At 47.7% G+C, this 57,671-nt stretch carries 46 protein-coding genes and 1 riboswitch (2 of these 47 only partly in view); of the genes, 27 read left to right on the top strand and 19 right to left on the bottom strand.

All coding sequences use genetic code 11. The annotated features are described in order from the left end of the window. The 3 genes from HP567_RS01520 to HP567_RS01510 form a co-directional block, all read left to right on the top strand. Positions 1-157, top strand: partial view of an RNA polymerase sigma factor gene (locus HP567_RS01520; protein ID WP_173611789.1) — the 3' portion only. 431 nt of this gene lie to the left of the window's left edge; only the last 157 of its 588 coding nucleotides appear in the window; its start codon lies beyond the left edge, outside the window; its stop codon occupies positions 155-157. Continuing rightward, positions 126-1,055 (top strand): hypothetical protein, encoded by a 930-nt coding sequence (locus tag HP567_RS01515; protein WP_229087841.1) that lies wholly within the window; start codon positions 126-128, stop codon positions 1,053-1,055. The genes HP567_RS01520 and HP567_RS01515 overlap by 32 nt, the downstream gene beginning before the upstream one ends. Before the next feature lie 234 nt (positions 1,056-1,289). Beyond that, entirely contained in the window at positions 1,290-1,535 is a 246-nt protein-coding gene (locus tag HP567_RS01510; protein WP_370648062.1) for an ABC transporter substrate-binding protein, read from the top strand. A 38-nt stretch (positions 1,536-1,573) separates the two neighbouring features. On the opposite strand, the gene HP567_RS01505 is transcribed toward HP567_RS01510, so the two are convergent. Continuing rightward, a complete protein-coding gene (locus HP567_RS01505; protein WP_173611790.1) occupies positions 1,574-3,196 on the bottom strand; it encodes a family 10 glycosylhydrolase in 1,623 nt (540 codons plus the stop codon). A 240-nt stretch (positions 3,197-3,436) separates the two neighbouring features. On the opposite strand from HP567_RS01505, the gene HP567_RS01500 reads away from it, so the two are divergent. Continuing rightward, complete coding sequence (locus HP567_RS01500; RefSeq protein ID WP_173611791.1) at positions 3,437-4,387, top strand: lipase/acyltransferase domain-containing protein; 951 nt, start codon at positions 3,437-3,439, stop codon at positions 4,385-4,387. Between the two features lie 55 nt (positions 4,388-4,442). On the opposite strand, the gene HP567_RS01495 is transcribed toward HP567_RS01500, so the two are convergent. The 7 genes from HP567_RS01495 to HP567_RS01465 form a co-directional block, all read right to left on the bottom strand. After that, on the bottom strand, positions 4,443-9,284 hold the full coding sequence (locus HP567_RS01495; RefSeq protein WP_229087839.1) for an LPXTG cell wall anchor domain-containing protein: 4,842 nt from the start codon (positions 9,282-9,284) through the stop codon (positions 4,443-4,445). A 54-nt stretch (positions 9,285-9,338) separates the two neighbouring features. Continuing rightward, complete coding sequence (locus tag HP567_RS01490; protein ID WP_173610259.1) at positions 9,339-9,956, bottom strand: class D sortase; 618 nt, start codon at positions 9,954-9,956, stop codon at positions 9,339-9,341. A gap of 262 nt (positions 9,957-10,218) precedes the next feature. Then, the gene (locus HP567_RS01485; protein ID WP_173610260.1) at positions 10,219-10,851 is read right to left on the bottom strand and encodes a YHYH domain-containing protein; all 633 of its coding nucleotides are present in this window, start codon (positions 10,849-10,851) and stop codon (positions 10,219-10,221) included. 11 nt (positions 10,852-10,862) lie between these two features. Continuing rightward, positions 10,863-11,495 carry a LysE family translocator gene (locus HP567_RS01480; protein WP_173610261.1) on the bottom strand — a complete coding sequence of 211 codons (633 nt, stop codon included), beginning with the start codon at positions 11,493-11,495 and terminating at the stop codon, positions 10,863-10,865. Between the two features lie 152 nt (positions 11,496-11,647). Beyond that, the gene (locus HP567_RS01475) at positions 11,648-13,411 is read right to left on the bottom strand and encodes an SH3 domain-containing protein (protein ID WP_173610262.1); all 1,764 of its coding nucleotides are present in this window, start codon (positions 13,409-13,411) and stop codon (positions 11,648-11,650) included. 14 nt (positions 13,412-13,425) lie between these two features. Next, positions 13,426-14,361 (bottom strand): hypothetical protein, encoded by a 936-nt coding sequence (locus HP567_RS01470; protein ID WP_173610263.1) that lies wholly within the window; start codon positions 14,359-14,361, stop codon positions 13,426-13,428. Beyond that, a complete protein-coding gene (locus HP567_RS01465; RefSeq protein ID WP_007724683.1) occupies positions 14,358-14,507 on the bottom strand; it encodes a hypothetical protein in 150 nt (49 codons plus the stop codon). Before HP567_RS01465 ends, HP567_RS01470 begins: the two co-directional genes overlap by 4 nt. Before the next feature lie 197 nt (positions 14,508-14,704). On the opposite strand from HP567_RS01465, the gene HP567_RS01460 reads away from it, so the two are divergent. The 8 genes from HP567_RS01460 (at position 14,705) to HP567_RS01425 (ending at position 28,923) form a co-directional block, all read left to right on the top strand. Beyond that, positions 14,705-16,498 carry a vWA domain-containing protein gene (locus HP567_RS01460; protein WP_173610264.1) on the top strand — a complete coding sequence of 598 codons (1,794 nt, stop codon included), beginning with the start codon at positions 14,705-14,707 and terminating at the stop codon, positions 16,496-16,498. A gap of 13 nt (positions 16,499-16,511) precedes the next feature. Next, entirely contained in the window at positions 16,512-19,901 is a 3,390-nt protein-coding gene (locus HP567_RS01455) for a tubulin-like doman-containing protein (RefSeq protein WP_173610265.1), read from the top strand. Between the two features lie 34 nt (positions 19,902-19,935). Then, entirely contained in the window at positions 19,936-22,284 is a 2,349-nt protein-coding gene (locus tag HP567_RS01450; RefSeq protein WP_173610266.1) for a hypothetical protein, read from the top strand. After that, positions 22,281-23,558 carry a vWA domain-containing protein gene (locus HP567_RS01445; RefSeq protein ID WP_173610267.1) on the top strand — a complete coding sequence of 426 codons (1,278 nt, stop codon included), beginning with the start codon at positions 22,281-22,283 and terminating at the stop codon, positions 23,556-23,558. The genes HP567_RS01450 and HP567_RS01445 overlap by 4 nt, the downstream gene beginning before the upstream one ends. Before the next feature lie 17 nt (positions 23,559-23,575). After that, positions 23,576-24,211 (top strand): beta-mannanase, encoded by a 636-nt coding sequence (locus HP567_RS01440; protein WP_173610268.1) that lies wholly within the window; start codon positions 23,576-23,578, stop codon positions 24,209-24,211. Positions 24,212-24,224: 13 nt separating this feature from the next. Beyond that, the gene (locus HP567_RS01435; protein WP_048035301.1) at positions 24,225-25,490 is read left to right on the top strand and encodes a TRAFAC clade GTPase domain-containing protein; all 1,266 of its coding nucleotides are present in this window, start codon (positions 24,225-24,227) and stop codon (positions 25,488-25,490) included. Next, positions 25,490-27,988, top strand: coding sequence for a GAP1-N2 domain-containing protein (locus tag HP567_RS01430; protein WP_173610269.1), 2,499 nt, complete (start codon positions 25,490-25,492; stop codon positions 27,986-27,988). The genes HP567_RS01435 and HP567_RS01430 overlap by 1 nt, the downstream gene beginning before the upstream one ends. Before the next feature lie 200 nt (positions 27,989-28,188). Beyond that, a complete protein-coding gene (locus HP567_RS01425; RefSeq protein ID WP_173610270.1) occupies positions 28,189-28,923 on the top strand; it encodes an MBL fold metallo-hydrolase in 735 nt (244 codons plus the stop codon). 111 nt (positions 28,924-29,034) lie between these two features. On the opposite strand, the gene HP567_RS01420 is transcribed toward HP567_RS01425, so the two are convergent. Beyond that, positions 29,035-29,661 carry a cupin domain-containing protein gene (locus HP567_RS01420; protein WP_173610271.1) on the bottom strand — a complete coding sequence of 209 codons (627 nt, stop codon included), beginning with the start codon at positions 29,659-29,661 and terminating at the stop codon, positions 29,035-29,037. A gap of 129 nt (positions 29,662-29,790) precedes the next feature. On the opposite strand from HP567_RS01420, the gene HP567_RS01415 reads away from it, so the two are divergent. Further along, positions 29,791-35,700, top strand: coding sequence for an AAA family ATPase (locus HP567_RS01415; protein ID WP_173610272.1), 5,910 nt, complete (start codon positions 29,791-29,793; stop codon positions 35,698-35,700). 44 nt (positions 35,701-35,744) lie between these two features. Here the strand turns inward: HP567_RS01415 and HP567_RS01410 are convergent, their stop codons facing one another. From HP567_RS01410 to HP567_RS01400, 3 genes are all read right to left on the bottom strand, one after another. Further along, positions 35,745-36,101, bottom strand: coding sequence for a response regulator (locus tag HP567_RS01410; RefSeq protein ID WP_173610273.1), 357 nt, complete (start codon positions 36,099-36,101; stop codon positions 35,745-35,747). A gap of 194 nt (positions 36,102-36,295) precedes the next feature. Next, the gene (locus tag HP567_RS01405) at positions 36,296-36,658 is read right to left on the bottom strand and encodes a carboxymuconolactone decarboxylase family protein (RefSeq protein ID WP_015893867.1); all 363 of its coding nucleotides are present in this window, start codon (positions 36,656-36,658) and stop codon (positions 36,296-36,298) included. Positions 36,659-36,745: 87 nt separating this feature from the next. Further along, a complete protein-coding gene (locus tag HP567_RS01400) occupies positions 36,746-37,420 on the bottom strand; it encodes a Crp/Fnr family transcriptional regulator (protein WP_087350557.1) in 675 nt (224 codons plus the stop codon). 198 nt (positions 37,421-37,618) lie between these two features. Between HP567_RS01400 and HP567_RS01395 the strand changes: the two genes are divergently transcribed. From HP567_RS01395 to HP567_RS01375, 5 genes are all read left to right on the top strand, one after another. Then, positions 37,619-38,383 carry a DUF4097 family beta strand repeat-containing protein gene (locus HP567_RS01395; RefSeq protein ID WP_173610274.1) on the top strand — a complete coding sequence of 255 codons (765 nt, stop codon included), beginning with the start codon at positions 37,619-37,621 and terminating at the stop codon, positions 38,381-38,383. Positions 38,384-38,633: 250 nt separating this feature from the next. Beyond that, a complete protein-coding gene (locus HP567_RS01390; protein WP_173610275.1) occupies positions 38,634-39,587 on the top strand; it encodes an ABC transporter permease in 954 nt (317 codons plus the stop codon). Beyond that, complete coding sequence (locus HP567_RS01385; protein ID WP_016739568.1) at positions 39,584-40,525, top strand: iron chelate uptake ABC transporter family permease subunit; 942 nt, start codon at positions 39,584-39,586, stop codon at positions 40,523-40,525. The genes HP567_RS01390 and HP567_RS01385 overlap by 4 nt, the downstream gene beginning before the upstream one ends. Beyond that, positions 40,522-41,280: an iron ABC transporter ATP-binding protein gene (locus HP567_RS01380; protein WP_173610276.1), complete on the top strand. Its 759-nt coding sequence runs from the start codon at positions 40,522-40,524 to the stop codon at positions 41,278-41,280. Before HP567_RS01385 ends, HP567_RS01380 begins: the two co-directional genes overlap by 4 nt. A gap of 104 nt (positions 41,281-41,384) precedes the next feature. Beyond that, on the top strand, positions 41,385-42,374 hold the full coding sequence (locus HP567_RS01375) for a siderophore ABC transporter substrate-binding protein (protein WP_304502553.1): 990 nt from the start codon (positions 41,385-41,387) through the stop codon (positions 42,372-42,374). Positions 42,375-42,463: 89 nt separating this feature from the next. Here HP567_RS01375 and HP567_RS01370 read toward each other — a convergent pair whose 3' ends face one another. From HP567_RS01370 to HP567_RS01340, 7 genes are all read right to left on the bottom strand, one after another. Further along, positions 42,464-43,120 carry a DJ-1/PfpI family protein gene (locus HP567_RS01370; RefSeq protein ID WP_173610277.1) on the bottom strand — a complete coding sequence of 219 codons (657 nt, stop codon included), beginning with the start codon at positions 43,118-43,120 and terminating at the stop codon, positions 42,464-42,466. A 204-nt stretch (positions 43,121-43,324) separates the two neighbouring features. After that, on the bottom strand, positions 43,325-44,188 hold the full coding sequence (locus HP567_RS01365; RefSeq protein ID WP_173610278.1) for an ABC transporter ATP-binding protein: 864 nt from the start codon (positions 44,186-44,188) through the stop codon (positions 43,325-43,327). A 176-nt stretch (positions 44,189-44,364) separates the two neighbouring features. Further along, entirely contained in the window at positions 44,365-44,658 is a 294-nt protein-coding gene (locus HP567_RS01360; RefSeq protein WP_173610279.1) for a YxcD family protein, read from the bottom strand. Further along, positions 44,646-45,080 carry a hypothetical protein gene (locus HP567_RS01355; protein WP_047070069.1) on the bottom strand — a complete coding sequence of 145 codons (435 nt, stop codon included), beginning with the start codon at positions 45,078-45,080 and terminating at the stop codon, positions 44,646-44,648. The genes HP567_RS01360 and HP567_RS01355 overlap by 13 nt, the downstream gene beginning before the upstream one ends. Before the next feature lie 149 nt (positions 45,081-45,229). Further along, the gene (locus HP567_RS01350; protein ID WP_173610280.1) at positions 45,230-45,892 is read right to left on the bottom strand and encodes a methionine ABC transporter permease; all 663 of its coding nucleotides are present in this window, start codon (positions 45,890-45,892) and stop codon (positions 45,230-45,232) included. Then, complete coding sequence (locus tag HP567_RS01345; protein WP_173610281.1) at positions 45,892-46,929, bottom strand: methionine ABC transporter ATP-binding protein; 1,038 nt, start codon at positions 46,927-46,929, stop codon at positions 45,892-45,894. Before HP567_RS01345 ends, HP567_RS01350 begins: the two co-directional genes overlap by 1 nt. 43 nt (positions 46,930-46,972) lie before the next feature. Then, positions 46,973-47,803, bottom strand: coding sequence for a MetQ/NlpA family ABC transporter substrate-binding protein (locus tag HP567_RS01340; protein WP_173610282.1), 831 nt, complete (start codon positions 47,801-47,803; stop codon positions 46,973-46,975). Positions 47,804-47,905: 102 nt separating this feature from the next. Next, a riboswitch (SAM riboswitch) is annotated at positions 47,906-48,008 on the bottom strand. Positions 48,009-48,302: 294 nt separating this feature from the next. Between HP567_RS01340 and HP567_RS01335 the strand changes: the two genes are divergently transcribed. The 9 genes from HP567_RS01335 to HP567_RS01295 all read left to right on the top strand — a co-directional run. Then, positions 48,303-48,809, top strand: a complete 507-nt coding sequence (locus tag HP567_RS01335; RefSeq protein WP_173610283.1) for a hypothetical protein — start codon at positions 48,303-48,305, stop codon at positions 48,807-48,809. A 324-nt stretch (positions 48,810-49,133) separates the two neighbouring features. Further along, positions 49,134-49,490 (top strand): Na-translocating system protein MpsC family protein, encoded by a 357-nt coding sequence (locus HP567_RS01330; protein ID WP_173610495.1) that lies wholly within the window; start codon positions 49,134-49,136, stop codon positions 49,488-49,490. A 196-nt stretch (positions 49,491-49,686) separates the two neighbouring features. Next, positions 49,687-50,760 (top strand): ABC transporter substrate-binding protein, encoded by a 1,074-nt coding sequence (locus HP567_RS01325; RefSeq protein ID WP_173610284.1) that lies wholly within the window; start codon positions 49,687-49,689, stop codon positions 50,758-50,760. 188 nt (positions 50,761-50,948) lie between these two features. Then, positions 50,949-51,878, top strand: coding sequence for a nucleoside hydrolase (locus tag HP567_RS01320; RefSeq protein ID WP_173610285.1), 930 nt, complete (start codon positions 50,949-50,951; stop codon positions 51,876-51,878). A 26-nt stretch (positions 51,879-51,904) separates the two neighbouring features. Continuing rightward, positions 51,905-52,726, top strand: coding sequence for an ABC transporter permease (locus HP567_RS01315; RefSeq protein WP_007724617.1), 822 nt, complete (start codon positions 51,905-51,907; stop codon positions 52,724-52,726). Between the two features lie 5 nt (positions 52,727-52,731). After that, positions 52,732-53,520 (top strand): ABC transporter permease, encoded by a 789-nt coding sequence (locus HP567_RS01310; protein ID WP_173610286.1) that lies wholly within the window; start codon positions 52,732-52,734, stop codon positions 53,518-53,520. Positions 53,521-53,535: 15 nt separating this feature from the next. Then, positions 53,536-54,597, top strand: a complete 1,062-nt coding sequence (locus HP567_RS01305; RefSeq protein ID WP_173610287.1) for an ABC transporter ATP-binding protein — start codon at positions 53,536-53,538, stop codon at positions 54,595-54,597. A gap of 18 nt (positions 54,598-54,615) precedes the next feature. Beyond that, positions 54,616-56,325, top strand: coding sequence for an adenine deaminase (locus HP567_RS01300; RefSeq protein WP_173610288.1), 1,710 nt, complete (start codon positions 54,616-54,618; stop codon positions 56,323-56,325). A 237-nt stretch (positions 56,326-56,562) separates the two neighbouring features. Continuing rightward, positions 56,563-57,671, top strand: the 5' portion of a protein-coding gene (locus HP567_RS01295) for a lytic polysaccharide monooxygenase (RefSeq protein WP_173610289.1). It continues 376 nt past the right edge of the window; only the first 1,109 of its 1,485 coding nucleotides appear in the window; the start codon lies at positions 56,563-56,565; its stop codon lies beyond the right edge, outside the window.

Genomic DNA, 57,671 nt, shown 5'->3' with positions numbered 1-57,671 from the left:
GACGTACGAGGAAATTTCCTTGATCATGAACAAAAACGCTGCGAGTCTGCGCAAAAAATTCGAGCGTACGGCATCGAAGTTCCGATCCGCTTATTCTCCTTTAGGGAAGGGAGGGTCAGCTCACGATGAGTCGAAACAAATCGCACGAGAGTATTAAGGACCTGTTCAACGACCCGCGTATCCCGCGGGAGATTGATATTAGCCATCAAGTAATGGCAAAAATCAAACGAGAGAAGGAGAGATTTTTTGTGAAGTACAAGGTGAGCATTTTGGTTGCGATCGGATTAATCGCAAGTATTTCGTCGGGGTATGCTGCTGTTCAATTCTATCAGTTGAAGAGCCCGCAAGGTGAGGTGCTGTATCAAGAGAAAGATGTAAAAGAATCAGGCGCCAAAACAGTAAAAGAGCCAGATCAAGAAATGGATGCCTTCTTAAATAAACGTTGGGAAATCGAGGATAATATGGAGCCAGGAACTGCCGCAGCTGTCTACATCGTTCCTCACAATCCTCAAAAACAAATCGTGACGATGACGGCTCCATTTGATTATAAGACTTTGGCTGATGTTAAACAGAAAGTGGGAGATCAGATATTCTTGCCAGAAACTTTACCGGGACGCCATGCTTTTTTGGATGCCCGACTCGAGTTTGGCATCAAGAACGAATATAACAAAACCTCTTTGTATCAGCAGGCGGAAAAAGAGAACAAAGAATACGTCATGCAGCCGTTGGCGTGGACAAATGAATTGGAGTATCTGTACACGACATATCAATCTGGAGAAAGCTATGTTAATTTGAACATCACAAATTATGAGGGAGTAGAAGGAAGTACAACCTATGTAGCCAATCTGGATCAACAGAAAAAAGAGGTAGTCAAAGTAGGACAAATCGAGGTGCTCTATTCAGAGGAAGTCAAAAAAGACCGGACTGACAAGAGCATCGTCTGGGTGATGGAGTACGCTGGCAGGAAAATGCAGTACGAAGTAGTCGCGACTGGGGATGTATTGACCAAAGGAAACATCAGCGAGTTTGTAAATGCCATGATGCCGAAAAAATAAAGCTACCAATGTCGCGAACATGCTTCGCGGCATTTTTTTATGCCGGGTTATAAATGGTATCACGGACCATGCTATGGGAAACCCGTATTTTAAAGGGAAGCTGGATGGTATCGAAAGCGTGGGCGACGGAACATCGCTAGAAAAAGTACTTTACTAAAATAGCTCCAACGGTAGTGATTCCATACGCCAAGGGGATCTGATGCGTTTGGGCACAACTTTGGAAGGGGTGGAGACATCCTTTACGGCGAATTCCAGTTAAAGGCTCCGAATGCCGTACAAAAAGAAACCATTGATAGCAATACAGGCTGGGCGGAGGTCTCGCTTGATACACTACCGGACTTTGCGGGAGACTACATTTTTACCAGTGCATGGTCTGGAGATGATGCCAATCCGGAGGCTGTATACAGTACGGACGTTTGGAAAGGCTTGTCGGCAGTAAAAAATAACAACGTAGAAGAAAAACCCCCGAAACACATGTAGCAAGTATGCTCTGCTACAAGTATTCGGGGGTAATTTATTTAGCGGTTGTAATAACTGCTAAGAGCTGGGAGCAGACCTAATGGATTTTTTCGCAAGTCCTTGGCACTAAAGAAAATGCTGCCTTGAACCTGAGGAACCATCGCGTTGTAATTCAACTGGTTGATAATCTCTTGGGCACTTTGCCAGCCAGCCTCAGCCGTTCCCAGCTTGTAAGGGGAGTGACCGATGTAGAGCTTGACGTTCGTGCCTTGTACTTCGTTTGCCCACCAAGTGACGAGCTTGTCGTATTGGGCAGGGGCGAAGGAAAAGCTCCAATAAATTTGTGGAGTTACATAATCAATCCATCCTTGTTGAATCCATGTGCGCACATCGGCAAACATGTGGTCATAAGCAGTAACGCCAGCTTTTGTATCGGAGCCAGTCGGATCGACGTTGCTGTTACGCCATACACCGAATGGACTGACCCCGAACTGAATGTGAGGCTTGACGCTCTTGATGGATTGATTCAATTGTTGAACAAACTGATTGATATTATCGCGGCGCCAGTCTGCTTTGGACACGATCTTTTTGCTGTTAAAAGCCTTGAATGCTGCATCGTCTGCAAAGGCGACATTGGAAGGATAGAAATAATCATCCAGATGGACACCATCGATGTCGTAGCGCTGCACGACTTCCATTACTTCATTGATAATTTGCTGACGTGCCGCCGGAACACCCGGGTTGATGTACAGCTTTTTGTTGGCATTCACAATCCAGTCAGGGTGCTGCTTGATCACGTGATTTGCTGGCAATTGGTCTGTTTTTGCATCTGTAGTGGCACGGAACGGGTTGAACCAAGCATGGAATTGCATCCCGCGTCTATGCGTTTCTTCTACCATAAAAGCAAGGGGGTCGTATCCAGGATCTTTCCCTGGAGTTCCCGTCAAAAATCTCGACCATGGTGTGAGCGTAGAAGGATACAAAGCATCTCCAGATGGGCGAACTTGCACGAAAGCAGCGTTCATTCCCATCGCTTGTAGCTCATCGAGCAGCTGTATGTATTCTTGTTGTTGCTTTGCTGGGTTTCCGTAAGAACCAGAAGAAGGCCAGTCCAAGTTGTAGACCGTAGATATCCATACCCCGCGCAAATCTCCGTTTGTCACCACAGGTGTGCCTGGTTCCATACCGCCAGTCTCACTCAATACATCCTGTGGCGGCGGCGTCATGGTAGCGACGTTTCCGCTTTGCAGGCGAATGGTTCTTGTTTTGTCTTCCCATTTTACCGTAAGGCCCAACTGCTCAGAGACAAAACGCAGCGGAACCATAATTCTTCCTTGTTTGTTCTGAACAGAAGCATCGAGTGGGACGCTATTGTTGTTCACGAGAGCGTTCTTTTGATTAACCGTCAAGGACAACAAGGTATCTTGCTTACTGATCGTTGCGGTTTGAGACTTTGGCTCCCAATTTACTTCGGCTCCCAGATTTTCACCGATCACCCGCATTGGGACCATCGTTACGTCTGCTTTTGGAACAATGTACGGAGCGACGTCACTTTTGATTTGTTGCCCGTCCAAATAGATGCTGATGCCAGAGGATGTCTGCGCGGCCTGCACGGATATCCCCATCGTTGGAATACATAGTACGAACATTAGCAAAAGCATAAACCACTTGCGTACCTTCATTTTTGCCAATCCTCCGACAAGTATAGATTTGCTTAATACATTAGCCAATTCGTTAGACGCTTAATTATATCGCTTTGTTACGCTCAAGTGGGAAGATTATTGTAACGATTCGCTCCGATTTGGAAAAAAATGACGAAACTCATGAAGAAAGGGAACCTCCCAAGCTTATCTGACATAGGCAAAAGCATATGTTGTTTTCCTTCGAGTCATGGGACAAAAGTGAGGGAGAGGAGTGCAAGCATGAGTTCATTTCTTGCGCAGAAGGCACCGATTGTTTTTGTTCCGGGGCTGTTTGGGTCGATGAGTGATCGAATTATTCCGGGTACTGGTGACTGGGGCTTCGGATTTGCCCGAACGGCTTATGAGCCATTTATCCGTTTGCTTGGAAAAATGGGTTACCCCCTCAATGAACAATTGTTTGTAGCCTTTTATGATTGGCGAAGGCAGATCGATATTTCCGCCGAGCGCTTTTTGCTGCCTGTTATCGAGCGAGCGAAGCAAACGACAGGCTCCCCTTGTGTTAATCTCATTTGCCATAGCATGGGGGGCCTTGTTGCTAGAGCGTATGTCCAGAGCGAATTTTATCAAAACGATGTGGATCAGTTGCTCATTTTTGCGACTCCCAACGCAGGATCGCCTGTCGCCTACAGCTATTGGGCAGGAGGGAAGCTGCCCCGCTCTGTTTCTGCCAAAAGAAATGTCGTGGAACTATACATGAATGTATATCTGGCCTATATGGAGCAAAGCATCCCTTTTCATCGTATACAAGCTATTCACAGACACTTCCCCAGTCTCCTTGACCTTACCCCGTCAGCAGCATACGGTGATTATTTGCTGGAGAAAAACCAGGGGGTAGAAGCCTTCGTACCTTATGGGCAAATGGTCGTGAAAAATCAATACATGGACTACTTGAACGCAACGATGGGGATTATCGCAGCCCGCAATATTCGCGTCACGCTGGTAGCTGGCATCGGACATGAAACGATTCATTACCTGCGAACGGTCCCTTCGCTGTCTCCCGATAAATGGGTCGATGGAAGAGTAGTGGGCTCGATCAATAGTGACGCTGGGGATGGGAATGTCATGGCAAGCAGCGTATTCGCGCTGGAAGGTGAGCGTTATTACGTAGAGGCGACACATCTGGAGATTTTATATAAAAGTGAACCGCTTCTCCGGCAATTGCTAGAGTAGGGAGAAAAAAGAGGACCAAGCCAGGGAGATCTCTGGACTTGGTCCTTTAGATGAGCTACGCTTTTTTGCTTCTGCGATACATGATCGAAATACCGATCAAGATCGAAACGATACCCGCAACGATAGGGAGTGGGTTAGCCTGTTCTCCAGTCTGCGGCAATACTTTGCCTGTTGATGGAGATTCGTTGCTGGTTTCCAAGACGTTGGAGTTATTGGCAGCTCCCGAATCGTTTGGTTTGGTCGTATTTTCTGTTTGATTCAGCTCTTCTGAAGTGTTGGGGTTCGTGGTGTTGTTGTTTGCATCAGGAGTGCCCGGTTGATTCGAGTTGCCAGGTTGGTCTGGGCTGCCAGGTTGGTCTGGGTTTCCAGGTTGGTCTGGGTTTCCAGGTTGATCCGGTTTGCCAGGTTGATCCGGTTTGCCAGGTTTATCTGGTTTGTCAGGTTTATCGGGTTTGTCTGGTTTGTCTGGCTTCTCCGGTTTGTCTGGCTTTTCCGGTTCGGGCTCTGGTTTAGGTTCTGGCTCAGGCTCTGGCTTTGGTTCTGGCTTTTCAGGCTCTGGTTCCGGTTTTGGATCAGGATTTCCGCCACCGCCACCGCCGCCACCACCGGAGGTCACGTCATTTTCGACAGTGACGAGCACATGGTCGCCAGCTACTTGGTTTCTTTTAATCTCGAACTCGATCGGCTTGCTGCTTTTTACATAACCAGCAGGTGCTTTTGTCTCGATAAACTCATACTTGCCCGGATTCAGGCCTTCAACAATCAGCTCTCCGTTGCCATCCGTAGTCAGCTTGGTAAGCTCCTGACCGTTCATATCTTTGGCTACCTGACCATGTTCATCCCGGAGCGTAAATTCAGCTCCTTTGAGTTTATGATTTGGGTATCCTGTTCTTACTTTGGTCAGTTTCACAGATCCTGGGTTCAATCTGTTGGTCAACGTGAGAGAGGCAGTTCCTTCCTCTGTCACTTCGAATTTCAGTGGTTCAGCAAGCTCATAATCAGCAAGGGCTTTTGTTTCCACGAGCTGGTAGAATCCTGCTTTCAGGTTTTCGAGGAGAAGGATACCGTCCTTATTCGTTGTGAGTCCACTTTGCAGTACTTTCCCGTCGGCATCTTGAAGCTCAAAGGTTACGCCAGGAAGTGGTTCTTTGGTGTAGTGGTCCACTTTCAGCAATTGAACAGACCCGATATTTTTGGCGTTCTTTTTCGTAAGGGTCACAATTTCTGTCTGATTGGAGGCGATTTTGAATGAAATAGGAGTCGCATCCAGCTTGTAACCCTTCGGAGCTTTCGTTTCGACTAGCTGATAGTTTCCTTCTGCCAGATCGCCTTTGGAAACTTTTCCGTCAGAGCCGGTTGTCAGCTCAGCGATCGTTTCGAACGCTCCGCCCTTTTCAACCTGCAGATTGAAGACAGCGCCTTCCAGCGTTTTGCCAGTATTCTCCGCGTCAACTTTGGTTAACTCAAATCCTTGACGGAGCAGCTTGTTCCCGATGGTCATTTCGATTGTAACTGGAGCGGCAGGGTCAGCACCTTCAGGAGCTTTTAACGTAATGTCTTTTCCGTTTCTGTACTCGTCTGCGATGACGTAGCCAACAGGAGCGGATAGTTCTTTTAGCTTGTACGCTTTAAATTTGTAGCCTTTGAAGGTGGCAATGCCATTTTCGTCGGTCACGACTGTTTCCAGCAAGGTATTTCCTGTCTTGTCGTACAGACCAAACGTGGCTCCTGCCAATGCTTTTTTCGAATCTGCGTCTGTTTTGACGATTTTCAAGTCGCCTTTACCAGGTGTGCCGGCTCCGCCACCAGCGCCCGACAAGCTGACTTTGACACCATCTTGTCCGTCTTTACCTTTACCTACAACTTTTTTCCCTGCAAAAGAGGCTTCGTTTTTGATGATTTCTCCATGATCAGCATTGATAAAGGAGCGGTACTCCAGGATGTAGGCAGTGTGCAGGTCGTTTTTGAAAGTCAGTTTAAAGGTGTTGCCGACCACTTCTAACGTGTAGTCCTCGACTGCCACTTCTTTTCCGATAGCCAAGGCACCGGATTCAGAGACGGTTGTCGTAAAGAGCTTGAAGGAATCTTTCATCAGAATTTGATTGCTGGACAGCGTATCGGTCAATACAGCACCTGCCGAAATGTAAGACTGGCTCGGATTGATTTTTACTGTCCATGTTGCATACTCTGAATCTGCTCCTGTACCCTGTACGCCTGTTTTGAGGACGTACTCCCCACCGTATGCCGGTCTCACGGTCGTCTTGCCTTTATAGAGTGGAGTGCCTGTTATGTCACTATCATGCATAGTGGCATTGTTTTCGTACACTTCTCCGACAGGGAGATCAGCCAAACTGGTTGTGTACGTGATGCGATAGGCCGAGTCGATCTCTCCAAGATGCAGTTCAAAACCGTTGGTTAATGGGTCGAATTTGATAGGAACAACTGGTCCTTCGACCACTTTCACGCCGTCTGCTCCACCTGTAAGCAACAATTTATGCACTCGTAACGAGTCTTTCACAAAAGTTTGTTCTCCGGTATAAAAATCCCGAATAATCGCGTTGTTAATCTTGTGAAGGTTATAGTTCACATCGATTGTCCATGTGATTTCTTTTGTGCGGGCGTCGTATGCGCCTGTTTTGTTGCCGTTATTGCTGGTGTAGCTGTCTGGTTTAACAGTAGCGGATTTCGTGATGGGGTCTTGTGCTTTCCCGTTTTCCTTCCAGTTCAGTTCAGCCTTGTTTTTGTACGCGGATGGACGGTCCTTGGAAGTAGGATCGAACTTCGTCAGGTACGTAATCACAAGGGCTTTTGTGACTGGTTTGTGGAAGGTGATCTTGAATCCTTCCTCGTACTTTGGATTCGGAGAGATGGTGTAGTCTTTGTCAGGGCCTTCTTCCAAATCCTTTGTCCAATCGTTGATTTTTACTTTGTCAGGAAGAAGAGTCAGCCCTTGTCCCGCATAACTGTCGGTAATGACGACTTCATCCATCACCTGATTGTCCTCGTTTAGACTAAGCGTCCATTCGATCGTTTTATTCAGGTAATCGACTTTTTCCTTTTTGGCGTTTTTCCAGAAGATTGCTTGGGTGATCTCTCTGGATGCATCTTTTTTGGTTCCATCATAGATCTCTACTTCATTTTTCACGAGGTAGCTGTCTTGGTGGATCCGATTTTTGGCTTTGGTTTGGTAGGTGATTTCGTAAGCTGCTGACACGTCATGGTCAAACTCCAAGCGGAAGCCGGTATCCGATGGGGTTACGTTGTACCCTTTGATGGCAGCCCCGTCTTTTGTTCCGTTTCCGTTGTCGCCGATGGTCATTTTATGAACGGTAAAAGAACCATTCACGAGCTCTTGATGACTGGTATCGAAGCGATCCTCGAGCCATGCATCGCTTTGCTTGATCAGTTTTTCATTGTAGTTGTACTGAATAGCCCAGGTGATTGTTTGCGTGTTGTAATCATAGCCAATCGCTTTTTTGTTCAAAGGCTGGCTGAATCGAACAGGGACATTGGCGGAATCGATTAAATCCTTTGGAAGGTTCGTTCCTGTGACAGTGGCTTTATTCGTGTAGGTTGTATCTGTCGTACCAGTGACGTTGGTTTTGTACGTGACCCGATAAGCACCGTCGATGTCGCCAAAGTTAATTTTGAACCCATTTCCTTCTGTCAATTTCTCAGGAGTGAAGGTAGTTACCTCAGCCATTGGATTAACAGAGCCATTCAACTGAACTTCTAATGGAAAAACCTTAATCGAGCTCATGTCGATGTCCAGACCGCTTGGAATCTCATCCGTAAAGACAGCGCCTTTAATCGGATTTTCACTCATGTTAAAATCGACGGTCCAGTCGAGGTGGCTAGGATTCATGCCCTTGTTTGCTTTTCCGTTCTTGTCGATTTCATTGTTGTTTTTGCCTTTGAAATGGACAGAGATCGGGGCGATGCCATCGAATTTAAAATCGATTTCCTGTCTCGTGCCGCCCTCAAATTTTTTCTCATCAAATTCCCGCCATACATAGAACGTTCCGTCATTGATCTCTGCGCCGTCATTGATGCTATCACTAAAAATGAAAGTGACGGTGCCATCTGTTGTTACTTCATAGGTGCCGTATCCTCCGTTCAGATCTCCGGTCAAAACGCGATCGGTCCGAAACTTATCTGGGAGAGGGAAGGTAAAGGTGGCACCTTCTGAGTAAGGATGTCCAGCAGGGATTTTCCAAGTGAAATCAACTTGAACACGCGAGCCTTGATCAGGGCGGATGTCTTCAATGTTGTTTCCGTCTTTGTCCTTCATGACTACGCTGGTGATGATGTTGTCTTTGATGATGTTGTCTTCAGGGTCTGGAACTGGTACCGGTACCTCTGGTAGAGGAACTGGTGGTTCAACAGGTGGCGTAGTCGGAGTTCCCGTGCCCGGATCGGTAGGAGTTCCTGTACCCGGATCGGTAGGAGTCCCTGTGCCCGGATCGGTAGGAGTTCCTGTGCCTGGATCGGTAGGAGTTCCTGTGCCTGGATCGGTAGGAGTTCCTGTGCCTGGATCGGTAGGAGTTCCTGTGCCTGGATCGGTAGGAGTTCCTGTGCCTGGATCGGTAGGAGTTCCTGTGCCCGGATCGGTAGGAGTTCCTGTACCCGGATCGGTAGGGTTGCCCGTGCCCGGATCGGTAGGAGTTCCTGTACCCGGATCGGTAGGGTTGCCCGTGCCCGGATCGGTAGGAGTTCCTGTACCCGGATCGGTAGGAGTTCCTGTGCCCGGATCAGTAGGGTTGCCCGTGCCCGGCTCCCCACTATTGCCAACGACAACCTCATCTTGTGTTTGGGCATACGTGGTTGTCGTGAAACCGAAAAAGTTTTGGATGATGAGCAAAAGTGCCACCACAACGACCCAAGATTTCCTTTGCATATGCTCCTCCTGTACGTAATCAAACTAGCTCATTCTTTCTTTCAGTAAGAAGTGTTAGGGCTGAGATGAAGTCGTTTGTTTCCATTCAGCTTGAACGATCAGTCTGTCCTTCGGATCTTTTGCTCCAACAGGGGTGCATGTGACCAAGGTGATCAATGGCTTCTTTTGATCCTCAAGAACTTCTATTTGTGTACGATCTACGATAAAGGCTTTCACGACAACGAATTGGTAGGTTGCCGTTTTCGTCCTGATCTCAATCTCATCATAAGGTGCTAGTTCGTCCAAACGATTGAATTGCTTACCATGAGTAATCCCGCGATGACCTGCCAGTCCAACATTGTTCACACCGAATTCCTTCTCTGGCTCGATCAGGCCAACACCTTTACTCAAGGCATGCTTGTCCGCGCCTTCATAAATCATCATTTCCAGATCAATTTTGGGAATCCGAATCACGCCTCTGGCACCTTCCAACATAGCGAGCGGCTTTTGTATCTGAGGAGCTGGTGGGTCCTCGGATGCAGCCGTTTCTATTTGCTCGCTGACGTTGCTCAGTTGTTCGAACGCTTCGATGAGCTGTTCTTGCTTTTGTGCAGAGACCGCCGTTTCCCATTGAGGATAGAAAAGGAGGAATAAGCCTGCCAGGATAAACCCAGCACTTAACAGCACTCGCACATTCTTCAACTCCCTTTTCGCACCGTTAACTCAATTCATCTTTCCCCCCTTGCCTTAATTTTTAGTTACACTAAACTTTTTTCAGCCAGTCATTCTTCGTTGTATAAATCTTGCTAGTCGGGAACAACAGATTCACCGCTGTTCCAATTTTGAAAAAATGCCTAGAAGTATCATAATCTTTCGACCTAAACAATTTCTGAACATGAAAAAAGCCAGAGGAGAAAGAATCTCCTGCCTGGCTTTTTCGGTCTTTTTTCTATAGTTAATAGGCGACGCTCTTCGAAACAAATCCAACTAAAATCTTCCCATTTCCATCGATGGTGGAGCCGTAATACCAATCTCCACGTTCACCGACTACTTGAACAAGTGCATCTCTGACAGCGTAGCCCCTGCCTGGACTTTCTGTGGAAGGGGTCGAGAAGAAGTAGCCTTTCTCTCCTTGAATTTTAACGGTCTTGGGAGTAATTGGTGTATAAGAGGTGACCACTGTTTTGGAAACGTAACCTTGATCCATGGCGATAAATTCTGGCTGTGTACCGGATGCTTTGATTTCAAAACCATACCATAGGGTTGCAGTAACGACAGAGTCAAGGGATGGAGCAGAATAAACGTTAGCATTGTCTACAGCAACAATTGTTTTTGAAGGTAGTATTTTAGGTTGTGTACGGGGCGCCGCTGGCTTTGGAGGGGCCGATTTTTTCACTTGGCTGTTGGAAGAGCCGCCGCCACCGTTGTGATAGTGATATTCTCCATACTGTAATCCCCATTTTTCGCAGTTTGTTCTACAGGTGTGCCCACCATTCGCATCCGTTCTGCCTGGATGTGCTTCAATCATTTGAACAGGTAAAAAAGCAAAGCAAAGAATGAGTGCGAGTACTGAAATAATCTTTTTCATAGACAAACCTCCTAAGGATTCGCTTTCGCCCGCAACAAATTCAACCCCATCCCGATAAAAACAATCCCCGTCAGCTTGTTGAGAATGACAGAGAACTTCTGGTTATTGCGCAATTTTTGTGTAGCGAAGGAAGCAAACAGGGCGAGGAGACTACACCAGATGCCACCCGTAACGGTAAAAGTAAGACCAAGAATAAGGAAAGGGAGTGGTCCGGCTTCCGTCGCGCTAACAAATTGCGGGAGGAAGGCGATGAAAAACAGGGCGACCTTTGGATTCATGACACTTGTCAGGATCGCTTGCAGATAGACCTTTTCACCCTTCACCTTCTTGGAATCGGCTGCGTCAAAAACTGGTGATTCCTTCGTCATGAGCATCCGAATGCCCAAATAGACGAGATAGGCGACGCCCAATATTTTGACGATGTTAAAAAGCACGATGGACTGCGCCAAAATGAGCGACAAGCCGAAAGCAGCCAAGAGCGTGTGAATGAGTGAGCCTGTCAAAATGCCGAGAACCGAAAGAATACCTGCCTGTTTTCCTTGCGAAATGCTGCGGGTGATGATGTACATCGTGTCTGAGCCGGGTATCAGGTTCAACATGATCGCGGTCATCAGAAATGCTTCATAATGAATGATTCCAAACATCTCTTCTCACTCCTATCTGTCTATAAAATAAAAACAAATTATAGAATAATCTGATACCTAACGCAACGCGGAAAAATGAGGAAAAGCTCCCGACGCAGATCAAGGAAGGTATGCCATGATCGCGAGGGGGAGCTCCTAATTCAGCAAACAGATTACGGCGTTGATTCGGCAGTGCGTATCCAGCCTTCTTTTCCATCAAACACAATCTGATACCAGCCATTCAGATCTGCGATGACTTGGAAGGAACCATCTGCTGCTACCTGACCGATCTTCTCATATTCTTCACCGGGTCCTGCAAAAACATCGATTTTTTGAGTGGCAGGGGGAGTTTTATCCGTCGCTTCTGTTGTGCCGTCAGCAGGGGAAGGCGCTTCTTCTGACCCGGTTCCCTCGGTCGTTTCTTCGGAACCCTCCTCCAAGTCAGCCAGCTTTTCCATATAAGCCAAGCCATTGTCCTCGAGCTTGAACAAAGCGATTTCGTTTTCCCCTTTGCCTACCGCATTTTTCATGATCACATGCTCGGAGTCCTCTACGCTGAGTTCATCAGCCTCAACCGAAAAGCGCTTATCAAGTGACTCTTTTGTCAAATTCGGAGAGAGTGCCGTGTAGGCGTTAGCACGCTCCTTGCCGGATGCACTCACGATAATCACAGGCTTTTCTTTAGTTCCGAGAGTATCGTCGATCTTAGCCTTTGCCGATTTCATGTCTGCATCGAGCGACTGATCCAAATAGAGGATCGAGTCATTTGGCATTTTCGCTGCGAAATAAAGACGTTGATCTGCCTCAGAGAGTCCAAATGCGTAAAGCTTTGCTCCCCAGCGATCTGTGCCAGAGAGCATGTCGGTGAACGTTCTGTCTGGATATCTCAATTGCAATAAGCGTGCTGGATCGTATTCCAACCAGAGCTTTTCCAGATCGGACAGGAGTGTAGCTGTATCCTGGAGCGGATTCAACTGTTCGTACAATTCACGTGCTTTGGTGAACTCGAACGACTTGATGTATTGTTCTGCCTGCTTGAGCTTGCCTTCCAGATAGCGGGTGATCGAATCGAGGACAGGTGAATCACTGGACAGCACATCCTCGATTTTGCGATAGGCGGCTGCCATGTCAACGAAGGCACTCAAATCCTTTGAACGAATGACCTCCTTGATTTCAGCTAGCGCATACTTTTCCAACTGACCCACTAACCAATCTGTTTCAATACCCAGTTTTTCGTAATGACGTATGCTTGTAGCCGTTTTGGTGATGACTTCTTCAAAAGGAGCAGAAGTGATCAATTTCCGTAGCTTCGTCTTTTCATAGTCCTGGAACAAGGCCGTGAGCTCTGCCTGCTTCTTCTTTTTGCCGCCGTAGTATTCATCTGGAATGGCAAGGAGTATTTCAATGAAAGATTCGTCCTGATATTTTTCCTTTTCGAGATTCGCTTGTGCCTGAGCCTTCGCTGTTTGCAAGGCATTCAAGTAATAATCGGAAAAGCTCTTATCCATCCCCATCTGAGCGGACAATTGCTGGAAAAACATCCCCGGTACGTCCTTTTGATTCTGATATTTCTGTTTGACTGCCTGGTATTGTTCGTAGACCGCGCCGATTTCTGCGACCTTCTTTTCCGAAATGGCCGCGAGCGATTGCTGTTGAAGCCCCTCCAGCTCAGTACGGATCGAAGTCAGTAGGAACATGATAGAATTCCATTCGTCATCCCCGTAGGACAGGACAGCCATATCGTGCGCACGAGAAAAGGTTTCCTCGGCTTGCAGCAAGTTCTTTTGTTCGTAAAACGCCTTTGCTTGTTTATACAACGTAATCTGCTTGTATCCGAATCCGAGCTTGAACAGAACGGCGATCAAACCCAAGGCAAAGAGTCCGAGAAAAATATTACGTACCCAAAGGGACCTATGATAGGGAGAGATAGGCAGCATAAAAGGCTCCTCCTTCACAGTATGCCTTTGAAATCCGGGTCAAAGGCGTAATGCGTATCCACCCTGTTTTTGGTAGAATGATATAGTTGTTCCCAACCTTCATTCTTATGGGTTTGTACCATTTTTGCCAATCGCAGAAGGCGCTCGCGAGGCAAAAAATCGATAAATTCGATAATCAGATCCTGATATTCATCCACATACGACTTCATGCGGAGCGCTGCACCTGCCACCTGACCGATGAGTTGATCCCCGTTTTCCAGCAACAATATTTGCTTTTTATAACGTCTGACATAGGTAAGCACGGACTTTTTGACGAGCGAAGGCTGGACCTTGATGACTTCCCGCACATACTCCATGAAGTCCTTGTCGTACATAGACGGGATGAGCGTTTCGAGCTCCAGTTCCATGTCTTTGCGCAGGACGTAATGATTGAGGAACATGATCTTGCGTATCTTGATCGTATCGGAATCGATGAAGTGCCCGATCTCTCTCGTTTTTTCATAGGCTTCCTTGAGGTGTCCTTCTTTGACGTCGTTGCCCACTTCCTCTAAATGATGGAGAAGTGACTTCTTGATCGTCTCCATTTCTCTCGTTAAAAAGTGTTGAAATTGTACGTCTCTTTCATAGCTGCCGTATTTTTTCTGCATCATGAAAAACAAGACGAACAACACACAACCAATACCTCCTGCGAGAGCTAATTGCAAAAGGGTATCCGCAGAAAGGACAGCAAGACAGACGAACAAGCCCAAGAGCAAAAAGCGCGTCTGCACATAGCGGCGCGTCACAGCGTGGGAAACCTGGCGGATCGGTGTGTAGGCTCTCCCGCAGGTCTCACAATGTGTCTCCCACAGGACATGATACGTATGGCATCGCGTGCACGCTTGAATTCTTTCATACGTATGAGTGGTTTTACGGGTTTTGCGAAATTGTACGCCGATTCGTTTTCTCATGGTGAATCCCTCTTCTCATTCAGTAAGGCATGAAGATGCTGATCGATTTCGGCGTTGGAGAGATTGCGCCGTTTTAGTCGCAGCAGCTTGAGGAATCGGACCGCTAGCAGCAAAAAAGCCGCAAACAACAGAAAGTAAGTTAACATAAAATTTCTCCTAACGAAGTTGTCGAAATCTGTAACAAAGAATCATGTCGTATCGTATTACGAGTAAGGGGCAATCATTCTAGTACTTTTTTATCATCTGTCTACTACTTCTTGAATCTAGTGGTAATAGTGTCATAGTCTTACTTTCTTTGCAACACTTCACAAATTCTTTGTAACGAACAAGAAAAGGAGCACTTATGAAAATAATACGATTCCGAATGTTATGTCGATACGTAGCATGTCTTGCCCTACTCTTGGTCAGTGTCCTCTCCGTCACTCATCCGGGCTTTGCGCAAACAAGCGGAAACAATATGGACGCTGTCCTGGTCGTGGACGTCAGCAACTCCATGACCCAAAGCGATAAGAACAAAGTCAGCAATGAAGCGATGAAAATGTTCGTCGACATGACGTCGATCCAAGCGAACAAGGTTGGTGTCGTCGCCTATACCGACAAGATCGAGCGGGAAAAAGCACTGCTTGAGATTAATTCCGAAGAAGACAAGAACGATATCAAAGCCTTCATCGACAGCCTGCAAAAAGGGGCCTACACCGATATTGCAGTAGGCGTAACCGAAGCAGTAAAAATCCTTGATGCGGGACGCAATCCAAACAATGCGCCGATCATCGTGCTGCTGGCAGACGGAAACAACTATCTGAACAAAGCATCAAGCCGTACCCAAACACAGTCTGATCAAGAGCTGCAGCAAGCTGTGAAAGAGGCCAAAGACAAGGGCTATCCGATTTACACGATTGGCTTGAATGCAGACGGTCAGCTTAACCGCACGACACTACAGCAGATAGCTGCGGAGACAAATGGTAAATTTTTCGAAACGAGTACAGCGGACAAGCTCCCGCAAATTTTGAGCGAAATCTTTGCAAATCACCTGAAGCTAAAGGTTGTCCCGGTTAAAAGCTTCGTCGCAAACGGTCAAGCTCAGGAGATTCCGATCCCAATCCCGAATGGCAGTGTCATGGAAGCCAACATCTCGATCATGTCGCAAAAAGCAGTGGAAGTGAAGCTGTATGACCCAGCGGGCAAGGAAGTACAAATCCCTTCCAACCAGGTGAGACTGTCGAAATCCAATGCGTACACGATGATCAAGCTGGTCAAGCCACAGCAGGGAGATTGGAAGCTACAGGTAAAAGGTGTCCCAAAGGAAAAAATCGATATTAACCTCATCTTCAACTACGATCTGCAATTGGAGATGGAGCCAGTCACATCCAAGAGCTTCAAGGCTGGCGATGTCGTACCGATCAAGGCAGCACTTGTTTCAAACGGACAGAAGGTAGCGAGTCCTGATCTGTACAAGCAAATGAAGGCGACACTGATCGTCAATGACAAGACGGATAATAAGACAAATGAGGTCGTCCTGAACAATACGGGCAGCGGGTTCGAAGGCAGCTTCACAATCCCGGTTGACCATACGTACGAGATAAAAATCAAGGCAGAAGACACCAGCTTTTACCGGGAGACGAAGCCACTCCTTGTCGATGCTGCCAAAACGGCAGGCTCTGGAGCGAACAAGCCGAACACAACCACTAATCCTGATGCAGAATCGAAACCATTTCCATGGATGACCGTAGTAGGAGGTACCGTGTTTCTCCTCCTGTTGATCGGTGCAGGTTTGTACGCACTGTCGATCTATCGCAAGGCGAACAAGGGCTTCGCTGGCCAAATCGCCATCGAGATCGTGGATGAGGACACAGGCGAAAAGTCTAATCCGCAGTACAAGAAACTGAACGCATTCAAAGGAAAAGTGAAGCTCCACCAGCTCTTGCAGCTCGCTCCTGAGTTTGCGGAGACAGAGAAGGTCATCTTTTTACCAGGGAAAAACGATACGCTGATCATCGAAAACCGTTCGAGCTGCCGAATCGAAAAGGCAGGGCGTGTACTCGATGCAAGCAAAGGCAAAGAGTTGAAGAAAAACGATCGCATCAAAATTTCGTTAACGAATGTGAACAAGTCCTTATATGTAGATTACATCGTCTAGGAGTGAGTCGATTATGAAAGCAGTTGTGAGAGAACACATTCAACAATTGGACGTATCCCTCGGCGGAGGAATCGTCAGTGACAAGATTCGCGTAGATACAATCGATAACCCGATGCTCGTCATCGGTCTTGGCGGTACAGGAATTGATGCGCTTTTGCGCCTGAAATACCAAGTGAACAGACGCTTCAAGCTGCCGGTAGACCAGCTTTCCAAAAAGCGCAAGGAAAAGCCTGACAATATTGAATTCATCGCGTTTGAAACGAATGAGCATGACCGCAACAAAAAGTACAAGGGCATCGGACTCGATCCAGTGACGGAGTTCGTACTCCTGTCCAATCCTGAGATCGGCGGTGTGTTGCAGAATCGCAGCATTCTGGAGCCGTACATCACGGACTGGCTCTCGCCGGAGCTGACGATTACAGACGGAATCAGCGGGGCGTCAGGTGTACGCCAGGCAGGTCGACTTCTTCTCTTTACGAAAATTACGCAAGTTGTCCAAACGATTGAGAAAAAGATCAAGATGCTGTGCGAGGGCACGAACAAAAAGCTGACTGTATTCCTCTTGAGCGGTTTGTCCGGGGGAACAGGGAGCGGTTGCTTCCTCGACATCGCCTATATCGTACGAGGCATTTTGGAGCGCGACTTCGGCAGTGCGGGGGTAGACAAGGTGAATACGCTGGGCTACCTGTTCACGCCTGACGTCAACCTGTCGAACAAGAGTCTCAGCTCGCACACACGCGACTACATCATGAAAAACGGTTATGCGGCCTTAAAAGAGCTGGACTACTGGATGAATGCGGATGAGCGCAATGAGCGTTTCCGTCAGCAATACGGCAACGTGCTCACCGTGCAGTCGCCAATGCCGCCATTCAACCTGTGCCATTTGATCTCTGCGACTAATCTGGAAGGCAAAGCATTGGAAAATGCCTACGATTACTGCATGAACGTAACCGCGGAGAACATCACGAACTTCATGGCGAGCGAAGAAAAGCGCTCTGGTGAAGAGTTTGCCATCCACGACTATATCAGCAACATCCGTACGAACATCAACCAGATGCCAAAAGCGTACGCAGCCAACTACCAGTACAACGTCATCGGAGCTTCCTCTGCTGTCTTGCCAATCGAAGAGATGACAACGTACCTGGCATATCGTTTGTTTAAAAAGATGGAAAAAATGTTCACGGTAGCCCCAACGCAAGAAGATGCAGAGAAATTCGCCCGCAAGCTCGGAATCGACATCGACTCGATTTCCCGCAAGTTCGAGGAGCGCGTTCCTGAGCCTTTGCCAGGCTATGAAAACAGCGAGCGTTTAAACTACAGCAACGTGATCACCCAGCAAGTCGTGAGCATCGACCACGAGCTGGAGCAAGGCTATCTCGCCAAAGCGCGCGAAGCGTACATCAAGTCCAAAAAACAGATGCCAGGCGACATGATCTCTGTTTTTGGCGAAATGATCACGCGTGTATTCCTGCACCCGCAGCAAGGACCATTCTATGCATCCCGTCTGATTCATTCGGACAAAGGCTACTGCCTGATGAAAATGATCCTTTCCTACATCGAGAGCCTCAAGGCGAATTTGGAGAGCTTCCCGCCTGAGATCGAGGGCGCACGAGAGAACGCGAATGAAAAGCTGGGCGATGCCCGCAGTGCTTTCATCTCCAAGGAGAAGAAGAAAAACAGCTACATCGAAGCGAAGATCAACGAATACCAGCTCCTGGCTGATCAGGAAAAGCTGGAACAAATGATCGAATTCTACGAAGAGCTGCACCGTTTGTTGAATGCAGAAAACAACCGCATTTATAACGTATTTACTGAGATTTTGAACGCACTCAACCAGATTTTCGAGCAAAACGGCGACATCCTGATCAACGGCGGCGAAGAGAGTGACCGCACTGGCAACAAAACGTACTACTGGAACATCGTCAGTGTGCCGGATATCTCCAAAGTCGTCAGCAACATCCTGGAGCAAAAGGATGCGGATGACCTGATCCGCGATTTCACCAGCGAGCTGCTGCGACACTCCGATCAGTGGGTTAAAGAGCAGGAGCTGGATATCGTCAGCTCGATTTCCGAATTCCTCTCGGAGAAGTTCGGTGAGGTGATTACCAAGTCGATGGAAGAATTCCTCGTGATCAAATACGGCCAGGACGAGACACTCGACCGCATCGTAGAGCGCAAGATTGCGAGCAAGCTGGATGAAGAGGCGATTCCAGTCTTCCACCTGAGCAACAATCTCGGCAATATGCACTTCCCTTCCTGGGGCTTTGTATCCGTGCCGCTGAAAGCACCATCGATCTTGAAGGGGATTAAAAACTATCAAAATACAGCGATTAGCGGTTCTCGTTTTACCGTCAAAGAAAGCGAAGTCAAAAACCGCATCTTCTGGCTGAATACAAAAAACGGTGTTCCACTGTTCGCTTACACACCGTTGAAGGTCTACGAGGAAAGCTACGAACGTACAATTCTGGACAGAGAGGGTATTGGACGCCACCTCGTTCAAACGGAAAAGAACAACTGGGCGTATCTACCATCCCCTATTCCGGAAAAATCGTGGGGAGACACGTACCAAAACGGGCGGATCAAAGCGTACAACGCCAAAGTACGCGAACTGTTTGACCGTGCAGTGCGCTACGGAGTCATCCGCGAAAAAGGCAGCGACAGCAAGACCAGCAACCGCTATGAATCCATCGTGACGAAGCCGTTCTCGCTGGCCACTTTCCTGGCTAAGCATCAAGCGCAAGGAGACGCAACCAAGCTGAGCCCTGGCGAGATCAAGCGTGTATTGGTTGAGCTCAAAGGCTTCATGAGAGATGGTCTGGAGCAAGAATTTACACGTGATGTGTTCGGCAGTATCAATGAAGAGATGGCAAAAGAAAACCTGATTCGCTATCCGGAGCAGATTCGCCTGATCGAACAAGAAGTGAGCAAATACGAAGAAATCGAGGCCAAAATCCAGGAACTGGAGCAGATCGTAGGTGCCATCAAGGACGAAGAAGAGCTGGTGACCCGATTCATCGAAGCCCTTTATACAGGGACGATTTGCAAGCGCGGTGCGCTGTACGTCTACGACAAGGATGAGGAAGAAGATGCGTGGGAGCCATTCATCAACCTGATGAAGGTCAACAAGCACGTTGAATTCGCTATCTATGAAAAATTCCGCGCATTGGATCACAAGAGCATGGCAACCATCCAGCGCAAGGCTGCAAAACGCAGTGACGCGATGACTTCAGCAGAGGATACGCAGCAATTGCTGGCAAAACTCGAAGAAATCGCAACTGCTTTCCAGGAAACGAAAAACGATCTGGAATACGATCGCGACGAATACGTAAACGGTGAAGAGTTGTTCCAGTTCTACAAAAAGGTCTGGTCAAAAGTAAACGATATGCGCAAGACGCTGCAATAAACAATTAGGATCGTTTGATAATCGAGGAGGAAGCATGAGGGATTTGATTGGAGAGTTCGCGACCCAATACGTTACGGAATTGGAAAGACAACTGGATAGCGGAAACGGACAGCGAAGCATTCAAAACCCCGTGCTCTTCCTTTTTCTCGGGGATAAGAGCGTAGAGGCATTGCAAGCTGTTCGTGCCCACAACGAGCGCAATTGGCAAAATGGTCACGGTGTGCTTTATGTCCATGCGTATCAGGACAAAACGTGGGAGCATCCGCAAGTAATCGGCTGCCGCTTGCCGCAGGCTGATGAGGACAAGAAAAAGATGCGTACTTCAATCCACGAGCGTTTTTTGCTCGATGAAGCTGTCACCATGGAACTGAACAAGGTAATGAAGCTGGCAAGCGTGCGTGTAGCGGAAATGGGCAAGTTGTTCACTGCTTTTCAGCAAGTCAATATTGCCGTCGTGGCAAGGGCAGATGACCCTGCCACGATTCTTTTGCCAGAGCTGACGCTGCTACTCAAGGGCTACCTCAATGAGCTGTTTAAAAACGTATCAGTCGATCTGTACGTCCTGCTTCAGGAAAAGAACAACGGGGAAGCATTCGGGTTCTCGACAGCGCTCTCGGTCAGCTTTTTGGAAGAGGTCAATCGCTATCAACGAAGTGACTACAGCTATCGAGCGAACCTTTTGGTAACAGAGGATCTCGTGAAACTGCCTGTGGAGCATGTGAACGCACCGTTGTTTTCGCTGGCGTATCTATTGAGTGACAAGACAGAGCATGGCTTGTTTATCGAAGGCGGCATGCAGGAAAATTACGAGCTGATCAGCAAGCTGGTGCTATTGAACAACAAAAAGGCAGAGCCGGAGTTCCATGAAAGCAATGACGGCTATAACAAGCTGCAATTTATGCGCAGCATCTCGGTTGAACACGGGCAGACCAAGTTTGCGTCTGCTGGTCTATCCAAAGTAAAGCGACCGACTCATGCGATTGCATTGACGGTGCTGTCCGCAGTATTTGACCGCTATTGGGAGCGACTCCAGGACGGCGAGGTGTTGCCGAAAACTAAAGCGAGAGAAAAGCTCGGATTGACGGCACATGATTTGCAACGAAAACTGGCTGGTATTCTTCCAGAGGATCACATCTTGGAGGAAATGACGGGGCTCATGACCTCTGGCATCAGCTACAGCGAGCTTTGCAATATGAATATGCGCGAAGCGGAGCTGGCTTTGTTTGACGGCAGCAGCCAAGCCTTTTTTGAGGCGAATGTCGTTTCCGGGGCGCGTAAACGTCTGGAGCACATGCTGTCTCAGGAGTCCTTGGCTGATTTGATTCAGAAAGCAGTCATCGAGGATGAGCGGCTTGGGCTGTATGCGGCTTACTATCTCACAGCCGAACACGCCAATGGAGCAAACCTGCTGGATGAGCTGCGCACAGGCATTCGCGAGACATCGCGACAGGTTGAACAGGTGAAAGCCGAGCTGGTCGATCTCTACCAAGAGCGGGTGGATCGGCAGGACATTCGCATAGGAGGGTTTTTTACACGGGATAAGGAGCGTGTGCGGACCTTTATTCGCCATTTGCTGGACACTATTTATGGCAAAAAGCTGGAGCTGCTGGATTGGGAGATGATGCTCTCCATCCTTGTGAGCTATGAGAAACAGGCAGAGCAGATTCACCGGCAGTTAGGTGAGCAAGTCGAGCAGTTGGAAGCCTTGCATAAGCAACTGCGGGAAATCGCCCAGACAAGCGTTCGGGAAGCGACTGATTACTTGGGCAAAAACGTGGACGAATATTACGAATCGGTCGTCCATGAAACGATCCGGTCATTGGAAGCTTCACGCGGCAGTGATTTTTACATGGAACAACGGTATATTGGCAGCGGCGCTCTACTTAGCGGGAATAGACTCGCCGGACTCGTGGAGAGGCTGTGTCAATTTTGTCGGAACGAGATTCTCACCCGTGCGCCATTTGCTTTATCTTTTGAGGCGGAGCTACTTGCGCGTGCCAACGTCGGGGCTGCTTACGATAACCGAACCGTGCTGACGAAGGAGGATTTGTTCCTCGATCTGGCATTGGTGCTGGAAGAGCGGGCAGCGGTTCACATCGAAGTGTTCCATTTCTTGCAAAAGCACCGCTATGAGGAGAAGTACTTGTTTGCCGATATTCACAACGACTTCGTCCAGTATGCGCTGCACAAGGATGAGAGCACACGAACCTACAAGCTGGGCTGCATCCACGAGGAACAAAAAAGCGGGATAGAAAAAATGAACCTGATGGGTGGATTCGGCATGGAAGAGTTGATGTTTTACCGCAATAACAAGAAATACCATGCTTCCTATGAGGACAGCGGGTTTGTCTTTCGCCGCGTGGGAGGAGATGAGTCGTCATGAGTCAGAGAAGGGTAAGCTTACTCATGCTAGTGTGTAGTCTGGTAGGTGGCGTGATCGGTTTTTTGGTCGGGGAAGTCATGCTCGGCAAGCTTTCCGGAGAAATACCGCAATGGTTGTTAATGGGACTTTATTTTGGTCAATATGCCTTTTTCGTAGGATTGATGTGCCTCATTGCGGAAATGATCTCGCCACGACTGAATGGAGTCGGCTGGAAGCAGCGCTATCTGGGCTTTTCGTGGAAAATGCTCGTGCCCAGCACGTTTTTGATGGTGGGCGTAGTGGCGCTCTTGCTTCAGCTGCTGTACGGTTCATCATTTCAACAGGCCAGCGGAGCCAATAATATTATCATGGTTCTGGATACGTCAGGCAGTATGCAGTCGTCTGACCCGGATAACCAATTGTTCAAAGCAGCAGCCGACATGGTGCAGCGCATGGACAGTGACATGAACATAGCAGTGGTTACATTCCACGATCAAACGAACGTGCTGCAACCCCTTACCGAGCTGAGTAGCCAGTCCGTGAAGGATGAGGTTGTGAAGAAGCTGCTCCAATATCCGCGCACGGATGGAGGCACCCGGATCGATCTGGCACTGCAAGCGGGGCTGGACCAGCTGCAAGCCAATCAAATGGCGAACAGTACGGTCGTGTTGATGTCAGACGGCTATAGTGATCTGGATGTCCCTGCCGCACTTGCGCCCTACAAGCAAAACCAAGTAATTGTCCATACGGTAGGCATGAGCCAAATCGATGCAGACGGAACGGCACTGCTTCAAAAGATCGCTGCTGAGACTGGAGGCAGCTACTTCAATGTTGAACACGCGGACCAAATGACAGGAATCTTTGGTCAGATTTACGATATGAGCCGAACAGACCGCAATATTGTTTCCGAGCGGACAGGCGCAACAGAAGATAGCATGTTTTACGCCATTACCCGTGTGGTCAGTGTTCTGATCATCGGTGCTTTGCTCGGTTTGGCGTTGGGTCTGATTTTTGATAATCGCCATCTGGCCAAAAGCTTCACGATTGGCGGGGCGGTATCAGGACTGTTAGCTGGACTTGTTTTGGAAATGGGTCTGTCGTCGATCGACTTGCTCGATATGGTGGTACGTTTGCTGGCGTGTTCCTTGCTCGCCGTCATCCTGACATTGTTCACTCTCTTTGTGCCAGCTTCCACGAGTGGCGGATCGTCTTTTGCAAAGCGCAGACTGAACACCAGACAAAATCCCCGTGCCTTGGACCCCGGGAACCAGAGCAGCAAACGGTTTGATCTGTAAAGGGAGCATGATGAATCATGATTAATCGGGAGGCAACAACAGAAACTCTCATCAAGGACGTCACCTGCCAGCATCAAGGGAGCGAATACGTGCTCAATTGGCATTGGGCGCAGGATATTCCGTGCGTGTACGTTCACAAGTCACAGTTTGGCGCCCCTTTTGACGTGAACGAGCTGGATGATCGTCAGTTCAAGCTGTATACCCGAGAGGAATACAAAGTCCACAAAGGGCTGCGGGAAAAAACAGACGGCATCGGCAGGTACACATACCGCATCTTTCCTTGTCGATTGGAAAATGGCAAGCCAATTCTGCTCATGCCAGACGGGGATGCCCATGTGATCCACGTCAGCACAGGAAAGGCCAAAATCTACTACTCGTTTAAACGGGGCGGAAGCTGGTTCAGCAAGCATCAATCGTTGCAGATTCGCATTTTTTCAGAGATTCCAATCGCGCGGGACGTACTCTGCTACGTAAAAAAAGAAGGCTCTCCTCCCGCCCACAAGGATGATGGTACCCGATACAATTTCATTCGTGATCTCGAGCCCGGTGTCAATCTGATGCCGGAGATCGAGGTCAGGAAAAAAGACGTCGTCCGCCTGTTTTTTACGGACGGGAAAAAATACGGAGAAATGTACGAACTGATTCCTGAATAGGAGGGGATGCGCCATGCTGTCGTTTTTGAAAAACATGTTTGAGAAGAAGCCGCAGGTCAAGGAACGGCTTCCTTTTTACGATATTGTCTGCCCGTACTGTTTCGCCAAATACGGACCGGACCAAGTTGTCTTTCGTGCCACGCATCATCGCCAGGACGACGAAGACTACGCGTTGCAGGAGGATGAGATTCTCAATGCGTATCGGGATAAATTCGGACTGGATGCCATCGACGAACTGGAAGCGGTAATCGATCCGGAATCCATCCCGTCGGAAAACCATTTGTACGTCGATAACGTTCTCGCAGGTGTGACCGACCGGTATGGCATGGTTTCCAAGCGCAGACTGTGTCCGAAATGCCACAACGAGCTGCCGATTACGGCGGGTAAAGCGCCGAGCAATATTATTTCGATTGTCGGGGCTTCCCAGGTTGGTAAGTCGGTTTACATGACCTCTCTGATTCATACCTTGCAGAACACAACCGCGAATCACTTCGATGCCGCGTGTATGCCGCTCAATGCGCAGATTAGCCGCAAGTTCCGGGAGAACTACGAGGCACCCTTGTTTGAACGCGGACAGCTGCTGGATTCCACGCAAAAAGAAAAGCGTCAGGAGCCGTTCATCTTCCAGTTCATTTTTAAGGATAGCGATAAGGCACCGCTGATCCTGGTGTTTTTCGACGTAGCAGGCGAGGGAATGGTTGACCGCGAGTATTTGGAGCTGTATGCGGCGCATGTGAAAAACTCGTCTGGGATCTTGTTCCTGGTCGACCCACTGCAAATCAAGACGATTCGTGATCGGGTCATGCTGCAAGCAGGGGATGAGCCAGGGGAATTCACAGCAAGGTACGATGAGCCGCGTGAGGTCGTCATTACGCTGTTTGAGAACTTCATCGGCTACCAAGAGCAGAGCAAGACACATATTCCAACTGCTGTCGTGTTGACGAAGAGCGACATGCTGCATCTGATCAAAGAAGACGACGGCGAATACATCAAGTCCAACAGCAACGTTTTCCGCAATTTCGTCCATGAACAATATTTAAATACGACTGAATTCGAGAACATCGATGGGGAAATCCGCCGGTTCATCGAAAAGGTGGATAGACCGTTTAAAGATGCGTTGGATGTTTACTTTACGAATACGGCCTATTTCGCTGTATCTGCGCTGGGGAGCAATCCCGTCAATCAAAGGGTGAGTGGAGTCGTGACGCCGATTCGCGTCGATGAACCATTTATTTGGTTGATGCACCAGCTTGATTACATCGAAGGGAGGGAGCGGTAGTGAGCAACCGTCAGCCCATTTTGCAGCAGTACTACACCCGCGGGCGACAAGGGGTTTTCCGTTCGAACGAAGGATACGATACTGTCGCCAAAACGCCAGGGCTGGATAACCAATTCATCAAGAAGACTCTTCATCCGTTTTGTGTGTACGACGCGCCGCGACAGCTTCAAGAGCGGGCGGAAAGCAATCTGGCACTCTTTCCAGAGGCGCTTGTCAGCTTTCAAGCCGAGTCAGGAGAGATGGTTCTCGGTAGAAGTGTCTTTGTCGGAGCGGATTTTACGGGGCAGCGCAATACGTTTTTCAGTCACAACTATGTCATTCCGGTAGAGCGGCGGGACGAGTTTATCAAGAATCCGGGCAAGATCTTCGGAGTGCGCACTTTTGCAGATCGCCACGATGATGCAGCGGGCAAGGAGCTTCCTATCGTGGATGACATCCCTTCCGAAAAAGGTTTGCCGCAAGATCGAAAACTGCTGCTTGGGCAATTGGGCATCGATGAGCGTTTATTCAAACAGCTCCTCTTTGCTGTCATGTCCTCGCTCGCGGCGAAAAAGAAGGTATTCATCAGCCTGGATGTGGATATCAGTGCCTCATCCAAGAGTGCTGCTCAATTATTGGAGATTTTGTACAGTTGTCTGCCTTTTGAGATGCGCAGACATTTTGGTTTTCTCACGTTTAGCAACGAGCCGCAGAGCAAGAAGCATATCCACGTCACGTTTGTGGAAAAAGGGAGCATTCGCCCAGGCGGTGGGCATAGCGACAAAGACTTTTTGTTCGACTTCTCCCTTGGCCGCGTTCAGAACGTCGATTTGCAGGGCGGAGGACACGAATATCTCGACTTTGCCTGGGAGTATGTGAATGAGCCGCGGATTGTGGATGCGTTCCACGAATTTTGTGAGGAAGTGCTCGCTGGAGCAGATCATGCACTGGCCTTGAACATTCGCACGTACTATGAGCTATGTGCACTGTATTTGATTGAAAAGGGACGAACCTCCGTGTATGAGAGCAAGCGGGCGGGCGTTTGGCAGGCGTTGAACAGCTATTTGGGGCACAGCAGCTTGACCCGCAAGAAACGGCTGATCGAGCTTCAGGAAATGCTGATGCGAATCGAAGTAGAGGCGCTTTCGTCCAAACAGCTTCCTGACAGCGAGACGGTCAAGCAAATGATTGAATCCTACCGTGTCACCAGGCAGGAACGCCTGCAAATGGATTTGATCCGCTTCTTGATGGACGTGTTGATGAAGGCCAAAACAGCAAGACAGAGCAACTACGTGGCAGAGGTGTACAAGCATTTGTCCAGCAACCGCGAGCTGTTTGGCTTCATGATGCGGACGATTTTTGGCTATCCACAGTTGGTGAAGCCACTCTTTGAGGATTATATGACCGAGCGGGTAGCCGCTGTGACCAGCTTGGACCAGATGCTAAAGGAAATCCGGTTTTGGATGGAAACGGAACCACAAGCGATGCGCAATGCCGTCTTCGTAGCTACGACAATGGAAAAAGTTCTGCGTCTATTTGCACGGGAACGTCAAAAGCTCGCTGCCGCCATTACCATCCACCAGTTCTTTGAAAACATCGATGGAGCACGCAGCTATGCCGATGAGCTGTTGGATGAGCTGGACAAGTCCTTGATGAAGCTCGTCGCACTAGACACGCTATCCAAGGATGATTTTCAGGTTCTCATTGCCCTTTTGGAGGAGAAGCCACAGAGCTTTTTCGGAACGCTGGATATGGAGAGCCGCCACAAGCAAGAAATGCTCATGAATCTGGCGAAGCTGCATGAAGAGAGAAGCACGCCGCACCCGGCAGAATTTTTCCAAAAATGGGATCGGGATGCGATTTCCGTACAACAAAGAATGATCCAGAATATGTTGAGCAAACCGCTCCATGCTGACGAGTTCCCGCAGGTGCCGCTGGTCTTTTACCGGGAAGATCATTTTGGTAAGGAAGGATTCCAGTTTGCAGAATTGCTGGAGTATGTTCAGCAAAATGGTGGGGAAGCCGTTACCCTGTCCTTTATCCAATGGACGATGAGCCAGCGGATGTTTTTCGAAGGAAAGTATTTGCTGCCTGCTTACAGACAAGCATTGAAGGTCTTTTTCCTTGAGGAGAAAGGTAAGAGATTGCGGGACAAAGAATGGCGAAAACGGTGGTATGCGATCCGAAACGCTGATTTCCGCAAGCTTTTGGACGAGGTACGAAACGAAACAGCCAATCCGCTCGTGAAGCTGTTTCGGCACAAAGCTACGGTGATATCCAGCGCAGTTGTCTTGCTAGGTGCCGGAGCGTGGGGAGGCTATATGGTTTGGGGAGGTACAGGTACGCATGTGCAGCCACCTGAAACACAGCCTGAACCGACCCGCCCACCGGCTGTGTTCGTACCGGTTCATCGGTTGATGATGGACGAGCCTGACATCCAACCTGTCCGTGATGTTCTTGGGAAGCGAAGCCAAGATGCATCTACGGGTGGGCAGCCTGTTCAAACACCAACACCCTAAGGTAAAAATAACGCCAACGCGGTCTTCTCTAGTAAGAGCGACCGCGTAATTCGGGTGTAGTTGCTGTTAAAGAGACTGAAAAACAATTATTGACAAATATTTTTATTTGTGATATAATAAAATATTTTGTTATCGACAACGCTCCTCGCTCCGTGATAAAAAGTAGTTGTGCGATAAAAAGGTGTGAGGAGGAATAGGGTATGAAAGCGAACACAGGTGTGAAAATGATTCCGTTACAAGGAGAGGCATTTGGCAAGCCGATGGTGATCAATCCCACCTTGCTTTGGGATGATGAACGAGCGGTATTAGTAGATACAGGTATGCCTGGTTCATGGGAGACCATTCGTCAGGAAATGAGCCGTGCTGGCATACCACTTGAGCGTTTACAGACTATCATTTTGACACATCAGGACCTTGATCATATCGGAAGTCTTCCAGAAATCGTTCGTGAGCTTGGCGGACAGGTTGAAATATACGCGCATGAGCTAGATCGGCCGTACATCGAAGGCACACGCCCTCTCCTCAAAGCAAACCCAATAGTCATGGCTCCTTTACTTGCGATGTTGCCTGAAAAGGAACGCGAGTACTTGCAAAGGCTTTGTGAAAATCCGCCAAAGGCAATGGTGCACAAGACACTGGCAGACGCAGAGATTCTGCCGTATTGTGGGGGAATTCGCATCATTCACACTCCCGGACATACGCCGGGGCATATCAGCCTTTATGTACAAGACAGCAAGACCTTGATAGCAGGAGATGCTATGGTGTACATGAACGAAGCACTACAAGGGCCGATTCCGCAAAACACTCTCGATATGGAAATAGCAGTAAACTCTTTAAAAAAATTCGAGAACTTGGAAATTAATAGTATCATTTGTTATCATGGAGGCATGTGTCAAAACAACGTACAAGAGCAGCTTTCTGCTCTGATACGGTGAAGGAGTTACATGGTCTTGCACATTAAAACAACGAATCCAGGTTGGAATATGTAGATATAAGAAGCGTGGAGGACACCAAGCTGGAGTATTCCCAATGGTGTCTTTCTCATTTTATCCTTGCAACGTTTCTTGCGTTGTTTGCTCGACTTCGGAATAGGAGACTGATGCAGCCGAAGAGGTTTTGTAGTATTTTTCCAAAGACTTATCTGAGCCTGTCCAACGAGCCAATGCAGCGAGCACAGCAAACATGCCTTTTTGCAGGAAGCGCGGAATGATTGGGAGGTAAAACTGCCCCATCTGAAATATCGTTCCCAATAGGAGAATATTTTTCGGGATATATTGCTTGATAAACGGCAAATAAAAGCTGCGCCCGTCTGTGTCGAGCCCGTATCCACAGCGGACAAACGCTTCAAAAGTACCGGCTGGCCGGATTTCGACATGGAAGCTGACGAATTCGTTAGAGGGATTGTGGAACCCATGAACCTTGTCTGTTGGTATATTCAGCTTCTCTCCCGGCTTCAGGATTACTTTTTTTCCGTCAATGGTTACCTCTAAATTTCCAATTACACCTTCAAAGGTTTCGACAAGTTTTGTATGATAGTGTAGAAAAATCCCGTTATCCGGTGGAAGATCGGTACGGAATAATAAATATTCGCCATTCGTTTCTTCCGTTGTCTTTAAAAAGGTGACCACTTCATTATTGTGCGGGTTACTTACACTGCGGCTGAGATTTGACAAAACTATACCTCCTTGAAAAATAGTAAAAAGAGATTATATTAAGACAGAATATAGATTAAATATAGATTATTTGTTCCGGGGCAACAATTAAAAAGATAGGATGTTCTACCTAAAGATGGAGTGGATAGTATGAGCGGCATGATCGTGGTTCCAGGTTATAGGGTGGCAGAGTTTCTTTCCACTCATTCAAAATTGGGAATTTATCGGGGGTACAGAAATAACGACAATCTCCCTGTCTTATTCAAGGTACCGATGGAAGGACCTTCCCATAAAGAATCTCTGTGGAAACTGAAGCATGAATATCGCATTCTTCAATCATTGGAATCCCATGCAGTGGAAACGATCATCGAACTCGTTAATCACAACCGTGAGACGGTAATGATTACGGAAGATTTCGGGGGAGTGCCGCTCTCCTTGCTTATGAAAATGAAAGGACTGTCGCTAAAGGAGATGCTCTTCCTTGCGGTTCGCATGGCTTCCTGCTTGAGAGAAATCCATCAGCACGGAATCATTCATAAGGATGTAAATCCCGATCATATCCTGGTTCATCCTGATACCTATGAGGTGAAGCTTGGTAGCTTTGGTTTGGCGACGAAATGCCACCAGGAATACCAAAGTGTGATGAATCCAAAAGAATGGAAGGGAAATCTTCGCTACGTCTCGCCGGAGCAGACGGGGCGAATGAATCGCACCGTCGATTACCGCTCTGATATTTATTCTTTTGGTGTCACGCTCTACGAGTTATTGACTGGAAAGCTGCCCTTTTTAACTTCGGACATGCTTGAACTCATACATGCTCATATGGCGAGAAAGCCGCTCGCTCCCTCCAGTGTAAAACCATCCGTTCCAGAGATTCTATCGGACATTGTGATGAAGTGTCTGTCAAAAAATACAGAGGATCGCTACTTTAGTATGTCTGGCTTACTGGCAGACCTGCAGCGCTGCTATGACCAGCTTGAACAAAACGGTTTGATTACGCCTTTTCCGCTTGCTTTGGAAGACCGTGCTGATCACTTGCGGATTCCAGAGAAGCTTTATGGACGTGAGCAAGAAATCCAGATGCTCATCGATGCATTTGAGCAAGTCACGAACGGCGCTACGAGGATGGTTCTCCTCAGTGGCTCGGCAGGTGTGGGTAAGTCTGCTCTCGTGCTGGAAGCCCAAAAAGCGTTTTTGAGAGGCCGAGGACGTTTTGTTTCAGGAAAGTTCGATCAATATAATCAAGCGGTACCTTATTCCGCTGTCATTCAAATCTTTCAGGATTTGATCAAGCAGTTATTGGCAGGCCACGAACGTGAGCTGCTCGCTTGGCGAGAGATGATACTCGACGCCATGCAAGGACTTGGTCAAGTGATCGTGGATGTCATTCCGCAGCTTGAAACAGTGATCGGCAAACAGCCTGCCGTACCTGAGTTGCCTGCAGCGGAAGCAAAAAATCGCTTTCAATGGGTGATGCAACGCTTTATTCGGATTTGGGCGCGACCGGAGCATCCACTCGTCTTGTTCCTGGATGATTTGCAATGGGCGGATTCTTCTTCGCTGTTCCTGATCCGAGAGTTGGTTGCAGATATGCAGATCAGTCATTTTCTATTGATTTGCGCTTATCGTGAGCATGATGGCAGTGTGATGAATCCGTTGATTGCCATTTTGACAGAGACAGGCATTAAGAGCCGCATTTTGCGCCAATTTACGTTATTGCCGCTTCGAGAACATGAGTTCAATTCGTTAGTAGCGGATACCTTGCATAGTGATCCAGACATGACGGAGCCGCTGGTTACGATTATCATGCAAAAAACAGCCGGAAATCCGTTTTATGTAAGAGAATTCATTAAGACGCTGTATGATCGGAACTTGTTGTGGTATGGGAGAGAAGAGCGGAGCTGGCAATGGGATTTGGCCGAAATCGAGAAGCTGGGTACAACGGAAAATGTGGCCGATCTTCTCGTAGAAAAAATGAGAAGATTGCCTGATTCTACTCAGCAACAGCTCGCTTATGCTGCTTGTCTGGGCAATTCGTTTTTGCTTCATTTGATAGCCAAGTCACGGAATCAAACGGAGTCAGAAGCCATCCAGCATATATCGCCTGCGATTGAGGAAGGTCTCATCTATCCGATTGAAGGAGCGGAATATCTGACCTACGCGGCGCTCGTGGAAGAAGAAGTGGCGTCTCAGATGAGGATTCGTTTCCGCTTTGTGCATGATCGCATTCAACAGGCCGCCTATTCGTTGTTAGCAGAGGCAGAGCGCGGACAGATTCACGTCAAGCTGGGCAGAATGATGTGGGAAATGTCCCAAGGAAGCGAATCCGGCTTCCTGTTCGAAATTTGCGATCATATGTATCGGGGCAAAGATATGCTGGAGGATCAGGCCGAGCGCATGCATGTAGCGCACTGTCATTTGATCGCTGGACAAAAAGCGAAATCCTCTGCGGCATTTGAGTCGGCTTTGCAGTATTTCCAACGCGGTCTCGAGCTGGTGGGGGAAGAGGGCTGGCAGCGCAATCATGATCTGACCATGGAGTTGTGTGCGTTGTCTGCGGAGACGACGTACCTCTGTAACCAATTGGATGAGGCCAAACAATTGTTTGAACGCGGGATGCAGCATGCCAAGACTGACCTGGAACGAGTACGCATTTTGGAAATGGAAATTCGCATGTATACGCGACTGGCTGAATTTCCGCGTGTCATGGAGATCGCAAGCGAAGCCTTGGGGTTATTGGGCGTACCGATTCCGAAAAAGCCTGGCAAGCTCGATATCATTAAGGAAATGTTTCACATCAAGCGCCGCCTCAAGGGCCGGAAAATAGATGAGTTGCTGTATTTGCCGGATGTTCCCGATGAAAATTATCAGATGGCGATGAGCATCATCAGCTACGCCGGGCCATCTGCTTACTTTGTCAATCTCAATTGGTTTGCTTTAACGATTTTGCGTGCCCTTCATCTGTCGCTCGTGCACGGAAACGCGGTCGCTTCGGCAAACGGTTATACCGGTTACGGGATCGTACAAGCTGCTCAATTCGGAAATTATCGAGAGGCGTACGAATTTGGACAATTGGCTTGCCGTGTGGCAGACAGCTTCGCCGATCCGATTGCCATGACGAAGGCGTATGGCGCGTTTGCCCTACTCATCAACCACTGGTGCGAGCATGCGCGGACGAACATCCCTCTCCTGAAAAAAGCGATTCAGCTCGGCTTGGACGGCGGAGGCAACATTTATGCTGCCTACAATGCCCATGGTCTTTTGGAGGCCATGCTCTATTGTGGTGTGCCAGTGGAAGAATTGGAGCAGCAAATCGAGGAATACAGCGATATGATTCAACAAATCAAGGTCGTTGATCACGATGACCGGCTCCTGTTATTGCGCCAGGCGCTGCATGCTTTTACAAGGTGGACGGACAATGAACGAACGGCGTTTTGCCATGATGGCTTTGACGAAGTTGCCTATGTAAGCAACCTGAAAAAAGAAGGAAACAGCTACAAGCGGTACATGTACCACTACTATAAATCGATGGTTCACCTCATGTACGGGAACCATCTGGAGGCAGCCCAGCTGCTGGCTGAAGCGGAGCAATGGATGGATTCAGTCAGCGGACAAGTACTTGTCAGCCAGCAAGTTTTTATGCAAACACTGGCATTGACGGGGCTCTATGAGAACGCCAACGGACAGGAAAAATCGAAGTACGGGAAAAAAATCAAAGCAAATCTCAAAAAGATGAAGACGTGGGCAAACGAATGCCCGGAAAATTTTCAGCACAAGTGGTCGCTGATGTATGCTGAGTGGCTGCGTGTCACTGAGAAAAAACAAGAAGCGGGTCCTTTTTACGAACAGGCGGTTCAACTCGCCAAAAAGGATGCTTTCTTGCAAAACGAGGCAATGGCAAATGAATTGGCCGCCCAGCATTACTTGGCACTTGGACTCGAAACGATTGCGAAGGCGTACATGACGGAGGCGCACGAGGTTTACATGCTATGGGGAGCGGTCGCCAAGGCACGGGAGATTGGGGAACGGTACCCTTATCTTTTGCAACGGGTTAAAAGCCTGGGAGCTTCCGCCGAAATTGCCACGACTGACCAGACAGCAGACCTCGTCGATTTAATGAGTGTCATCAAGGCGTCGCAAACGATTGCTAGCGAGCTCCGATTGGAAATGCTGTTGGCGACGATGCTGCGCACGGTGATGAGCAATGCAGGTGCGGAGAAAGGAATCCTCTTGCTGAAAAAAGATGGTGACTGGCTCATCGAAGCGGCAGGCTCTGTCGATTTGGACGTGGAGATCATGCAGTCTGTCCCATATGAGCATAGCGGAATGCTTTCTGTGGCTGTCGTGAATTACACGATTCGTACAGAAGAGATGCTGGTGCTCCACAATGCTTCGGTTGAAGGTGTCTTTTTCCGCGATACGTACATTGCGAAGCACAAGCCGAAATCGATTCTATGCTCCCCGCTATGGCAGCAAGGAAAAATGATCGGTGTCATTTATTTGGAGAACAATGAGACGACACATGTGTTCAACGAAAAACGCTCAGAGCCGCTCAGACTGATCTTCTCGCAAATTGCGATCTTTATTGAAAATGCGAGACTGTATCATCAATTGGAGCAATGGAATCAATCCTTGGAAAAGATCGTGACAGAGCGTACCAATGAGATTCAGGCACTTTTGCAGGCGAATAAAAATCTTTTGAACAATGCGGGACAAGGCTTCCTTTCTTTTTCCAGAAATCTGCTGGTCCATTCTGAGTACAGTCGGGAATGTCTACGGATCTTTGGCAGAGAACTGGCTGGGGTATCGGTCGCAGAGCTGCTTTACCCGGATCGTCCAGAGGACAGCGTATTTATTGAATCTCTTTTGGAAAAGTACTTTGAAGCCAAGGACCAAGGGCAAAAAGAGCTGTATCTCAGTCTGTTTCCTACAGAAATCCAGATCAATCAAATGCCGTTGAAGCTGGCATGCAAGCCGATTTATGAAGATCGGCGGGATTCGCCAGAGGGCTTGATGCTGATCCTGACAGATATGAGTGAGCAGCGGGCGCTCAAATCAAAGATGGAGCGAGAATGGCAAAGGTTGAATATGGTCGTAACGGTAGCGATTAGCCTCCCGCTCTTCCAAAAGGTACTGCGAGCTTTTGACGCTTTCTTTGAGGAAGGGTGGAAGCGGGTCCTCGGAGAAGACATAGCGGAATCCGAGAAACTATTCAAATTGGTCGCTCAGATTCATCAGTTTAAGGGTGACTTCAGCCAATTACACTTGATTCATACACCGCAAAAGCTGCATGACTTGGAGTCATGGTTGATTCAATGGGCAAAGTCCGAACAACACCTGTCCGACAAGGATGCGCGCGCCCAGCAGTCATTCGCAGAGGTTCAAGCTGCGATGCAACAGGATTTGTCGATCATGCAGCACAAGCTCGGGATCGGATTCCTGGATCATAACGAGCATGTGTACACCATTGCAAAAGAGCAATGGGAAAGCTTCGAGCAGGAGATCACTAGTTTGGTACAGGGGAAAGCTCAGCAGGAGCTGCTCCACCGCATCCGCAAGCTGCGCTATCGTCCCATGAAGGACCTGTTGTCCCGGTACGAAGACTATGTAAGTGAGCTTGCCATCCGACTGAATAAGACGATCGATCGGGTCGAATGGGATGCGGAAGAAGTATTGGTCGATCCGGAGCGATTCGAGAATTTTGCGAGGAGCCTGGTTCACATTTTCAACAATGCGATCGATCATGGAATGGAAGAAGAGCAAGAACGATTGGCATGCGGAAAAGAACGCAGCGGCAAGATTCAATGCCGCATTTGGCAAGAGGATACTTCCCTGTGCGTCATGATTCGTGATGATGGGCGTGGGGGAGATATGGAGAAGCTAAGGCTGGCATTGGCTGAGCATGTTACGGTACAAGAACATGCAAGTCTCGTATCGGGCAGAGGAATTGGCCTGTCCATTGTCAAAAAAGAGGTTGAGCAGTTGGGAGGAACCCTTCAGGTTCATACCCAAAACGGAGAAGGCACCCGCTTTACCTTCCGAATCCCGCTAGAAACATAGAAAAAAACTGAGGCGCCAGTGCCTCAGTTTTTTTGGTTGATCGACTAAAGCGAATTCGTAATGGAAGCCAAAAGTCGTTCTTCATCGATCGGTTTTAGAATGTAATGGCGCGCTCCAGCGTTGATTGCTTCAAAAACGAGCGGCTTTAATCCGTTGGTGCTGACCATAATGATGTTGGCGTCGGGGAAGGTGCCGATGATTTTTTTGACGGTCTCTATGCCATTCATTCCTGGCATATTGATATCCATCGTCACCACGTCGGGAAGGTGGGCCGTATACTTTTGATAGGCGTCCAACCCATTCGTCGCTTCTGCAATGACTTGATGGCCCGCCCGTTCCAAAATGATTTTCATGTAATCTCGTACTACAAGGGAGTCGTCTGCTATCAGTATACGAGCCATAAATCCTCCTGTTTCGAAACGGTTAGTAATTCTTGGTAAGTGATCATCCTGCTTTTACCATAACACTGATAGGAAAAATGTCGCAATCATTTGATCATCAAAAGTGTGCAAACATACAAAAAAACAAACGAATTCCAGCTTTTGATGAAACTGGATTCGTTTGTTTAGCTTTTCCAGATGGGTCATGTATTCGGTTAGCAAAAGCAATCTGGCTTGCCAGGAGCATCATGATAGGCGAGCAAGGCATTGACCCCATGACTTAAGATAGCACCGGAACGTGTCACTGCGGCAACCAGTAGAGCCTCCATAATTTCCTCCATGGTGCCGCCCAGTTCTTTATACTTTTTGACGTGAACATCGATGCAATAAGGGCAGCCAGTCACGTGAGCGACCACAATGGCAATCAACTCTTTCGTTTTGACCGGAAGCTGGTGGGATTGCTGGTAGATTTGCCGCTCGAAAGAAAAATAAGAAGCGGCAGCGTCAGGCGCCAATTTCATCAATTCTGGGATATGCGACAAATTTGCTGATTCATAATACGAACGTGCTTTTGACATGAAACATCCTCTCCCTTTTCATGGGTAGTCACTACGACTTTATTGTAGAGAGAGAAAATGGTTGCTTCTGTAACTTACTCACCAATCTCACCAATCACTAGGAAAAAGTTTTTCCTGGAGGGCATCACGGCGAATAGCTGTGATTCGGCCTCGGCCTAACTGAAGCCACCCGGCTTTTTCAAACTCCTTGAGTGACCGACTGATTACCTCTCGGGCAGTTCCGAGTTCTATGGCAATCGCTTCATGGGTGATGGAAAGATGATTGTGAGAATCTGTGGTACGACGGAGCAATAATTCGGCGATGCGGGCGTTGATCGGTTTAAACGCGATATCCTCGACCAGAGATGTGACGGAGACCATTCGGTTGATCATGTTCCGGTAAATAAACTGACGCAAGTCCTTATAGTGATCCATCCAGTCTTTGAAAACATCTACAGGCAAAAGCAGCAGCTCGGTTTCCTCTTCTAGCTGTGCGGATGCTTCATAGCCCGTCTCACCTAAAATACTGGCCATCATGAGGACGCAGACTCCCCCGCGTTGTACCCGATATAACGTAACCTCACGTCCTGACTCGCTGATGATATAGATGCGGACCTTGCCTGACAATACAAAAGCGGCATGGGCAAACAGATGACCCTGCTGCATCGTAAGCTGGGGAGAAAAGCGTTCCACTGTTATGTCAGGATGGCGCCATGCGGCTTCCGGAACAAGGGAAAAGCACGGAAAAGCATCCGTCACAAGTTGGATTCGATTCAAGTCCATTGTTTTACCCTCCGCGACAACTCAATTAGAGAAATATGCTTACTTGTAGTGTAGGGAAAAGACGGGATCTCTACAATGGAATATCCGTCTGCGGACTGACGAGAGAACAACCCTGCAGCCTGATTTCCCTTCTATGCTGTTTTGCTATGATGTTATAGAACTTATCTTGTAAAAATAACCAGTATCGAGGGGAAACAGATGAAACAGATGAAACAGTGGATAGGAGTAGGTCTAATTGCTGTGGGAATTGGCTTGGCCGGATGCACGATCAACAATAACGTGATCAAGGTTGAAGAAGAAAAAAGACAGCTTGAATTACCTGCGGAGTCCATCGAGGTGTTGAATATTGTGACCGATTCAGGCGATTTGATCGTCAAAGGTGATGAGAAAGCAACCGCGATTCATGTAGAGGCTGAAATCAAATCGAAAAATGTCAAACCCGAAGAAATCATCCTTACACTCGAGAAGGATGGGAATAACGCAACACTACGATCCGAAGTGAACACAGATATCGGTTTTAACTTTGTGGATATGACGATAACGGTAATCGTTCCAGCTAAGCTGCCGATAGCCCTTACCGATGGATCAGGAGATATTGACATGACGAATCTAACAGGAAAGCTCACGATTGAGGATGACTCTGGTGATATTCAATTAACGAATACGAACGGAGAGGTAGAGATTCGTGACCAGTCCGGTGATATTAAGATCAAGGACGCGTCAGCCCTCAAACTGATCGAAGACGATTCAGGTGAGATCGTCATGGAAAATACGGGTGGAAACGTAGCGATTCACGATCAATCCGGTGATATGTATATTAGGAAGCATAAGGGTGATATTACGATATCTGACCAAAGCGGCGATATTGTCATTGATACAGTCGAAGGAAATGTGCTGATTGAGAATGACGGGAGCGGAGATCGATTCGTTCAAAACGTAACAGGCTCGTACACATCCAAATAAATCAGGACCGTCAGGGTTTTTGCCCTGGCGGTTTTCTTGTTCGTGGCGGTATTTTGACAGGCTGAGGAAAAAATTAGCCGACTAATGAAAAAAAGCTTTCCCTTCCGATAAAGAAGTGCTAATATAACAAAGGTAGTTCTAATTGAGAATGAATCTCTTTATTAATGATCATGAGAATTATTCTCTTTGGTAAATATTCGAGTCAATACGGGACATTACTCCATGAAAAAGTAAGAAGAGTAGGGACGCGATGAAAAAGAGATATTTGGTTGTAGCACTGATTTTGCTATCGTTCGTTTCACTTTTTATTGGCGTGAAAGATATATCTCCGTGGGATCTGTTCAATCTCACAGATGACAAAGTGCAAGTGCTATGGATTAGCAGGATTCCGCGTGTGATCAGTATTATCATCGCAGGGGTCAGCATGAGTATCGCCGGATTGATCATGCAACAGCTAACCCGAAACAAGTTCGTTTCTCCGACGACAGCAGGGACAGAGGACTCCGTTCGATTCGGAATATTGGTTTCACTCTTGGTATTCGCCGATGCGAGCTCCTGGGTGAAGCTACTCGTTGCTTTTGCATTTGCTCTCTTTGGAACCTTTGTCTTTATGAAGATTCTCGAAAGAATCAAATTTAAAGACTCCATTTTCATCCCGTTAGTGGGACTGATGTTTGGAAACATCGTCGGGTCCATCACGACGTTTTTCGCTTATAAGCATGACCTGATGCAAAACATGTCTGCTTGGTTGCATGGAGATTTCTCCACCATTATGAAAGGCAGCTATGAGCTTTTGTACATAAGCATTCCGCTGGTGATTATCGCTTACTTGTATGCGAACAAGTTTACCATTGCCGGAATGGGTGAAGAGTTCGCCATCAACCTCGGGTTGAACTACAAGCATGTCGTCAACATTGGACTGGTCATTGTCGCTTGTGTGACCTCGGTAGTTATTCTCACAGTAGGGACAATCCCGTTTTTGGGGCTGATCATTCCCAACCTGGTTACGATCTACCTGGGAGATAACCTGAAAAAAAGCTTATCTCATACCGCTTTGCTTGGCGCGGTGTTTGTACTTGCTTGTGATATCCTGGGACGCCTCATCATCTTCCCATACGAGATTTCCATCGGCATGATGGTTGGGGTCATTGGCAGCGGGATATTCGTGTACTTACTCATGAGAAGAAAGGCATATGAACAATGAAAGCGAAGATAGCTGCCCTGTCGATAGTGGCGATTGCTTTGATAGCCATTTTTATGATGATTGACGCCGGTGGCAACTGGGATTACGTCCTTCCTCGGCGGGCTAAGAAAATTCTTGCCATCATTTTAACCGGTTGCATCATCGCCTTTTCTACGATGATCTTCCAGACAATCACGAACAACCGAATCTTGACGCCTAGCATCATCGGCCTCGATTCGCTCTATATGTTCATCCAAACATTTGTGATCTTTGTTTTTGGCTCCACCCATTTCACCTTGATGAACAACAACGTCAACTTTCTGATCTCGACAGGTGGGATGGTGCTTTTCGCAGGCTTGCTCTACAAATTCCTGTTTAAGAGGGAAGGGCAAAACATTTATTTCCTGCTCCTTATCGGATTGATCTTGGGCACATTGTTTAGCAGTTTGTCCACGTTCATGCAAGTGTTGATTGATCCGAATGAGTTTCTGGTTGTGCAAGACCGAATGTTCGCCAGCTTCAACAATGTAAAAACAGACCTGTTGATCACGAGCTTTGTTCTGGTCATCGGTATCATGATTTACTTCTGGCGATACATCAAGTACTTGGATGTGTTATCACTCGGTCGGGATCAGGCGATTAATTTGGGGATTCCGTACGATTTTGTCATCAAACGGTTCCTCGTCGTCATTGCCATTCTCGTATCAATCGCGACAGCGCTCGTTGGACCGATTACCTTCCTCGGACTGCTGGTAGCGAATCTCGCCCATCAGTTTATGAAAACCTATCAGCATAAATACTTGCTGGTGGGCTCGGCTTTAATCAGTGTGATTGCACTGGTTGGCGGTTTGTTGATCGTGGAGCGTGTACTTGCGTTCTCCACGACGCTTAGTGTCATTGTCAACTTTATTGGTGGAGTTTACTTCATCTATCTTCTGTTAAAGGAGAATAAAGCGTGATCGAAGTCCGGAATGTCTCAAAACTATATGGTAGCAAATATGTCGTGGAAGATGTCTCTGTGAAAATTGCCAAGGGGAAAATCACGTCCTTCATCGGACCCAATGGGGCCGGAAAGAGTACGTTGCTGTCGATGATTAGTCGCCTGTTGACCAAGGATCAAGGTGAGGTTTTCATTGAGGGTCGGGAGATTGGGCAGACAAAGAGCAGTGAGCTGGCAAAGAAAATCTCGATTCTCAAGCAATCGAACCACATTACGGTGCGGTTGACGATTCGTGAGCTGGTCAGCTTTGGTCGCTTCCCGTATTCACAAGGCAATTTGACAAAAGAGGATTGGAAGTATGTAGATGAGGCTATCCAGTATTTGGAGCTTACGGATATTCAACACAAGTACCTCGACCAGTTGAGTGGCGGTCAGCGTCAACGCGCTTACATCGCAATGGTTGTTGCTCAAAATACGGAATACGTCCTCTTGGATGAGCCACTCAACAATTTGGATATGAAGCATTCTGTCCAGATCATGAAAGTGCTGCGACGTTTGGTAGACGAAAGGGGCAAAACGGTTGTCATTGTCATTCACGATATCAACTTTGCTTCCGTCTATTCGGATTATATCGTCGCTCTCAAGGATGGCAAGGTCGTAAAGGAAGGCACTACAGACGAAATCATCACCCAACCTATCTTGAAAGATGTCTATGACATGGATATCCATATTGAAGACATTGAACAGAACAAAATATGCGTTTATTTCGCGTAAGCTCTATCTTCCTATCGTTAAAATTTTGATGGCCTGCCGGGGGTTTCATCAGCAAGCTATCAATAATTTTATATACTTTTACATTCTATATAGAGGTGAGAGAAGTGAACAAAAAATTACTCATGCTGTTTATGGCAGTACTGTTGGCTGTATTCACAGCTGCATGCGGCTCCAATAACGCTGCTCCTGCAACAACTGCGGGGGACGCAACCAAAGCACCGGAAGCTGTACAAACATCCGAGGAAGTTACGATCAAGCATAAATTGGGTGAAGCAAAACTGAAAAAGAATCCAAAAACAGTTGTAGCATTTGACTTCGGTGTTCTGGATTCCTTGGACAAATTGGGTATCGAAGTAGCAGGTGTTGCACAGTCTACCAACATTCCTGCGTACCTGGAAAAGTTCAAAGACGCGAAATACACAAACGTTGGCGGTTTGAAAGAGCCAGACTTTGAAAAAATCAATGCAATGAAACCGGATGTGATCTTCATTTCCGGTCGTCAACAAGATGCTTACGAAGAGCTGAACAAAATTGCTCCAACCATCTTCATGGGTGTAGACAATGCGAAGTACATGGAATCTTTCAAAGAGAACATGAAAACATTGGGTACTATCTTCGGTAAAGAAACACAAGTAGAAGAAGAGCTGGGCAAAATCGATGCATCAATCAAAGAATTGAATGCAAAAGCAACGGCAAGCGGCAAGACTGCTCTGATCGTGATGGTTAACGAAGGCAAGCTGAACGCTTACGGCGCCGGTTCCCGTTTTGGTATCCTGCACGGTGAATTCGGATTTACGCCTGTAGACAAAAACATTTCTGTAGAAAATCATGGCCAAAGCGTTTCCTTTGAATATATCGCAGAAAAAGATCCAGACTACCTGTTCGTAATTGATCGTGGAAACGCGATTTCCAAGAATAAAGAAGTGTCTACTTCTACACAGCAAACGGTAGAAAACGACCTGATTAAGAACACGAAAGCATTCAAAACTGGCAACATCATTTACTTGGATTCTAGCAACTGGTACTTGTCTGGTGGCGGATTGGTATCCACCGCTGGCATGGCAGAAGAAGTTCTGAAAGAAGTTAAATGGTAAGAGGCTAGAAAAGAAAGTGGCGGCAGCCCATGGGAGTAAGGCATTCCCTGGGCTGTCGCCTTTTCATTTTTTAGAACGTGCTGATTCATTTATACTCGGGGCTCCCGCTTGGCAAACTCTTGTAACATCCCTCTTATTTGTTCAACCAATAAAGCAGGTGCCTTCTTTGGTGAACCCGAGTCAAACGGTGGCTGGGGATCGTATTCCAAAATCAACTGGACTCCTTTGCCCATATCCTCTCCCAATTCCCATGCAACCAATTGGAGTGCCATGTCGATACCAGAGGAAACGCCGGCTGCTGTAACGATTTTGCCCTGACGAACGACTCTCTCCTCTGTTGGAATGGTACCAAGAGATTGGAGCAGTTCGAAGGACCCCCAATGAGTAGTGGCTACGGCTCCATGTAACAAGCCTGCGGCACTCAAAATCAGAGAGCCGTTGCAAACAGACGTAGTCCATTTCGTCGTCTCATGTATGTGGCGAATCCACTGTAGAGTTTCTTCGTCATTCATAGGGGTTTTATAATTGGGCGGACTGCAACCGGGAACAACAAGAATATCAGCGGAAGTAACTTCTGAAAAACTGTAATCGGCATGTAAATAGCCCATATTGGAATCAAGTTTGATTAACCCTTTTTTCTTAGCGACAAATTTTACTTCACATTTCAACGTAGCAGCGAATACATCGTATGGACCAATTGCATCTAATGCGGTGATGCCGTCGAAAAGCAAGATGGCAACCTTCATGCTGATCTCTCCTTTGAAATGGGATATTTTTCTTGCAAACAAATACTACCATACATATAGGGGGTATATGTATGTCTGAGTTGTGACTAACTGCAAGGTTTTCTAAGCCACGTAACGAGGAGAGATAAACGGTTGGTATAGCAAAAAGCCGGTTACACCGTAAAACGTGGTGAAAACCGGCTTTTTGCTAGCGGAATCTAACCGTTATCTGGCTCCAACCAGCTTGCGCTCTTGCGTGTAAACAGGTTGGGTAGTGTTTTCGTTAGGTTGCTTTAGATCCACAGCATGACATAGCTCATATGGGAGGCAGAGCGGCACACCCGTGCGAGGGTCAGTCAGGATGTCTGCTTCGATGTTAAATACCTTACGCAGCATCTCAGGCGTCATGACTTCAGCAGGGCTTCCCTCAGCGACGACGGTACCGCGAGAGATGGCAACCATGTGCTGTGCATAACGGGTTGCGTGGTTCAAATCATGGACGACCATGACGATCGTACGATTTTCTTCGTCATTCAGCTTTTGCAGGAGCTTGAGAACCTCCAGCTGATGAGCCATATCCAGGAAAGTTGTAGGCTCATCCAGGAACAGGATGTCCGTTCCTTGCGCCAGGGCCATCGCAATCCAGGCGCGCTGACGCTGACCGCCGGATAGCTGGTCAACCGGACGATCATGGAAATCTGCCATGCCGGTCATGGAAATAGCCCAGTTTACGATTTCCTTGTCTTCCTTGGTCAAAGAACCGAAGCCTTTTTGATGAGGGAAGCGGCCATAGGTAACGAGCTCAGACACGGTCAAGCCATCGGGTGCGGTTGGGTTTTGCGGCAAAATCGCAAGTTGCTTGGCGACTTCCTTGGTCGATTGCTGATGGATCGACTTTCCGTCCAAAAATACTTGTCCGCCGGTTGGCTTCATAATCCGGGCGAGAGTTTTGAGGATCGTCGATTTACCAGAACCGTTTGCACCGACTAGGGCGGTGATTTTTCCAGAAGGAATGCTGATGTTCAAGTCTTTGACAATGGAAAGCTCACCGTATCCGATGTCCAGCTTTTGCGTGTATAAGCGCTCCACAATGGGCCAACTCCTTTTTAGGAAAGTATGTACATGTATGAGTAAACGCAGACAATGATAATCATTTTCACTAAGGTAAAGTATATAACGGAATGAGGCCAAATTCAATATGAAAAAGCCAACCTGCTCACATGTGTGAACAAATTGGCCTTGGGTTAACTTACGATGGTCAAGCTTTAGTAGGTGATATGAGCGATAATACCTTCTTCGTCGTCCAATACCAGCTCGATACCGGCGGAATAAGGGTTGCGCTGCATCTGGGTCTCCAGGTAGTAGCGAATCGCTTCAATCATATTAATCTCGACCAAGATTTGTTGGCGATCCATCCAGTGTATTTCAGCAGAGAAGCCATACTCCTCGTCCCACATCAGCTCGACGGAGATGTCTTGTGGCTTCAACTGCTTTTTGTTAGCTGCATGAATGCAGATTGCATTAATGATATCTTGTTCAGAAAAAGTTATCTTTTCCATGCGTTCAGTTCCTGTTCTTTCGCGCGCTTGGTTTTGAAGTAGACGAACGCTTTGCGGATCAGGATAATCACAGCGAGGATCGCCATCAGGTTGATCATGAAGCCAAGGATGGAGCCGAGAATACCCATATCAGCGAACAGGCTTCCAAACAGCAAACCAGCCAGACCGCCAATCAGGAGACCTTTCATGAACCCGCCGCTTTTGCTTGCGGTAGCAGCAGGAGTTGTTGTGGTACCTTTATTGGTTGTTGCGTTTACATTTGAATCGGCTTTGTTGGTTGTTTGTGTATTGGTAGGAGCCGTGTTAGAGTTAAAAGATTTTTTCCCGGACTTATAACCTTTCGCATCGGCATGATCAATGAATCCTCCGGCCGGAGCGAGTACGAGCATTACGGCAACCAACATCATGATGAGTTTTTTCATGTTATTTGAGTAGCCCCTCTCATTAAAATGACTTGTATATATAAGTCTACATGAATATCGAGCGAAATACCAACGAACTTTCAGTGACGATCAGTCTAAATACCTACAAAAAAGCCCCTGACAAGCGATTTCGTCAGGGGTTCTTCGATTTACGCGCTCTTTTTCAGTTTTCGGGCTGCCCAGTTACCCAACGATTGAATGAGCTGGACCAAAACGACGAGGATAATGACGGTAATGATCATGACTTCGATATCCCATTGCTGATAGCCGTATCGCAAGGCGAGATCGCCCAATCCACCGGCACCCACTGCGCCCGCCATAGCAGTGGCACCGATCAAACCGATGGTCGCAATCGTCAGGCAGAGGACGATGCCAGGTCGTGCTTCACGCAGCATGATGCGAAAAATAATCTGCGTCCGGGATGCACCCATCGCTTGGTACGCTTCGATCACGCCGCGATCTACGTCATGCAGGGCCGTTTCCATCAGGCGTGAGATGTAAGGTGTCGTATAGACGATGAGCGGCACAATGGCTCCCTCAATCCCAATCGAGGTGCCCACGATCAACTCTGTAAAAGGAATGATCGCAACCATAAGAATAATAAAAGGCAGTGAACGCACAATGTTGATGAGCGTATTCAGGGTGTGATAGATGATCTTGTTCGGGAAAAGGTGATTCGCCTGTGTGATGACCAACAAAATCCCGAGCGGAATCCCGATCAATGTCGCAATGAACAACGAAAACCCGACCATGATAACAGTCTCTTGCAGGGATTGCCCGAATACCGGAATCATTTCAATCAGACGCTCCATTAGCTCCGCACCTCCTCTGGTGACACAATATCTACGCGGTAGACGGATTCCCGCAAGAAGCGAATGCCGTCTTGAATGGGCTGGTCTTCACCAGAAATGTGCAATAGCAAAATGCCGAGCGCCGTTCCCTTAATGGTCGTAATCGAGCCGTACAACAGATTGGTGCTAATCGGAAAGCGTGCGGACAAGGTGCCTAGAACTGGATCGAGAGCGGCATCTCCGCGAAAGGCAACGCGAACAATTTTGGAAACAGGTCCGGTTTCTTTTATCTTGGACAAAATCTCCTGTGGTACCTGATCGTCAAAAACCGTTTTGATAAAATTGCGGGTCGTTTGCTCTTGCGGATTGCTGAACACATCCAGAACAGAGCCTTGCTCGATGACGACACCGTTTTCCATGATAGCTACCTGGTCGCAGATTTTTTTGATGACCTGCATTTCATGTGTAATCAGCACGATAGTCAGGTTAAACTTTCGATTGATGTCGAGCAACAGCTCGAGAATCGATTCGGTCGTCTGCGGGTCGAGAGCGGAAGTCGCTTCGTCGCAGAGCAGGATTTCCGGATCAGTCGCAAGCGCACGAGCGATGCCCACCCGTTGCTTTTGTCCACCGGATAGCTGAGAAGGATAAGCGTTTGCTTTATCAGACAAGCCAACCAAGCCGAGAAGGTCTTCTACCTTGCGCTTAATGACATCTTTGGGGACGCGATTCATCCGCAAGATTTCCGCCACATTGTCAAAGACATTATAGGAAGAGAGCAGGTTGAAGTGTTGAAAAATAATCCCGATCTTTTTGCGAGCTTGCCGCAGCTCTTTTTCCTTGAGGGTCAGCATGTTCTGGCCATTGACGATCACAGAACCGCTAGTTGGCTTCTCCAACAGGTTGATGGTACGGAGCAGGGTGCTTTTCCCCGCTCCGCTAAAGCCGATCACCCCGTAGATTTGCCCTTTTTCCACCTGCAGGGATACGCCCTTCAATGCTTTTACCTGCTTGTTTCCTACTTGATACGACTTATGAATATCGGTTAGCTGTATCATAACGAGTTCTCCTTGTGGGTTCTTGATGTTCCTGGCGTCGATCTTACCAGGACGGCAGTACAGCTCCTTCAAAACGCTCGTCGATGAATTTTTTCACTTCTTCCGAGCGGTAGATGTCCACCAGCTTTTTGACGGCAGGGTTGTCTTTGTTGGTTTCGTTGACTGCCAAGATGTTCACGTACGGAGAGTCAGCCTTCTCAGCGAAGATCGCGTCTTTTTTCGGAGAGTAGCCAGCTTCCATTGCGAAATTCGTATTAATCGAAGCAACCTCTACGTTGCTCAGCGAGCGTGCCAGGAAAGCAGCCTCCAGCTCTTTGAATTGCAAATTTTTCGGATTTTCCACGATGTCCAATGGTGTTGCGTTGTCACCCACGCCATCCTTGAGCTTAATCAAGCCAGCTGCCTGATAGAGCAGCAAGGCGCGTGCTCGGTTGGTCGGGTCGTTTTGAATGCCGACAACACCGCCTGCCGGGATATCCTCGACTTTTTTATGCTTGGTGGAGTAAAGACCCATTGGATACGTCACGGTTTTTCCGACCTCGACGATCTTTGTTTTGTGATCCTGATTGAACTTCGCCAAGAACGGAATGGTTTGGAAGCTGTTTACATCGAGATTTCCTTTATCGAGAGCTTGGTTCGGCTGTACGTAATCGTTGAAAACGACGACTTCGACGTCGAGTCCTTTGCCTTTGGCGACTTCTTTTACTTTGTTGAGAATCTCTTCGTGCGGGCCGCCAGTGACGCCGACCTTGAGTGAGGTTTGTTCAGCAGCAGTGCCACCGTTAGCAGGCGCAGCTTCTTGTTTACCACCGCAAGCCGTTACGAGCGATGCAGCGAGCAGCAGTGTAGTGAGCAGTAGACCAGTCTTTTTCATGAAAATACCCCTTTTCTCTGGATGTAAGATGGAAACGAAAAAAGCCTCTTCCGACAGAAGAGGCGAAAACTGCGAGTATGTAAACACACTGCAACAATACCTCTCTTATCTGTCGGAATAAATTCCGCTGGATTTGGCACCATATCGTTTGCGATAGGTTGCCGAGGTGTCATAGGGCCAGTCCCTCAACCTCTCTTCATAAGAGAATGTGCTATGAAATTTTAACGAAAGATAAAATCGCTAATCCTTATTCGAATAGTTGGATTATATCTTGCACCAACATGGATGTCAAAGTTTTTTTCAAATGAATGCGATATTTGCGAAAAATGTGGTGATTCTACCTTCCTTTCGCATTACTCCTGTACAACCACCAATCGGGCGGGATGAGAGTCTATTGTTTTTCAAATATTTTCCATATAAATTCTTGATTTTCCATTTATTACCATGTAACATACTTAATAGGAAGATAATTCCAAATTACTAGTAATGGAGGATTATTATGAAAAGATCTGTTAAAGGTACAATTGCAGCAGCTCTTTTACTTAGCAGTCTATCTATTGGATCTAGTGCTATGGCATCATCACATGATGCAGTTGTAAAAGAAAAATATCCGGAGAGTAACGTTAAGGTTAATCAGGTTAAATATCAGGATAATTCCGCAAAATCTTATTTGAAGTTATTGGAACCTATGGGATCTGAAAGACCGATTGATGACGTGCCAATTAAGAATGCCAAAACGGATTCCAAAAATTTTAATATTCCAGAGGGCTATGGTTGGGTTAAAGTGTGGGTATATAATAGTGGAACCTACGAGATCAAAGTGTCCGTTACTGATTCATCCGGTAGTCAGAAAATGTTCTTTAGAGTACCACCTTATGGTAATCAAAAAATTGAAATAAGTAGCTCGCCATGGGGAACTGGTTCGCATACAGTTTCGCTTTCGTCAGATGAGAACATGGAAGGTAAAGTTGCAGTAAAAATAGCACAACACCAGAATGAGCTGTAACACATAACAAAATACCAAAAACGAAAAAACATCTCGGTTCACTGTTTATGGTGAATCGAGATGTTTTTTGGCGTTGTACTCGCCTCCAAGTGGGGATAGAAAAATCTGAAATTTAATTTTCTGACAGACCACGAGAGAACTGCCCACCCTGAAAGGGGGGAGGGGCAGAAGGTATCGCATAGTCCCCTGTCCGGTAAATCGCGGCAGAGCAATTCACGCAATTATATGAAATTGATCTAAATACGAATATTCTATTGAAGAATCGAAAAATCATTTGTATAATGAGAGCGAATGAACTCTATGCCAGCTATCGCAGGTGATGACATGACTCTCGTGGACTCCAATGAAACCAGAAAAAAGCTGTCTGCCATCTATAATGAGATAGCAAAAGAGTTGTTCGGATTTGGAACGACTTTGCTCCGAGTCACGATTGAAAACCAGATGATTACGTTCCAAGCCAAGCATCGTCGCTCTCCGCGCTCACAAGCGTTGGAAGGAGAAGCGCCGGCCCTCAAGCTCGAAGTCGATTTTCGCATGTCCCTTCTTTATAAGAAGAAACTGAGAGAACGACTGGAAGAAGAGATGGGGTTGCCGTTGGAAGCCGTGCTGAGGGACTATGATGCGCCTACGCAGTGGGCGATCACGAATGTTATTTTAGCTGAATCAGAACTGAATACCTGACGCAATCGTTCGGATTTTCTCTTTTGATCTATCTTAAGGGGAGACCGTAGACTTTGCGTAAAACGGGTGTCACTTCTCTTTGTTTACGAAGAAAAGTGCTCTTGTTTAGAATGATACGTTCTAATCAAGGGTACTTTTCTTTTTATTGTATCACCATATTTTGTCATCAATTGAACCCAACTGGAGGAGAATTACGATGAAAAAATTACTTGCTGGAATCCTGTCTTTCTCTATGATGTCACTGGCTCTCGCTGGCTGTGGCAGCAATGATCAACCACAAGCGGGAGGAGCTGGCGGTGAAGCCAAGGGCGAGCCACAAAAGCTGGTCATCTCCACATGGGGCTTCTCCGAAGACTTTTTCCGCAAAGAAGTATATGAGCCGTTTGAAAAAGAACATAACGTGAAAATCGTACTGGAAATCGGGAACAACGCAGAGCGTCTGAACAAAATTCGCCAAGGAAGCTCCGATGTAGACTTGATCTACCTCTCTGACTACTATGCACAGCAAGGGATTGAGAGTGGCGCATTTGAAAAAATCGACCGCAGCCGAATCCCGAACCTGGATCAAATCTACGACATCGCCAAAGCACCACTGGGCGAGGAATACGGTCCAGCTTACACGATTGGCCAATTCGGGATTGCCTACAATCCAAAGCTCGTAAAAACCGAAATCAAAGATTGGAAAGATCTGTGGAACCCTGAGCTGACAGGCAAGCTGACACTGCCAAGCATTACTTCCACGACAGGCCCGATGGTTCTCGACAGTGCTTCTGCGGTCGCGGGCAGCAAGGAATTCAACGAGGATCAAGCCTTCGCGAAAATGAAAGAAGTCAACAAAAGTGTCGTGAAGTTCTACGATAAGACTTCCGAATACGTGAACATGTTTGGACAAGAAGAAATCGGCGTAGGACCTATTATGGAAATGTACTTCAAAGACATCAAAGCCGCTGTTCCAGAAGCTGTTTTCGTACAACCTGCAAGCGGCGGATATGCAGTCATGAATACGGTTAACATCGTAAAAGGCTCGAAAAACAAAGCACTCGCAGAAGACTTCATCAACTACCAGCTGAGCAAGGAAGTTCAGGAGAAAACAGCAAAGGCAAAAATCGATTCTCCTGTAAACAAAACGGTTCAACTGACAGAAGAAGAAGCAAAAGGCGTAACGTACGGGGAAGCAACCGTAAGCAAGCTGAAAATGCTGGATATGAAATTCGTGAACGAGCACTCCAAAGCATGGATTGACCGTTGGAATCGTGAAATCACGCAATAACGAACGATAGAAAAACAAAGGGCGAGGGTATAGACAATATCGGATATACCCTCGTTTTTCAACGTATAGGAATTTATAAAATAAATTCTGGAGCGCATGTAAACATTCCGCTAAAACGCGGTCGCTCCACGTTGAATTGGCTTAGATAGAAGTTTTCTTATGAGGAATGAACGTGAGGAGGACCATTCGTGCAAAAGATCATTCTTGACGTGGATACGGGCATTGATGATGCGCTTGGCATTATTCTCGCTGTGAAGAGCGAGCAATTCGATCTGATTGGCATTACTACGGTGAATGGCAACGTGTCGTTGCGAAAAGCAACAGAAAACACGTGCAAAATTCTCGATTTCTTGCAAGTCGGCGAGCAAATCCCTGTTGTCTGTGGAGCATCTGAACCGCTGCTGCGACCGTTGTTTTTCGAGCATGCCGTACATGGTGAGGATGGTTTGGGAGGAGCCCTTGCCGGAGTTCCGATTTACAAGGAACCGACAGCTGGCTTTGGCCCTGATTTCATCGTGGAAAACGTACTTGCTCAATCCGGCGAGATTACGCTCATCATGACGGGGCCGCTGACCAATTTGGCTTTGGCGGTGAAAAAATGCCCGGAGCTTGTTCAACACGTCAAGGAAGTCATTTTCATGGGTGGGGTTGTCCGCGAGCATGGCAATGTGACGCCAGTTGCGGAGTACAACATGTACGTCGATCCAGAGGCAGCGAAGGTCGTATTTCATGCCGGATTCCCGCAATTGACGATGGTTGGACTGGATGTGACGCGAAGAGTGCTGCTGAACGAGGAGCACATTCGTGAGCTGGGAGATACACCGATGGGCGAGTACGTGAGACAGAGTACGTCTGATTACCTCCATCGTTATTTTCAACGAAATGGCATTTATGCGTGCGCCATGCATGATCCATTGGCTGTCGCAGTCGCACTCGATCCGAAGCTGGTGAAGACGCAGAAGTTATATGTAGATATCGAAACGAGAAGTGAGCTGTGTGATGGGCAAACGGTTTGCGACTTTCAAAACCGCCTGAAAAAAGAACCGAACATAAACGTCTGTCTGGACGTAGATGCAGATGCGTTCTTTGCGCGTTTTCTCGGCGCATTGAAAGCCTGACGATACCGTGAACAGGAGTTAATCAGATGAGAAAAACGGGTCTTTATTTATTGCTGTTGCCGGGTGTGCTGTTTTTGACGCTGTTCATGGTCATTCCGATCGTGATGACGATTGCGTCCACCTTTTATCAGGATGGTAGCTTTACGATCCAAGGCTATCTCCAATTTCTTACCGACGCGTACTTCCTGAAAATTATGCTGACAACGTTGCAGGTCAGTCTGGTCACGACGATTGCGTGTGTTCTGATCGGTTTTCCTGCCGCGTACTACATTTCCAAGCTTGGCCCACGCAAAAAAGGCATCCTGCTGGCATTGGCGATTTTTCCTTTGCTGACCAGCTCTGTCGTGCGGTCGTTCTCTTGGATGATTATTCTCGGAAAAAAGGGCTTATTGAACAGCTCGCTGCTTGCCATCGGGCTCATCGATAAGCCGTTGGAAATATTGTATACGCCGACTGCGATGATGATTGGTTTGATTCATCTGTTCCTGCCGCTGATCATTATTACGCTGGTAGGGGTGATGGAAAACATCGACCCAGATTTGCTGAAGGCGGCGGAAAGCTTGGGTGCTTCCAAGTTGACGGCCTTCTGGAAGGTCATTGTGCCACTTAGTGTGCCAGGACTCATCATCGGTAGCATTCTCGTGTTTGTCGGAAGCCTGACCGCCTACACCACGCCGGCCTTGCTGGGTGGAAAACAGCGGGTCATCTCCACGTTCCTGTATCAAAATGCGATTACGCTCAATGACTGGCATTTGGCATCTGTCATTGCCACGATCATGATTGTCATAACATTTGTCGTCATCTATTTTATGAACAAGCTGGCGACGAAATTAAATCCGAAGGGGTAGAAGCTATGCAGGAGAAAAATCGCGGGTTGGCCCTGTTTACCTCTCTCGTCTTTCTGTTTTTGCTAGGGCCACTCATTATCATTTCTTTTACGTCGTTTGAGCCGGGGAGCGTCTTGAAGTTTCCGCCGGAGGGTTTTTCCTGGCGGTGGTACGAAAACATTTTTGAGGTAGAGATGTTCATGACGACGTTCAAGACGTCGATGTTCGTTTCTTTGCTGGGAAATCTCTTGGCGCTCTTGTTGGGGATTCCGGCAGCTTATGCACTCAGTCGCTTTGATTTTCGCGGCAAGGGCATTTTGAATGGCATTTTCATCTCACCTGTCCTGATTCCGGGTATCGTGATGGGTTTTGCCATGCTGAAATACGTCATTGTCGTATACCATTTGCCGATCTATGCGGGACTTCTCATCGGTCATACGGTGCTGATGCTTCCGTTTATCATTCGCGTCATTGCATCTTCCTTGTCCAACTTTGACTTCGCTATTGAAGAAGCGGCGTTAAGCCTTGGGGCAGGTCGTCTCGAAACCTTTTTCAAAGTCGTCTTGCCGAATATTCGCTCCGGGATTATTGCTGCGATTCTGATCGCTTTTCTGGAGTCGTTCAACAACGTAGATATCTCTGTTTTCATGACGGGACCAGGGGTAAGCACGCTGCCGATCCAGATGCTGACGTACGTAGAAAACAACTTCGATCCGACGATCGCCGCGATTTCCGTGCTGCTCATGATTTTTACGGCTATTCTCATGTTCATCATTGAACGTCTGATGGGGCTTTCCTACTTTACAAAACGATAACGGAGGCATCAACTCATGGCATTGCTCACGCTGGAAAACGTATCGGTTGCCTATGACAATCAATATATATTGCAAAACTTCAATCTCAATATCGAAAAAGGACAGCTCATCTCTTTGCTTGGTCCGAGCGGTTGCGGAAAGACGACGACGCTGCGTTTGATTGCGGGTTTTCTGGAAGCAAAAGATGGACGATTCATGTTTGAAGGAAAAGATTATACGCGCGTTCCGGTAAACAAACGCAACTTCGGGTTTGTGTTCCAGAGCTATGCGCTGTTTCCGCACCTTTCTGTTTTCGATAACGTGGCGTTCGGTTTGCGCCTGCGCAAGGTCAATGAAACAGAGGTAAAGACCAGGGTGCAGCAAATTCTCGAAGTCGTGAGTCTCGGCGGCTACGAAAAGCGTTTCCCGAAGGAGCTATCCGGTGGTCAAAGACAGCGCGTGGCGATTGCGCGAGCACTGGTGATTCAGCCTGACCTGCTGCTGTTCGATGAGCCGCTCAGTAACCTCGATGCCAACCTGCGGATCAACATGCGCGTAGAAATCCGTCGTATTCAGCAGGAGCTGGGAATTACGACTGTGTACGTATCGCATGACCAGGAGGAGTGCTTCTCCATTTCTGACCAGGTGGCGATCATGAACAAGGGTGTGATCGAACAGCTCGACGATCCAGCCACCATTTTCAAATATCCAAAGACTGAGTTTATCGCTCGCTTTATTGGTTTTACCAACTTCATCGACTTCACGGAGCGCACCGAGCAGAACGGAGAAATCGGCCTGCGAGTCGGTGATCATCATTTTACCGCGTCCAAAAATCCGGGCACTGCGAATCCATCCGGCAAAAAATGCGCAATGCGACCAGATGACCTTCTCGTCACGACAGAAGAGAACACCGAGCCGGGAATGAACCGTCTGCGCGGGACGGTAAAGGTAAGCACGTTTTTGGGACGCAGCTATCAATATGTCGTGGAAACAGAGTTGGGCGACTTCACGGTCAATCAAGAGATGGAGACTCCGTACAAGACTGGCCTAAACGTCAATCTGCTGTTTCCAAAAGACAAAGTGGTACTCGTGGACTAAAGACAGGAGGTTATTTTCGTGAAGGTCGATTTGTTGATTCAAGACGTCCAAGTATTTAACAGCTATTTTAAAAAGTTCATCAAAGGAAACGTCGCTGTTTTGGATGAACGATTCTTCTATATCGGTGAGCGGAGTACGGAAACATTTGAAGCTGCCGAGATCGTGGATGGACAAGGCCGCTACATGATTCCAGGTCTGGTCGATATACACTTGCATATTGAGAGCACGATGGTGACGCCGGAGACGTTTTCCTTTGGCCTGATTCAAAACGGAGTGACGACGATCGTACCGGAGCCGCATGAGATGGCCAATGTGTTCGGAATCGAAGGGATCAAAGAGATGATTCGCGCGAGCCGTGATTGTGTCGTTGATATGCTGTACGCGATCCCGAGCTCCGTACCAGCTACCTCAATGGAAACGACGGGTGGGTCTGTCGAGATTGCAGATATGGACGAGCTATTGCGATCCGAAGAGATCATTTGCCTCGGCGAAATCATGAACTACGTAGACATCATCAAGGACCCTGACTGCAAGACGAATCGCATCCTGGAGCATATCCGCAAGACGTATTCAAAGCTCGTCATCGAGGGACATGTTCCGAAATTGCTTGATTTGGACCTGCATCGCGTCATTTATGCGGGAGTGGACTCTGATCATACGCACCAGACGCGTGAGGGCATGGAAGCGAGAATCGCAGCGGGCATGTTTCTGGAGATTCAAGAAAAATCGATGACGGATGAAGTCATGGACTATTTGATCAAAGAGGATGTTTCCGAGCATTTTTGCTTTGTGACGGATGATGTGATGACCGATTCCTTGGTCAATCGTGGACATTTGAACCATATCGTGAAAAAAGCCATTCAAATGGGCATGAAGCCAGAGCGTGCGATCTACGCAAGTACATTTACCCCAGCCAGACGTATGAACATGACGGATAGAGGGGCGGTTGCTCCCGGCAAAATAGCGGATTTCCTGTTGCTGTCTGATTTGCATGAATTCAAGATCGAACGCGTCTACAAAAAGGGGAAGAAGGCTTACGACGCCAAGGAAGAGTACCGACAAGTAGTTAAAGAAAAGCAGTTTCCTGCGCATTTTTATGAGAGCATCAAGCTATCGCCACTGACAGAGAAAGACTTCCGCGTCACGGTAGATGTGCCGGATAATCGCTATCCATGTCGGGTCATGCTCGTTCAAAACGGTTCTACTTTCACAGAGGATCACCGTGGAATCGCTGAGGTACGGGAAGGGCAACTCTTGTGGGAGGAGAGTCCGTACGGCTTGATCGCCGTCTTTGAACGTTATGGCATAAACGGGAATCGCGGTTACGGCTTGATTAGCGGCGATACGATCAAGCGAGGTGCGGTAGCCACCAGCTATTCGCATGACAACCACAATCTCTTGGTTGTCGGACACAACCCGCACGATATGATGGTCGCAGCCAATGAAGTCATCCGTAATCAGGGCGGCTTTTACGTGGTAGAGGACGGCAAGGTGATCGCGAGCCTTCATTTGCCGGTCGGAGGCATTTTGACAGAGGAACCATTGGAAAAGACTGCAAAGGAAGTCGAGCAACTTCGCCGTGCCATGGAGTCGCTCGGTTACAATCATTACAACCCGATCATGTCGATCAGCACGCATTCCTTACCGGTCAGTCCAGCCTTGAAGCTGACGGATCTGGGGTTGATCGATGTAAATGACGGGAAAATAGTTCCGTTGCTCTTGATGTGATAAAAGTTGTCTGCTGAGAATATTATTTTCGGCAGGCAATTTTTTTTGATCAAAAAGTCCCGAAAGAAGCATATAAATTTTCATGCATAGGCATACACTCCTGATTCATCTCCCTATTTTCTGACTGGAATTCGGGTATTTGGTAGGTTTTGGTTTAGGTATTCAGAATCTGTAATACTGGAAAAAATTTCTGTAACATGGAATTCGATCCTAATCCAGAAAAGAGGAGATAAATAAATGGATAACGTAGGGTTGAGAAACAAACTGTTCAGTAAAGGGCTGTCGCTTTTGTTCATGCTGGCAATGATGCTGGTAGCAGGCGCAGCTACGCTCGTGTTCGCTGAGAAAGTTTCGGCTCACGGGTACATCGAATCCCCAGCGAGTCGTTCTTACTTGTGTAAGACGGGGCAAAACACAGGCTGCGGTCAAATCCAGTGGGAACCGCAAAGTGTGGAGGGGATTGGGGGGTTCCCGCAATCTGGTCCCGCCGATGGTGAATTTACCGGTGCAGGCCGCTATCCTGAGCTTTACACACAAACAGCAGATCGCTGGACAAAGGTTACCTTGCAGGGTGGACAAAATGCGTTTACTTGGAATTTGACAGCCCCGCATAGTACAGCGGAGTGGAAATATTACATCACGAAAAAAGATTGGAATCCTAACAAGCCGCTTGCCCGAGCGGATTTGGAACTGTTCTGCTCGTTTCAGGACGGAGGGAAAAGACCGCCATTCACGGTAACGCAATCGTGCAATGTACCGACAGATCGTAGCGGTTACCACATTATTTTGGCTGTTTGGGAAATTGCTGATACGGGCATGGCTTTTTACCAGGCAATTGACGTGAATTTGATTAACACGGGAACAGGTATCGTAGAAAAGCCTACCGTTCCAGGCAATGTGACTTCCGTATCGCAAACAGCTACAAGCATTGACCTTAGCTGGACAAAATCCGTGGCATCTGAGGGAATCAAGCAATACGATGTGTATCGTGATGGAAAATTCATCGCATCTACGAAAGAAACAGCTTACACGGACAAAGATTTGACGCCTGCTACGGCTTACAGCTACACCGTTGTGGCTGTTGATGGCAAAGGGAAAGAGTCTGAGGCTAGCAAAGCACTGACCGTTCGCACAAAAGCAGAAGATATCGTGGATACAGAAGCACCGACGGCACCAGCAGGTATCATGACTCACCATCCAACAGAGTCAGAAATCGACCTCATGTGGAGCCCTTCTCGAGACAATGTGGGTGTGGTGAAATACGAGATTTACCGTGATGGCTCCCATGTAGGAACAGTTGATAAGCCTTCCTTTGTCGATAAAGGATTAACGGCAGGAACATCTTA

This window comes from Brevibacillus sp. M2.1A, assembly GCF_013284355.2.
Taxonomy (GTDB): Bacteria; Bacillota; Bacilli; order Brevibacillales; family Brevibacillaceae; genus Brevibacillus.
This window is presented reverse-complemented; position numbering and strand designations above follow the sequence as displayed.

Coding starts and splice junctions, on each gene's coding strand:
- HP567_RS01515 (WP_229087841.1), top strand. CDS start 126: ATGAGTCGAAACAAATCGCACGAGAGTATTAAGGACCTGTTCAACGAC.
- HP567_RS01505 (WP_173611790.1), bottom strand. CDS start 3,196: ATGAAGGTACGCAAGTGGTTTATGCTTTTGCTAATGTTCGTACTATGT.
- HP567_RS01500 (WP_173611791.1), top strand. CDS start 3,437: ATGAGTTCATTTCTTGCGCAGAAGGCACCGATTGTTTTTGTTCCGGGG.
- HP567_RS01495 (WP_229087839.1), bottom strand. CDS start 9,284: ATGCAAAGGAAATCTTGGGTCGTTGTGGTGGCACTTTTGCTCATCATC.
- HP567_RS01485 (WP_173610260.1), bottom strand. CDS start 10,851: ATGAAAAAGATTATTTCAGTACTCGCACTCATTCTTTGCTTTGCTTTT.
- HP567_RS01480 (WP_173610261.1), bottom strand. CDS start 11,495: ATGTTTGGAATCATTCATTATGAAGCATTTCTGATGACCGCGATCATG.
- HP567_RS01475 (WP_173610262.1), bottom strand. CDS start 13,411: ATGCTGCCTATCTCTCCCTATCATAGGTCCCTTTGGGTACGTAATATT.
- HP567_RS01470 (WP_173610263.1), bottom strand. CDS start 14,361: ATGAGAAAACGAATCGGCGTACAATTTCGCAAAACCCGTAAAACCACT.
- HP567_RS01465 (WP_007724683.1), bottom strand. CDS start 14,507: ATGTTAACTTACTTTCTGTTGTTTGCGGCTTTTTTGCTGCTAGCGGTC.
- HP567_RS01460 (WP_173610264.1), top strand. CDS start 14,705: ATGAAAATAATACGATTCCGAATGTTATGTCGATACGTAGCATGTCTT.
- HP567_RS01455 (WP_173610265.1), top strand. CDS start 16,512: ATGAAAGCAGTTGTGAGAGAACACATTCAACAATTGGACGTATCCCTC.
- HP567_RS01450 (WP_173610266.1), top strand. CDS start 19,936: ATGAGGGATTTGATTGGAGAGTTCGCGACCCAATACGTTACGGAATTG.
- HP567_RS01445 (WP_173610267.1), top strand. CDS start 22,281: ATGAGTCAGAGAAGGGTAAGCTTACTCATGCTAGTGTGTAGTCTGGTA.
- HP567_RS01440 (WP_173610268.1), top strand. CDS start 23,576: ATGATTAATCGGGAGGCAACAACAGAAACTCTCATCAAGGACGTCACC.
- HP567_RS01435 (WP_048035301.1), top strand. CDS start 24,225: ATGCTGTCGTTTTTGAAAAACATGTTTGAGAAGAAGCCGCAGGTCAAG.
- HP567_RS01425 (WP_173610270.1), top strand. CDS start 28,189: ATGAAAGCGAACACAGGTGTGAAAATGATTCCGTTACAAGGAGAGGCA.
- HP567_RS01415 (WP_173610272.1), top strand. CDS start 29,791: ATGAGCGGCATGATCGTGGTTCCAGGTTATAGGGTGGCAGAGTTTCTT.
- HP567_RS01410 (WP_173610273.1), bottom strand. CDS start 36,101: ATGGCTCGTATACTGATAGCAGACGACTCCCTTGTAGTACGAGATTAC.
- HP567_RS01405 (WP_015893867.1), bottom strand. CDS start 36,658: ATGTCAAAAGCACGTTCGTATTATGAATCAGCAAATTTGTCGCATATC.
- HP567_RS01400 (WP_087350557.1), bottom strand. CDS start 37,420: ATGGACTTGAATCGAATCCAACTTGTGACGGATGCTTTTCCGTGCTTT.
- HP567_RS01395 (WP_173610274.1), top strand. CDS start 37,619: ATGAAACAGATGAAACAGTGGATAGGAGTAGGTCTAATTGCTGTGGGA.
- HP567_RS01390 (WP_173610275.1), top strand. CDS start 38,634: ATGAAAAAGAGATATTTGGTTGTAGCACTGATTTTGCTATCGTTCGTT.
- HP567_RS01385 (WP_016739568.1), top strand. CDS start 39,584: ATGAAAGCGAAGATAGCTGCCCTGTCGATAGTGGCGATTGCTTTGATA.
- HP567_RS01370 (WP_173610277.1), bottom strand. CDS start 43,120: ATGAAGGTTGCCATCTTGCTTTTCGACGGCATCACCGCATTAGATGCA.
- HP567_RS01360 (WP_173610279.1), bottom strand. CDS start 44,658: ATGGAAAAGATAACTTTTTCTGAACAAGATATCATTAATGCAATCTGC.
- HP567_RS01355 (WP_047070069.1), bottom strand. CDS start 45,080: ATGAAAAAACTCATCATGATGTTGGTTGCCGTAATGCTCGTACTCGCT.
- HP567_RS01350 (WP_173610280.1), bottom strand. CDS start 45,892: ATGGAGCGTCTGATTGAAATGATTCCGGTATTCGGGCAATCCCTGCAA.
- HP567_RS01345 (WP_173610281.1), bottom strand. CDS start 46,929: ATGATACAGCTAACCGATATTCATAAGTCGTATCAAGTAGGAAACAAG.
- HP567_RS01340 (WP_173610282.1), bottom strand. CDS start 47,803: ATGAAAAAGACTGGTCTACTGCTCACTACACTGCTGCTCGCTGCATCG.
- HP567_RS01335 (WP_173610283.1), top strand. CDS start 48,303: ATGAAAAGATCTGTTAAAGGTACAATTGCAGCAGCTCTTTTACTTAGC.
- HP567_RS01330 (WP_173610495.1), top strand. CDS start 49,134: ATGACTCTCGTGGACTCCAATGAAACCAGAAAAAAGCTGTCTGCCATC.
- HP567_RS01325 (WP_173610284.1), top strand. CDS start 49,687: ATGAAAAAATTACTTGCTGGAATCCTGTCTTTCTCTATGATGTCACTG.
- HP567_RS01315 (WP_007724617.1), top strand. CDS start 51,905: ATGAGAAAAACGGGTCTTTATTTATTGCTGTTGCCGGGTGTGCTGTTT.
- HP567_RS01310 (WP_173610286.1), top strand. CDS start 52,732: ATGCAGGAGAAAAATCGCGGGTTGGCCCTGTTTACCTCTCTCGTCTTT.
- HP567_RS01305 (WP_173610287.1), top strand. CDS start 53,536: ATGGCATTGCTCACGCTGGAAAACGTATCGGTTGCCTATGACAATCAA.